The following is a 57014-nucleotide window of genomic DNA, read 5'->3' on the forward strand; positions in this document are numbered from 1 at the left end:
CCCCGGACCATCCCCGAAGAGGCCTTCGGCATCGGTCTGGGCGACAAGTCCTTCGGCGGACTGCCGATCGACAACAGCTGGCTGGCCGTCTACAACGAGCAGGGCCTGGTCGGTATCGCCCTGGTGGCCGCGATCCTCATCGTGCTGGGCGGCGTCGCCCTGCTGCGCCCACCCTCGCTGGAGCGGGCCTGCGCGATCTTCCTGATCAGCTACGTCGCGATCTCCTCGTACACCGAGGCCGGACTCGGCGACGCCTCACCGTATCTGCTGCACCTGGCGCTGGCCGCCTCGCTGCTCGCCACGCCCGCCGAGGCGACGCCCCTGACGACGCTCGTGGTCCCGCGACGGCGCAACCCGCGCCGGGACCGGAAACGGGAGGTGAACTGACCGTGCACGTCCTCGTGGTGCACAACCGCTACTCCTCGGCGCAGCCGAGCGGGGAGAACCGGGTCGTCGACGAAGAGGTGGGGCTGCTGCGCGCGGCCGGCCACCGGGTCGACGTGTTCGAGCGGCGCAGCGACTCCATCGCCGGCCGGTCCCTGCCGGGGAAGGTCGCGGTGCCGCTCCTGGTGCCGTGGAACCCGGCGGTCCGCACGGAGCTCACCGCCCGGCTGCGCCGCGAGCGGCCGGACGTGGTGCACGTCCACAACGTCTTCCCGCTGCTGTCGCCGGCGGTGCTCGCCGCCTGCGCCGACGCCGGCGTGCCCGTCGTCGCCACGCTGCACAACTACACCCAGGTCTGCCCGCCCGGCACCCTGCACCGGGACGGCCGGGCGTGCAGCGAGTGCGTCGGGTCGAAGGTCGCGCTGCCCGCCGTCCGGCACGGCTGCTACCGCAACTCCCGGCTGGCGACGGTGCCGCTCGCGGTCAGCCTGTCGGTCAACCGGCGGCGGTGGTGGTCCGGGGTGGACCGGTTCTTCTGCATCTCGGCGGCGCAGCGCGACGTCCTGGCCCGCTCCGGCATGCCGGCCGAACGACTGGTGGTGAAGCACAACTTCGTGCCCGAGCCGGGCACCCGCCGTACGGGCGCCGGCGAGCACCTGCTGTTCCTCGGCCGGCTCGCGGAGCCCAAGGGCGTGCGGCTGCTGATGGCCGCCTGGGACGGGCTCGCGGCGGGCGGCGGGGTGGGCGTGCCGCTCGTGGTGGCCGGCGCCGGGCCGCTGGAGGCCGAGGTGACGGCCTGGGCGGCCGGCCGCGACGACGTGCGCTACGTCGGCCTGTACGACCCGGCCCGGTGCCGGGAGACGGTCGCCCGCGCGGTGGCCGTGGTGGCGCCCTCGCTGGCCCCGGAGACCTTCGGCCTGGTGGTCGCGGAGGCCATGGCGGCCGGGGTCCCGGCCGTCGCCGCCGGTCACGGCGCCTTCGTCGAGCTGGTCGAGGACGGGGTGACCGGGCTGCTGCACCGGCCGGGCGAGGAGGCCTCGCTCGCGGACTGCCTGCGCCGGATCACGGCCGACCCGGCCGGCAACCAGGAGATGGGCCGCACGGCCCGGCGCCACTACGAGCGGGCCTTCAGCCCGGCCGTCGGCCTGGAGCGCCTGGTGGAGGAGTACCGCACCGTGATCGCGGGGCGGTCCGGCGGCGCGGACGGCGCGCCGCCGACAGGGAACGGAAACGCTGGCTCGCTCGGGGGCACCCCGCGCGGGCAGGAATGGGGGCAGTAGATGACACGATGCCGACTCTGCGGTTCGACGGCGATGGGGAGCGTCGTCGACCTGGGGGCGACCCCGCCGTGCGAGAGCTTCCTCGCCGCGGACCAGCTGGACCGGCCCGAGCCGGCCTACCCGCTGCACCTGCGGGTCTGCACCGACTGCTGGCTGGCACAGATCCCGCCGCTGATCACGCCGGAGGAGACGTTCACCCAGTACGCGTACTTCTCCTCGTACTCGACCTCCTGGGTGGACCACGCGCGCACCTTCGTCGACGGCGCCGTCCGGCGGCTCGGCCTGGGCTCCGAGGCCTTCGTGGTCGAGGTCGCGAGCAACGACGGCTACCTGCTCGGGCACGTGGTGGAGCGGGGGATCCGCTGCCTGGGCATCGAACCGTCGGTCAACGTCGGTGCGGCCGCGCGGGAGAAGGGCGTGCCCACGCTCACCGCCTTCCTCGACCCGGCCACCGGCGCGGACGTCCGCGCCGAGCACGGCCCGGCCGACCTGGTCGTCGCCAACAACGTGTACGCGCACATCCCCGACGTGGTCGGGTTCACCCGGGGGCTGCGCGCCCTGGTGGCCGACGACGGCTGGGTCTCCATCGAGGTGCAGCACCTGCTCACCCTGATCGAGGAGAACCAGTACGACACCATCTACCACGAGCACTTCCAGTACTACACGGTCGCCTCCGCGACCCGGGCGCTGGCGAGCGGCGGACTCACCCTGGTGGACGTCGAGCTGCTGCCCACGCACGGCGGCTCCATCCGGCTGTGGGCCCGGCCGGCCGAGGTGGCCGGCGAGCCGGGCCGGCGGGTGGCCGAGGTGCTGGACCGGGAGAAGGCCGCCGGGCTGCAGGAGCTCTCCGGGTACACCGAGTTCTCCGCCCGGGTGGCCAAGGTGCGCCGGGACCTCCTGCGCTTCCTCGTCGACGCGGCCGAGCGCGGTGAGACGGTCGTCGGCTACGGCGCCCCGGGCAAGGGCAACACCCTGCTCAACCACTGCGGCATCCGGCCCGACCTGCTCCCGTACACCGTCGACCGGAACCCCTACAAGCACGGCAGGTTCACCCCGGGCACCCGGATCCCGATCCTGGCGCCCGAGCAGATCGCCGTCGACCGGCCGGACTACGTCCTCGTCCTGCCGTGGAACCTGCGGGCCGAGCTGGTCGAGCAGTTGTCCTTCGTGCACGAGTGGGGCGGCCGGCTGGTCTTCCCCATCCCGGAACTCAGCATTGTCGAGGTCAAGCCGTGAAGGTCGTCCTGTTCTGCGGCGGTTACGGGCTGCGCATGCGCAGCGGAGCCTCCGACGACGTGCCCAAGCCGATGGCGATGGTCGGCCCGCGGCCGCTGATCTGGCACGTGATGCGCTACTACGCCTACTACGGGCACACCGAGTTCATCCTCTGCCTCGGCTACGGCGCCCACCACATCAAGGACTTCTTCCTCAACTACGAGGAGACGACCTCCAACGACTTCGTGCTGCGCCGGGGCCGGACGGAGCTGCTGTCCACCGACATCGCCTCCTGGACGATCACCTTCGCGCAGACCGGCATCGATTCGCCGATCGGGGAGCGGCTGCGCCGGGTGCGCCACCACCTGGACGGCGACGAGATGTTCCTCGCCAACTACGCCGACGTGCTCACCGACGCCCCGCTGCCGGAGATGATCGACCGGTTCGCCCAGCGCGACGCCGGTGCGTCGATGATGGTGGTGCCGCCGCAGCAGTCGTTCCACTGCGTGGACCTGGGCGAGGACGGCCTGGTGGGGGGCATCACCGCGGTCAGCGAAATGCCGCTGTGGGAGAACGGCGGCTACTTCGTGCTCCGCCAGGAGGTCTTCGACCACATACCGGAGAACGGGGACCTGGTCGCCGACGGGTGCGCCGGGCTGGCCAAGCGCGGCCGGCTGGTGGCGCACCGGCACCGTGGCTTCTGGAAGCCGACCGACACCGTGAAGGAGCGGGCCGCGCTCGACGCCGCCTACGCCCGGGGCGACCGCCCGTGGGCCGTGTGGGAGCGCGGCGGCCCGGGGGCGCGGGTGCCCGGAAGCCGGGCCGGAGCCGCGGCGGGGACCGCGTGATCCGGCTCGGGGCCGGGCGCCCGGAGCGGATCGTCGCGGTGGGGGCGCACTGCGACGACATCGCCATCGGCGCCGGCGGCACGCTGCTGACGATGTGCCTCGCGCGGCCGGGCCTGCGGGTCGACGCGCTGGTGCTCTCCGGCGGTGGCGGCGAGCGGGAGCAGGAGGAGCGGGACGCGCTCGCCGCCTTCTGCCCGGATGCCGACCTGCGCCTGACCGTGCTCAAGCTGCCGGACGGCCGGCTGCCCGCGCACTGGGACGAGGCCAAGGCCTCGGTCGAGGAGCTGCGCGGGCGCACCGAGCCGGAGCTGGTCCTCGCACCGCGCACCGAGGACGCGCACCAGGACCACCGCGGACTGGCGCAGCTGGTGACCACCGCCTTCCGCGACCACCTCGTGCTCGGCTACGAGATCGTCAAGTGGGACGGCGACCTCGGCCGTCCGACGGCGTACCAGCCGCTGTCCCCGGAGGTCGCCGAGGAGAAGGTGCGGCTGTTGCAGGAGCACTACCCCTCGCAGCGGCACCGGCCCTGGTACGACCGGGAGGCCTTCCTCGGGCTGGCGCGGATCCGCGGCATCGAATGCCACGAGCGCTACGCCGAGGCGTTCGCCGTCACCAAACTCACACTCGATCTCGGCACTCTCAACCTGGGGGAATGACCCATGCGCGTACTGCTGACCGGACACCAGGGCTACCTGGGCACCGTGATGGCCCCGGTCCTCGCGGCCGCCGGGCACGACGTCGTCGGGCTGGACGCCGGCCTGTTCGCGGACTGCGTCCTCGGCCCGACGCCCGCCGACCCGCCGGGGCACCGGGTGGACCTGCGCGACGTCACGGCCGACCACGTGGCCGGGGTGGACGCCGTGATCCACCTGGCCGCGCTGTCCAACGACCCGCTGGGCTCGCTGGCGCCGGACCTCACCTACGACATCAACCACCACGCCTCCGTGCGGCTGGCCGAACTGGCCCGGGACGCCGGGGTGCGGCGCTTCCTGTACGCGTCGACCTGCTCGGTCTACGGCGCCGCCGGCGGCGACGAGCTGGTGGCCGAGAACGCCCCGCTGCGCCCGGTGACGCCGTACGCGGAGTCCAAGGTGCGGGTGGAGGACGACCTGCACGACCTGGCCGACGGCGACTTCAGCCCGGTGTTCATGCGCAACGCCACCGCCTTCGGCTTCTCGCCCCGGCTGCGCGCCGACATCGTGCTGAACAACCTGGTGGGCCACGCGCTGCTGTCCGGCGAGGTGCTGGTGCTCTCCGACGGCACCCCCTGGCGCCCGCTGGTGCACGCCGTCGACATCGCCCGGGCCTTCGCCGCCGCGCTGGTCGCGCCGCGCGAGGCGGTGCACGACGAGGCGTTCAACATCGGCAGCGAGACCAACAACGTCACCGTCGCCGAGATCGCCGAGCTGGTCGCCGAGGCGGTGGAGGGCTCGAAGGTGCGGATCACCGGGGAGGCCGGCGCCGACCCCCGCTCCTACCGGGTGGACTTCTCCCGTTTCCGGGCCGCGGTCCCCGACTTCGAGTGCGAGTGGACGGTCCAGCGGGGCGCACTCGAACTCGCCGAGGCCTACCGCGAGTTCGGCCTCACCCGGGAGGACTTCGAGCAGCGCTTCACCCGGCTGGCCGTGCTGCGCGCGGCGTCCGGGGCCGGCACCGTCGACGACACCCTGCGGTGGCGCCGATGACCACGGTGGGCGGCCGGATGCACGCGCTGGTGGAGCGGCTGTACCCGCTCTGCCGGAGCATCACCGGCGACGGCGTGCGCGCCACCCTGGACATCGTCGGCGAGTACGTCCCACTGCAGGTGCACGAGGTGCCGACCGGGACGCGGGTGCTCGACTGGACGGTGCCGCAGGAGTGGAACATCCGGGACGCGTACATCGCCGACACCGCCGGCCGCCGGGTCGTCGACTTCGCCGCGTCCAGCCTGCACGTGCTCGGCTACAGCGTCCCGGTGGCGGCGACGATGCCGCTGGCCGAGCTGCGGGGACACCTGCACACCCTGCCCGACCACCCGACCTGGGTGCCCTACCGCACCAGCTACTACACGCCGGAATGGGGGTTCTGCCTGGCCCAGGAGACCTTGGACGCGATGCCGGACGGCGAGTACGAGGTGCGCATCGACTCCACGCTCGCGGACGGCCACCTCACCTACGCCGAGCACGTCGTCCCCGGGCAGGTCACCGACGAGGTGATCGTCTCCTGCCACGTCTGCCACCCGTCGCTGGCCAACGACAACCTGGCGGGCGTCGCGGTGGCGACGTTCCTGGCGCGCGAGCTGGCGCAGCGGTCGCCCTACTACACCTACCGGTTCATCTTCGCGCCCGGCACCATCGGGGCGATCACCTGGCTGGCCCGCAACGCGGAGCGGGTGGAACGGGTCAAGCACGGGCTGGTGCTGGCCTGCGCCGGCGACCGGGGGCGGCTGACGTACAAGCAGAGCAGGCGCGGCGACGCGGAGATCGACCGGGTTCTGCGGCACGTCCTGCGCGCAACCGAACGACCGCACCACGTCACCGGGTTCACGCCGTACGGCTACGACGAGCGGCAGTACTGCTCGCCCGGGTTCGACCTCGGCGTCGGCTCGCTCAGCCGCACCCCGTACGCCGGGTACCCCGAGTACCACACCTCGGCGGACAATCCGGACTTCGTCTCCCCGGAGGCGATGGCGGACACCCTCGCGGTCTGCCGCGAGGCGTTCGCCGTCCTGGACCGCAACCGGCGGTACCTCAACCTCAGCCCGTACGGCGAACCGCAGCTGGGCCGGCGCGGGTTGTACGACTCGCTCGGCGGCCGCAGCGACGCCAAGCAGGCACAGCTGGCCATGCTCTGGGTGCTCAGCCTCTCCGACGGCGAGCACAGTCTGCTGGACGTCGTCGAGCGGTCCGGGCTGGCGTTCGACACCGTCGCCGCCGCGGCCGACGCCCTGCACGGCGCCGGGCTGATCAAGGCATGACGCCGATGACCACCGAGGGGATGAAGACGACGGCCCCGGCAACGACGGCGCAGGCGACACCGGCGGAGGCGACACCGGCGCAGGCGCCCGGAGCGGCCGGCCGGAGCGCCAGGCGGGCCCTCGCCGGCCGGCTGTCCTGGGGACTGGCCGACCAGGCGGCCTCCAGCGTGAGCAACTTCGTGGTGGGCGTCTTCGTGGCCCGCTCGCTGGGGGTGGCCGCGTTCGGCATGTTCAGCCTCGCCTGGGTGACGTACGGCGTGGTGCTCAACGTCTCCCGCGGGCTGGCCACCGATCCGCTCGTGGTGCGCTTCAGCGGCGTGCCGGACGCGTCCTGGCGCGGGGCGGTGGCCCGGTCGACCGGTACCGCGCTGGGTGTCGGCGCGGTCATCGGCGCGGTGAGCCTGGTGGCCGGGCTCGGCCTCGGGGGCCAGGTGGGGTCCGCGTTCGCCGCCCTCGGTGTCATGGTGCCGGGGCTGCTGCTCCAGGACGCCTGGCGGTTCTCGTTCTTCGCCGCCGGCACCGGGCGCAAGGCGTTCGTCAACGACGTCGTGTGGGGCGTCGCGCTCGTCCCCGCCATGGTCGTGGCGGACCGGGTGGGCAGCGTGGCCGCCTTCGTGCTCGCCTGGGGCGCGTCCGCCACGGTCGCGGCGGGGTACGGCTGCCTCCAGTCCGGCATCCGGCCCCGGATCGCCGAGGCCCGCGGGTGGCTCCGCGAGCAGCGCGATCTCGGCTACCGGTACCTGGTCGAGAACGTCAGCCTCAGCGGCGCGAGCCAGCTGCGGGCGTACGGCCTGGGCGCGATCGTCGGGGTCGGCGCGGTGGGTGCGGTGCGGGGCGCCGAGCTCCTGCTCGGCCCCTTCCTGGCGGTGCTGATGGGGCTTTCGCTGGTCACCGTGCCGGAGGCGGCCCGGGTGCTGCGGCAGGCCCCGCACCGGCTCGGCAGGTTCTGCCTCCTGCTGGGCGGGGGCCAGGCCGCCGGCGCGCTGCTCTGGGGCACGGCGCTGCTGCTCGTGCCCGGCCGGCTCGGCGAGCTGGTGCTCGGCGGCGTCTGGCACTCCGCCTCGGAGCTCATCGTGCCGATCACCCTCGGCGTCGCGGGCGCGGGCCTCGGCACCGGCGCGGCCGCCGGGCTGCGCGCGCTCGGCGCGGCCCGGCGCAGCCTGCGCTGCCAGCTGTTCGCCTCCGCCTGCTACGCCGGCGGCGGGCTCGGCGGGGCGGCCGCCGCCGGCACGATCGGCTCGGCCTGGGGCGTCGCCGCCGCGACCGTCAGCGGCTCGGCCGTGTGGTGGCTGCAACTGCGGTCCGCCCTGCGCGAGCACCACAGCGCCCCCACCCCCGAAGTAGAGGACGGCACCACCGAAGTGAGGACCTCATGACCGCCCGACCCAGACTGAGCATCGGCCTGCCCGTGTACAACGGCGAGGAATACCTCGCCGAGTCGCTCGACGCCCTGCTCGGCCAGACCTACGAGGACTTCGAGCTGATCATCTCCGACAACGCCTCGACCGACGCGACGCAGGACATCTGCCGGCGGTACGCCACGCGGGACTCGCGCATCCGGTACCTCCGGCTGCCCCGGAACATCGGCGCCACGCCGAACCACAACCACGTGTTCGCCGAGTCCCGCGGCGAGCTCTTCAAGTGGGCCTCGCACGACGACCTGTACGGCCGGGACCTGCTGCTGCGCTGCGTGGAGGCGCTGGACGAGCGGCCGGACGTGATCCTCGCGCACGCCGACCAGGCGGTCATCGACGGCGACGGCCAGGTGAAGGTCCCCTACGCGTACGGGCTCGCCACCGCCTCGCCGCACGCGCCGGAGCGCTTCCGCAGCATGCTGTTCGAGCCCGGCGGCGACGACTTCTACGGGGTGCTGCGGGCCGACGTGCTGCGCCGGGTGAAACCGATGGACAGCTACCACCACGCGGACCGCACGTTCGTCACCGAGATCGGCCTGCACGGGCCCTTCCACCAGGTGCCGGAGCTGCTGTACTTCCGCCGCGACCACCCCACCCGCGCCGAGCGGGCGAACCCCTCCAAGCGCTCCCGGTGCGTCAACCTGGACCCGCGCCGGGCGGGCCCGCTGCACCCGACGCCCCGACTGCTCGCCGAGTACGTCTGGGGCTTCGTCTCGGCGGTCCGGCGGGCGCCGCTGTCCTCGTCCGACCGGCGCGCCTGCTACCGCCACCTGGCCGCGTGGCTGAGCAGCCGGGCCCGGCCGGGCGCCGGCGAACGGGTCGAGGACCGCGCCCCGGTCGACCCGGCCGGGCTCACCGTCTCCGTCGACGCCCTCGTGGCCGGCCGCGAGGGGCGGCAGACATGACGTCCGCGGACCGAAAGCCGGTGCGGGTCGGGGTGTTCGGGCTGCTCGGCTCCGGAAACCTCGGCAACGACGGGTCATTGGAGGCCGTGCTCGGGTACCTGCGCGCCGAACACCCGGAGGCGGTCGTGGACGCGCTGTGCGGCGGGCCCGAGGCCGTGACGGCCCGGTTCCGGATCCCCGCCACGCGGCTGCACTGGAACCGCGCCGAGTACCGGACCGCGTCGCGGGCGGGCGCGATCGCGGCGAAGGGCCTGGGCAAACTCGTCGACGCCGTCCGCACCGCAGCCTGGGTGCGCCGGCACGACGTGGTGATCGTGCCGGGCATGGGCGTCCTGGAGGCCACCCTGCCGCTGCGGCCGTGGGGCTTCCCGTACGCGCTGTTCCTGCTCTGCGCGAGCGGCCGGCTGCTGCGCACCCGGGTCGCGCTGGTCAGTGTCGGCGCCGCCGAGATCCGCAACCGGCCGACCCGGGCCCTGGTGCGCTGGTCCGCGCGGCTGGCCGCGTACCGCTCGTACCGGGACGCCCCGTCCCGCGACGCGATGCGGGCGATGGGCGTGGACACCGCGCGCGACGAGGTCTACCCCGACCTCGCGTTCTCCCTGCCGACACCACCGGCGAGCACACGACCGGCCGGCGCGCCCCCGGGCTCGCCGGGCCCGGTCTGCCTCGGTGTCATGGACTTCCACGGCGGCAACGACGACCGTGCCCGGGCCGAGGAGATCCACCGGCGCTACCTCGACGGGACGATCCGGTTCGTCCGCGCGCTGGTCGAGGAGGGCAGGCCGGTCCGGCTGCTCACCGGCGACGCGTGCGACGCGTCGGTGGTCGCCGCGATCCTCGACGCCGTGGACTCGCCACTGGTCACCGCCGCCGAGCCGGCCTCACTGGCCGACCTGATGACGGAGATGGCGGCCGCCGACACCGTGGTGGCGGTCCGCTACCACAACCTGATCTGCGCGCTGAAGACCGGTACGCCGGTACTCGCGCTCTGCTACGCGGCCAAGAGCGACGCGCTGATGGCGGAGATGGGCCTCGGCGCGTACTGCCACCCGGCGCGCGAGGTCGACGCCGACCGGCTGCTGGAGCAGTTCCGGGAACTGGAGAAGCGATCGATGGAGCTGAGACGGACCCTCACCGAGCGGAACCTGGCCGCCGCCCGGCGCCTGGAGCACCAGTTCACCGCCCTGACCGCGGCCCTCTTCCCGACGGCCGACCACGCCCACGCCCATACCCACGCCCTGCGGGAGGCCCCATGAAGGTGACCGAAGTCCCGGCGATCGCCGGCGCATACCTGTTCGAGCCGACGCCGTACGCCGACGAGCGCGGCTTCTTCTGCCGCACCTTCGACGCCGACGTCATCCGCTCGGTGGGCCTCGACCCGGACGCCTTCGCCCAGGACAGCGTGTCCCGCTCGGTCGGGGGCGTGCTGCGCGGCCTGCACCTGCGCTCCGGCGCCGGCGAGGCCAAGCTGGTGCGGTGCTCGTACGGGAGGGTCTTCGACGTCGTCGTGGACCTGCGGCCCGACTCGCCGACCTACCGCAACCGGGCCTTCTTCGAGCTGTCCGGCGAGACGCAGGTGAGCCTGTACATCCCGGCCGGGTGCGCGCACGGCTTCCAGGCGCTCACCGGAACCGCCGACGTCTCGTACCGGATCGACCGCCCGCACGATCCCGCCGAGGACGTCACGATCGCCTTCGACGACCCGGAACTCGCCATCCCCTGGCCGCTGCCGGCCGTCTCGGTGTCCAAGCGGGACAGAGAGGCACCGAGCCTCGCCGAAGTGCTGCGGCACGGGGAGGGGTGAGGTCGGCGTGGACACCGGACACACCGAGGAGTTCGGCCTGCCCCGGTCGCGGGCGGCGAACGAGAGGCTGCACACCCTGATCCCCGGGGGCGCCCACACCTACGCCAAGGGCGACGACCAGTACCCCGAGGACCTCGCCCCGGTCATCAGCCACGGCCGCGGTGCCCACGTGTGGGACATCGACGGCAACCGCTACGTCGAGTACGGCTCCGGCCTGCGGTCGGTCAGCCTCGGCCACGCCCACCCACGCGTGCTGGAGGCGGTGCGGCGGGAACTCGACCGCGGCAGCAACTTCGTCCGGCCGTCCATCGTGGAGGTCGAGGCCGCGGAACGCTTCCTGGCCACGGTGCCGACCGCCGAGATGGTGAAGTTCGCGAAGAACGGGTCAGACGTCACCACCGCCGCCGTGCGACTCGCCCGCGCCGTCACCGGGCGCCAGCGGGTGGCCATCTGCGGCGACCATCCGTTCTTCTCCACCGACGACTGGTTCATCGGCACCACACCGATGGACGCCGGCATCCCGGCCGCGACCACCGAGCTCACCGTGGCGTTCCCCTACGGAGACCTGGCCGCCACGGAGGAGCTGCTCACCCGGCACCGGGACGAGATCGCCTGCCTGATCCTCGAACCCGCCGGCCACACCGAACCGCCGCCCGGGTACCTCGCCGGCCTGCGCGAACTGGCCGACCGGCACGGCTGCGTACTGGTCTTCGATGAGATGATCACCGGCTTCCGCTGGTCCGAGGCGGGCGCCCAGGGCCTGTACGGCGTCGTCCCCGACCTCTCCACCTTCGGCAAGGCGCTGGGCAACGGGTTCGCCGTCTCCGCGCTGGCCGGGCGCCGCGACCTGATGGAGCGGGGCGGGCTTCGTCACTCCGGCGACCGGGTGTTCCTGTTGTCCACCACGCACGGTGCGGAGACGCACTCGCTGGCCGCCGCGATGGCCGTGCAGACCACCTACGTCGAGGAGGGCGTCACCGCTCGGCTGCACACCCTCGGCGAGCGGTTGGCCGCCGGTGTCCGCGAGGCCGCCGCAGGCACGGGCGTCGGCGACCACCTCGTCCTCCGGGGCCGGTCCAGCAACCTGGTCTTCGCCACCCTCGACGAGAACCGGCAGCCGTCGCAGCAGTACCGCACCCTGTTCCTGCGCCAGCTCCTCGCGGGCGGAGTGCTGGCACCGTCGTTCGTGGTGAGCAGCGCGCTCGGCGACGCCGACATCGACCGCACCGTCGACGTGGTGGCCCGGGCATGTGCCGTGTACCGGAAGGCGCTGGACGCCGCCGACCCCACCCCCTGGCTCGCCGGGCGGCCGGTGAAGCCCGTATTCCGCCGGCTGGCGTGACGTGACGCGACATCACGTGAGGTGACGTCAGCGACGCTCACGCCGACAGGCGACCGCGTGGCCGGTCGGCCATCCGGTCGACCAGCCACACTGTCGTCGGCACCACCGCCAACGCGGTGCACCAGCCGCCGAGGACGTCGGTCGGGTAGTGCGCGTCCAGAGCGACCTGCGCCCAGCCCATGGCGGCGCCGGCGACCAGCGCCGCGGCGAGCACGAGCAGGGTGCCGGCCGTCCCGCCGAGGCCGGGCCCGTCCCGGCCTCGGCGGCGGGTCGCGAGCATCGCCACCACGAGGGCGAGCGCGGTGGCGAAGGCGGTGTGCCCGCTCGGGTAGGACAGGTACCCACCGTGGATGGTGCGTCCCACCAGGTGCTTGAGCAGCGCCGTCGTCCCCACCGCGATGCCGACTCCCGCAACGATGAACACCGCTGCCCGAGGACGCCGGAGCAGCAGGCAGCCCGTCACGATGGCCGCGACCAGCGTCGTCGCTCCCACCGGCTCCCCCAGGGAGTCCATCGCCAACGCGGCGGACCGCCACGGCGGCCCCACACCGTCCACCGCCGCCCGGATCCGGGTGTCCACCATGCCGGGCTCGCCCTCGTCGGCATACCGGAGCCCGAGCACGACGACCACCAACGCGGCGAAGGCCGCCATCAGCCCGAGCCCCAGGCGCAGCGCCGGGGGCAGCACCACAGGCGCCGGCCGGCCGGTCACACGCCCACCGCGTCCGGTCGGCCTGCGGCCACAACGGCGGGGCGTTGTTTCCGGACGACTCCGGTGACCGCAAGTCCGGGCACGCCACGGCCTGTGCGTCCCGTCACGACCTCAGCTCCCGCAGGCAGCTCAGAATTCGGGCACCGGTCCCCGACCGCTTCCACGGCCCCGGCGAACGCCCGCACTTCGCCGAACACGGCACCCGGCCCGCCGCCGGGCTCCCGCACCGCCCGGTACGGTCCCCAGGCGCTCCCGTCGAAGTACTCGATGCCACCCGGGCCGACCCGGGCGCCGTCCTTCACCCGGACCGGCTGCTGTTCTGATGTCCGCTCAGGCTCCACCTCTGCAGGCATGGGCCGATTATCCCAGCAGCCCACCGGCGCCGACAGCCGTTCACGAAGAACAGCTCCACCCGGATCGAGCCGGACGTCGGCGCGCAGCGCCAGGCGTCGCGGAAACGAGGCGCGACACCTTTCCCTCGTCCCCGTGCGCGCCCGACACCCGCGAACCGACCACCGCCCCCGTACGGGCGCTGCCTCGGCGCCACTCGTGGAACCCTCGAACGCGTGACCGCATCGGTTGGCGGATGGCATCCTGAGATGATCAAGCTTCGCAGTCGCACCGCGGTCTTCGACATCGACGGAACTCTCTGCTTCGACGGGCGGACGCTGGGGCTGACGGTCAATCACCACCTCGACGAGGGGATCATCGACTACGCGCCCGGGGCGACCACGAAGTGGGAAGCCCTGCAAGCGCTGGAGATCAGCGACTACGCCGCATTCGGCAACGACATCAACGACCTCGATCTCCTGCGGAACGCGGAACGTTCCGTGCGCGTCGGCTCCCACCCGAGCCTCGACGGCGCCGCTCAGATCACCGTGCCGGCTTCACCGGAGGACGTCGCCGGGGCGATCAACCTGCTGGCCGCCGCTGCCCGCAGCTGATCGCGGACAGCGGTGCACACCCCACCCTCCCGGTGGGCGCGGGTCCGCTAACCGAGGTCGAGAAGCTGTTCGTGGAAGCCGCCGTAGCCTCGCCCGGTGTCGACCAGGTGGATCTCCAGAATCCAGTGGCAGACGCGCCCGGCGCGGTCGGTACGACGCATGGGCGTGGTGTTCCCCGACGCGATGTAGGACTCGATCTCGGCCGCGTCGATCTTCCCGTGCGGGAACTCGCCCACGAGGTGCCCGGCGTGACCTGTGCCGCCGAGCGTCCAGCCCGCTTCGTGGGCGAGCCGCTGGATCTCGGCGTGGAGCTGGGCGCCGGTGATGTCGGGCCGCTCGGCGAAGTACCTGCGGCCGGCGTCGAAATGGCGGGCGGATCGCCGGCGAGGCGGTGCTTGAGAGGATCGTCGCCGAGAACGTAGGTGCGGCCGAGGTCGGCTTCGAACTCCTCGAATATCGGGCCGAAGTCGGCGAACACGATGTCGTCGCGCTCCACGGTCCGGTCCGGCGGGTTCTCCTGGTAGGGGAACAGGGTGTGCGGACCGGATCGGACGATCCGCTTGTGCCAGTGCCGGGTCGTCCCGAACATCTCGTTCGCCAGGTCGCGGATCCGGTTGCTGATCGCCTGCTCGGTCTCACCAGGGGCGATGATCCCGCGCTCCGTCGCCTCGTCGAAGAGGGCGATGGCTTTCCCCTGCGCGTCGAGCAGACAGCTCGTTGCTGACGAAAACGGTGGGGGTGCCGGCCGCGTCGCCCTTGTCGGTGACGGTCTTCACGGTGGCGGGGCTGGCGGAGGCGAACACGGCACCTCCCCGACGACGCCACGGGCCCGCCGTACCCGGTCCGCCGGAAGCCCGGCGCGCGGGTGGGCGGCGGCCCTCCTATCGTGGAATTGAGCGTCCACAGAGGAATCGCCCCTGCCATGGGCCCGCGCCGGCTCCCGGCGCCCCGTCCCCCAGCACTACAACACGTCACCGCACTTACGGGGAGTCATCATGACTACGCCCCGCGACTCCCGTCGGCCCGCCCCGGACCGGACCGGCGGCGGATACCGCACCTCCTTCCCCTGGCGGATCATCACCAGCGCGTCCGAGTACGTCGACCGGCGCATCGGCTGGGACAGGCTGCCGGTCGCTCCGGGCCTGCTGACCCTCCTCGGGCTGCGGGTCGGACTGCGTCAGCAGAACCTCCACGACACCGGCCGGATCCCCTCCGTCGATCCACCAACCCCCGCACCCGCGTCCGCGAAACAGCGGGTCAACCGGACTGCCGACGGCAGCCACAACGACCTCGGCGAGCCCCGGATGGGCATGGCAGGCACCCGCTTCGGTCGCAACGTCCCGCTGGACCGGATCGCCACGGCCACGCCCGACTCCGTCCTGTCCAGGCCGAACCCGCGCGAGGTCAGCCGCGCCCTGCTCACCCGGCACGAGCTGATCGCGGCCGAGTCGGTCAACTCCCTGGTCGCCGCCTGGCTGCAGTTCATGATCCGCGACTGGTTCAGCCACGGTACGAGCCCCACCGACCACCCGTGGGAGGTGCCGCTGCTGGACGACGACCCGTGGCCCGAGCGGCCGATGCGGATCATGCGGACACCGGACGACCCGACCCGGGACCCGCACGCGCCCGCCGGGACCCCCGACACCCGCGTCAACGTCTCCTCCCACTGGTGGGACGCCTCTCAGCTCTACGGCAATGACGGGACCGAACAGCGCCTGCTGCGCACCGGAGAGCTGGGCAAGCTGCACGTGTGGGACAACGGACAGACCCCGTTCTCCGCGGACCCCTCCCGTGACCCCTCCCTCCTCCCCGGCTTCTGGCTGGGCCTGGCCCTGATGCAGGGCCTCTTCGTCCGGGAGCACAACGCGATCTGCGACCACCTGCACGGCGCCTACCCGTCCTGGGACGACGAGGAGCTGTTCCAGCGGGCCCGGCTCGTCAACGCCGCGCTCCTCGCCAAGATCCACACCGTGGAGTGGACGCCGGCCGTGATCAGCCACCCCACCACCGTCGCCGCCCTGCGGGCCAACTGGTGGGGCGTCGCGGGCGAACGCGTGCACAGGCTGTTCGGCCGGATCAGCGGGAGCGAGGTCGTCAGCGGCATCCCCGGAGGCGGCACCGACCACTACGGCGTCCCCTACTCCCTCACCGAGGAGTTCGTGGCCGTCTACCGCATGCACCCGCTCGTCCGCGACGACTGGCCCCTGCGGTCCGCCGACGACGACGCCGGCCTGCGGCAGTGCACGTTCCGTGACCTCTCGGGGCCCGACGCGCTGAAGGTCCTCGGCACCCTGCGGACGGCCGACCTGCTGTACAGCTTCGGCACGCTCCCGCCGGGCCTGGTCACCCTGCACAACTTCCCGAGGTTCCTCCAGGAGTACCGGCGTCCGGACGGGAACCTGCAGGACCTCGCCGCCACCGACATCCTGCGCAGCAGGGAGCTGGGCGTTCCCCGCTACAACGAGTTCCGGCGGCTGCTGCGGCTGAAGCCCGCGCAGGACTTCCGGGAGCTGACGGACAACCCGGAGTGGGCCGAGGAGATCGAGCGGCTCTACGAGGGCGACATCGAGAAGGTCGACCTGACGGTCGGGATGTACGCGGAGAAGCTGCCCACCGGATTCGCCTTCAGCGACACCGCGTTCCGCATCTTCGTCCTGATGGCGTCACGGCGGCTGAACAGCGACCGCTTCTTCACCGAGTACTACACCCCCGGGGTGTACTCCAGGGCCGGCATGGCCTGGATCGACGACAACACCATGGTCACGGTGCTGCTGCGCCACCACCCTGAGCTACGGACGGCCCTCGCGGGCCTGACGAACGCCTTCGTGCCGTGGCACACCGCCGGGAGGCCGGCGAGCTGACGTGCCTCCCCCGGCGAACGACGGGGCTTCCCGCCAGGCCGCCCGCCGGTCCGGTCCGGACCGGACCGGACCGGACCGGACCGGACCGGTCCGGTCCGGTCCGGTTCACGCCGACACGGGCGGGCCGTCGGACCGGACGCCGCCCGCGCCTCCGGCTGCCACCGGCGGTTTACGTCCGGGCCCCGGTGTGCCAGGCTGAAAGCGTGCGTGGGTTCCCCGCACCCGACGGCGGGAGACCCGGCTCCGGCGTTCCGGAATTGTCACCGTCCGTCACCCGAACCGGTGCGGGCCAGCGGTGACGCTGTGTGCCCGGGATCCGGTCGGCCGGGCCCGGAGGCGCCGTCGGACGCGGCGGGCAGCCCGGTCCCGCGCTCACGCACCGCAGCCGCCGAGCGGGGCCGCCGGCAAGGTGGTGAGTGTCGTGAGCCTGGTTCAGATCGAAGGTTCCGAGGATGTGCTGCGTGCCGTGCAGGGCATTCCGGAGCTCCATCTGGTGCGTTCGAGCCTGGAGGCCCGTTCCGACTACCAGTACAAGGTCGCGGCGTACGCGTCCGACCGGGCGGTCGAAGCCGCGGTCGCGCAGGGTGCGCAGGTGACGGTACTGCTCTCCTCGGAGGGCGTCGACGAGCACCGCGCCCGGACGTCGGCCGTGATCGGCCGGGGGTACGCCGAGCGCGGGGAGGTGTGAGCGATGCCCCCGCCCTACGCCACGCCGACCGTGCCGCAGACACCGGCCCAGATCGAGGCGGCGCTCGCCGACCTCGCGGCCACCTTCCCCGCCCTGTGCACGCTCGGTGAGTTCCCGAACCGCAGCGTCGAGGACCGGGAGATCCACTTCGTCCGCATCGCGAACGCACCGCAGGACGGCCGTCCGGCCGTGGTGCTGACCGGTGGCGTCCACGCGCGCGAGTCCGCGCCGCCGGACGCGCTGGTCCACTTCGCGCAGAACCTCCTGGTGAGCCGCACCACCGGCGCCGACATCGTCTTCCCCGCGACGTCCTGCCGGCCGCTCCCGGCCGGGCCGACGGTGAACTACCCTCCGTTCACCATCCCGGCCGTCGAGGTGGAGCGGATCCTGAACGGCGTCGACCTCTACGTCGCGCCGCTGATCAACCCCGACGGCCGGCTGTTCGACCAGCTGAGCCCGCCGTCCGACCCGATCGGTGCCGGCTGGCGCAAGAACCGGCGGCCCCACCCCGACCCGGCCAAGATCGGGGTGGACATCAACCGCAACCACGACATCGCCTGGAAGTTCGAGGACTACTACGACATGGGGGTCTACCTGTCCTTCTACCGGGACGGACCGGCCTCCACGGACAGCAGGGCGGAGACCTACCGGGGACCGTCCGCGGCCTCCGAACCGGAGACCGCCAACGTGCAGTGGCTCATCGACGACGCCAGGGCCACGTATTTCGTCGACGTCCACCAGTTCGGCCGCAAGGTCCTGCTCTGCTGGGGCATCGAGGACAACGGCAGCGACCCGTCCATGAACTTCTCCTCCCCCACCTGGACGGGCAAGCGGGACGGCCTCCGCCCGGGCAGCCCGGGCCTGCCGCCGGACCGCCCCAACTACCGGGAGTTCGTCACCAACTCCCCGCCGCACTTCGTGCGCAAGACCCTCGGCACCATCGCCGGTGAGATGCGGGATGCCATCCTGCGCAGCGCCGGGGTGGACCCGACCGTCAGCACTGTGAGCCCCCAGCGCGCCCACTCCACCTACGACGTCGGCCAGAGCGCCTCGCTGTACCACCCGCTGGGCGGACCGGTCACCGGCACCACCGACGACTACGCCTTCCGCCGGCAGTTCGACGACCCGGCCAGGGCGCCGGTCTTCGCCTTCACGATCGAGACCGGGCACGAGGAGGAGTCCGGGTTCCACCCCGACTACGACAGCCCGCCCGGGCACTACGCCAAGATCGAACGGGAGGTGCATGCGGCAGTCACGGCCCTCTGCAACTTCGCGGCCTGAGCACCGGGTTGCCGGATCCTGGACCAGTGCCGGGCCGGCCGCCGATGCGGCCGCGGGGAGGTCCTCGTGCGCGCCGTCCCGGCGCCGGGGGCGGTGGACGTCATGCCGCGGCGTGGGCGGAGACCGGTGCGGGCGGCATCGGGATCTCGAAGTGCACGGTGGACACTCCGCGGCCGTGCTCGCCCGTGGGGCGCGCATCGAAGACCTCCTCCGCCATCTGCCGCCAGAACGGCTCGGCCCCCGGGACATCGGTGTTGGTGTGCAGGTAGATGCTCCGGTAGCCGCCCACGTCGGCCGCGAACGCGCACGCCAGGTCGACCATGCGGCGCGCCAGTCCGTTTCGCCGGTGGGTCGCGCGTACGTAGACGCGCAGCAGCTGGGCGGTGGATCCGGCGGGGTAGCGCTCGGCGAGCAGCCTGGGGTGGGGCGGATGGGCGGGGCCGGAGGAGTTCAGCGCCGTGGTGCCGACCACCTCGCCGCGATGGACGGCGACGACGAGGGTGTGCCGCGGATGGTCGAGGTAGGTGCTCCGGAGGTCGATCACGTCGGCGTGCCACCGGGGGACGTAACCGTAGCCGAACTCCCGGTAGAAGGTGTCGAGGATGAGCGAGCGGGCTCCGTCGAGGTCGCCCGTCGTGGCGTGTCGGATGTCGTACCCACCGTGCGATTGACGGTTCATCAGCTCTCCGGTCCGGGCCAGGGATTGCGGGTCGAACCCGGACTCTACATGAAAACTATTTCCATCTAGCTTATTGAAAACGACAACGATTCCCGATAGCTTCGCCCCCGTCACTGCCGAACCGGCGCACCGAGAGGGGACCACGTGGCGCATCTGCGGGTTGTCGAGAGCTGGGTCGGCTCCATGAGCCGCCTGTCGCCGATGCCGAGAGCCATCGCCGAGGGAGGGCACGGCTCCACCCTCCTCACCCGGGACCTGAACCACCACCTCCACTCGGCCCCGGCGTTCTTCCGGCTCGACGGCGGCCCCGGCGTCATCCACCGCCACGGGGGTGCCCGGTGACCGCCCCCGCGCTCGCGCACCCCGCCAACCCGGACCTCCTCCCGCTGCTGGGCCGCACGCCGCTCGCCCGGATCCGCACTCCCCTCCCCGATCCCCAGCCCGGCTTCTGGGCCAAGCTGGAATGCCTGGGCGCAGGCGGCATGAAGGCCCGGTCGGCGGTGGCGATGTTGCGCGGGGCCCACGCGCGCGGTGAACTGCAGCCCGGCGCCACTGTCGTGGAGTCCACCTCGGGCACCCTCGGCGTCGGCCTCGCCTTCGCGGGGCAGGCCCTCGGCCACCCGGTGGTCCTCGTCGGGGACGCCGAACTCGAACCCTCCATGCGGCAGTTGCTGCGCTCCCACGGCGCGCGGCTGGAGATCGTCGACACCCCCGCGGAACACGGAGGCTGGCAGGCGGCCCGGCTCGCCAGGCTGCACGAACTGCTGGAGCGCCTGCCGGGCGCGTACTGGCCGGACCAGTACAACAACCCGGACAACGCCGCCGGCTACCACGCGATGGCGCAGGAACTCATCGGTGAACTGGACGGCCTGGACGTTCTGGTGTGCAGCGTCGGCACCGGAGGCCACAGCGCCGGTCTGGTCGAGCCGCTGCGCCGCCGCTGGCCGGCGCTGCGCGTCATCGGCGTCGACTCGGTCGGCTCGGCGATCTTCGGGCAGCCTCCCCGCAAGCGGCTGATGCGTGGGCTCGGCAGCAGCATCCACCCGCGCAACGTCGCGTACGGGGCGTTCGACGAGGTGCACTGGGTCGGGCCGGCCGAAGCGGTCGACGCCTGCCACCGCCTCGCCAAGGGGTGCTTCGTCAGCGGTGGCTGGAGCACGGGAGCGGCCGCCCTGGTCGCGGCCTGGGCCGCCCGCACCGAGGACGGCGCGAGGGTGGCCACCGTCTTCCCGGACGGGCCGCACCGCTACCTCGGCACGATCTACGACGACGCCTACTGCCGGGCGCACGGCCTCGACTCCGGGCATGCGGCCGGCCGACCGGTGGAGATTCCGCATCCGCGGTCCGCGGAGGTCACCGGATGGGCGCGCTGCCGTACCGTCGTCGACCCGTTGGGGATACGGCTGTGAAGCTTCAGACCAGGACCATACGGGCGCGCCTCGAACGGCTCCCCGCCCCCGCGCCCACGCTCGGACAGCTGCGCGCCGGAGCGTTCGACGACCTCGCGCCCGGGGTGCTGCTCGCCCACGACCCCTGGCAGGGGAGCGGCGGGCACGACGGGACGGTCCGTGCCCCCGCCCGGGCCGGGCTCGGCGTCCTCCCCGCCCCCGCGCCGGCGCCGGAGGGCACCGCGTGAACACCCTGCGGTCCGTGCGGTCCTTCCCCCGACCCGTCCGACTGCTCCTGGTCAACCAGCTCGGCGTCAACACCGGCTTCTACCTGCTCGTGCCGTACCTCGCCACGCACCTCGGGCAGGACCTCGGCCTGTCCGCCGTGGCCGTCGGTGTGGTGCTGGGGGTGCGCAACCTCAGCCAGCAGGGCCTGTTCATCATCGGCGGCTCGGCCGCCGACCGGCTCGGCGCGCGCGGGGTCATCATCACCGGCTGCGGCCTGCGCACCGTCGGGTTCGCCCTGTTCGCGCTGGGTGACGGCCTGCCCGTGCTGATCGCCGCGTCGGTGCTCAGCGGGCTCGCCGGGGCGCTGTTCAACCCGGCCGTCCGCACCTACCTCGCGCAGCAGTCGGGCGAGCGAACGGCGGAGGCGTTCGCGCTGTTCAACGTCTTCGCGACCACCGGTGCGCTGGTCGGCCCGCTGCTCGGCACGGCGCTGCTGCTGGTCGACTTCCGGGCCACCGCGCTCACGGCCGCCGGCGTGTTCGCCGTGCTGACCGTGGCGCAGGCGCTGGCGCTGCCCGGCCAGCCGGCGCCCCGGGCCCGGACGGCCGTCCTCGGCGACTGGCGCGAGGTGGTCACCGACCGGCGCTTCCTCGCCTTCGCCCTCTCCCTGGTCGGCATGTACGTCCTGGAGAGCCAGCTCTACCTGCTGCTGCCCGACAGCGCCCGGCGCGCCACCGGCTGGAACGGAGCCGCCGGCCTGCTCTTCCTCACCGGAACCGTCGCCAACCTGGCGCTCCAACTGCGCATCACCCGCCGGCTTCAGCGCTCGGGCAGCCGGGGCCGGTGGATCGCCACCGGCCTGCTGGTGATGGGCCTCGCGTTCCTGCCGCCGCTGGCCGTCGGCGGCCTGCCCGCCCTGCTGCTCACCGTGCTGGTGCTGCAGATCGGCTCGATGCTGGCCCAGCCCTTCGTCATGGAGCTGATTGCGGCGTTCGGCCGCCCGCACCTGACCGGCACCTACTACGGCCTGTTCTACGTCGTCTCCGGCCTGGCGGCCGCCGCGGGCAACGCCGCCGTGGGCTGGGCCATCGACGCCGCCGCCTGGCTGCCGTGGCTGCTCTGCGGCGCGCTCGGCCTGGCCGGTGCGACCGCCGTCGTCGTGCTCGAACGCACCGGCCGCCTCCCCGAACCGGCCACCGCCGAGCCTTCCGCCCGCCCCGGGAAGGAGAGCCCACGATGACGGGCCCGGTGGTCGCGGTGGACGGCCTGCGGGTGGAGGTCGCGGGCCGCACCCTGCTCGACGGGGTGAGCCTGCGCGTGCACCCGGGCAGGGTCACGGCCTTGCTGGGCGCTTCGGGCAGCGGCAAGACCACCACCGGCCTCGCCCTGCTCGGCGAGTACCCCTCCGGTGCCCGCGTCCGCGGCCGGGTGGACGTCCCGGCAGGCGCGGTCGGTTACATCCCGCAGCAGCCCGCCTCCGCGCTGAACCCCGCCCGGCGCGTCGGTGCCCTGCTGCGCGACATCGCCCGCCTGCGCGGCGCCGGCCTGCCCGACGTGCGCACGGCACTGCTCCGCGCCCAACTCACCGACCCGGACGCCGTACTGCGCCGGTACCCGCACCAGTTGTCGGGCGGCCAGCAGCAACGCGTCGTGCTGGCACAGGCGTTGCTGCTCGGCGCGCGGGCGATCGTCGCCGACGAGCCCACCACCGGACAGGACCCGCCGACCAAGCTCAAGGTCGTCGAAGAGCTGTCGTCGGTCGTCCGGCAGGGCATCGGCGTTCTCCTGCTGAGCCACGACCTGGACGTGGTACGCGAACTGGCCGACGAGGTGGTCGTGCTCCGGGACGGCCGGGTCGTCGAATCCGGCCCCGCCGACCGGCTACCGGCCGGGCCGAAGGACGACCGGACCGGGCCGGCCTCCGCACCGTCGACCCGCCCACGGCGCTCCGCACCGGGTCCGCATCCCGTCCTGACGGTCGAGAGTCTCCGTGCCTCCCACCCGGGCCGCGTCCAGGTGCTCCACGGGATCGACGTCGAGGTCGGCCCGGGCGAGTGCCTGGCCGTGGTCGGCAGCTCGGGCAGCGGGAAGACCACGCTCGGCCGCTGCATCGCCGGCCTGCACGACGGGTACCGGGGCCGGGTCACGCTCGACGGACGACGTCTCGCGCCCAGCCTCCGCCACCGCACCCGCTCCGAGCTCGCTTCCGTGCAGTACGTGTTCCAGGACGCCCGGGCGGCCTTCGACGAACACCGCCCGGTTGCCGCACAGGTGGCTCGCGCCGCCGTCCGCCTGCGCGGGGCGGGCCGCGACGAGGCCGAACGCACCGCACGGCGGCTGCTCGCCGAGCTCGGCCTCTCGGAAGCGCAGATCACCCGCCGACCTGGCGGGCTGTCCGGCGGCGAGTTGCAACGCGCCGCGCTGGCAAGGGCCTTGGCGGCACGCCCACGGCTGTTGATCTGTGACGAGATCACCTCCGGGCTCGACGCGGTGAGCCGGCACGCGGCCCTCGGCCTGCTGACCGGGCTTCGCGAACGAGCCGGCCTGGCCCTCGTGTTGATCACGCACGACCTCGCCGCGGCCCGGGCCGTCGGGGACCGGTTCGTCACGCTCGATCGCGGGCGGGTCGTCGAGCAGGATATGAAAATCATTACCGAATCTTGACCCGACGCCCGCCCTGCCCATGCCAACTCCGTGGTTCAGTTGTCCCCGCCCACCGACCCCGGAGTGATCACCCTGTCTGCCATCCCCGCGCTCGTGAGCGCCCTGCGCGAGCTCGGCGACCGCCCCGCCGTCGTCGTCGGCGACCGCGCCATCAGCGGCCTCGGCCTCCTGGTCGGCGTCGCACCGCAGGGCGGCCTGCCGCAAGCCCTGGCCGAGCGCATCGCCGCGCTCGCGGTGCGCCCCTCCGCCGAGACCGCGCCGGTCGAGCGCCGGCTGCGGCACTGGGCCGGCATACTCGGCCCGCCCCCGATCCGGCACACCGTCCTGTACCCGGCGACCGAGCTCGGCATCGAACTCGCCCTCGCCACCCTGCTCGCCGGCGGGACGGTCATCTGCGACGATCCCGAGCAGCCACCGGACGAACTCCCGGCCCGGCTGGAGCAGTCCGGCACCACCCACCTGAGCCTGCCGTCCGACCTGTTGTGGCGGCTCAGCCGACTGCCCTCGCTGCAGGAACGCGACCTCACCGCGCTGCGCCGGGTGCTCCACATCGGTCCCGAGCCCTCCCAGGACGACGTCTACGCGGCCATGGACGCCTTGGGCGCCGTCATAGCCCACGTCCGGCAGCCACAGACCGCCGCCGAGGTCGCGGACGCCACCCTGCGCGCGGTCATGGGGATCGCGGCGGACGACGCCTGGAAACAGGCCATCGGCGTCACCGCCGACCACGCCCGGCTGTTCGTGGAACGCCTCGACAATGCCGCCCTCACCACGATGCTGCGAACCCTTCAGCAGGCGGGCGTCCTGGACGACCCGGCCCGCGGCCACACCCTCGCCGAGATCCTCGAAGCGGTCCGGGTGAGCGCCGAGCACCGCCCGCTCGTCGAACGCTGGCTGCACGCGCTCGTACGGCATCAGCTGATCACCCGTCGGGGAGGCCGTTTCCAGGGCTGCCCGCCGGTCGACGGCGTCGCGGCCGGCGAGGCCTGGGACCGGGCCGCCACCGCCTGGACCGGCCAGCTCGGCCCGGCCGCCGTCATCGACCACCTCCGGCGCTGCGCCGACCGACTGCCCGGGATGCTCTCCGGTGGGCAGCACACCACCCCGCGGCCCCCGGGGGAGACCCTGCGGGCCGTGGACACCCTCGCCCGTCGCACGGTCACCGGCCGCTACCTCGGCAGCGCCCTCGGCACGGCGGTGCGGCACATCGCCGCCTCCCCTCAAAGTCCCCGCCCCCTCAGGGTGCTGGAACTCGGAGCAGGGACCGGTGCGACCACGGAGGCGATCACCGACACCCTGGCGGCGTGCGGGGCGGGTGCCGGGGTCGACTACCTCTGCACGGATCGGTCCGCCCTTCTCCTCGGCCTCGCCCGGGCCCGGCTCCGGCGGCATCCCTGGCTGCGGTTCGGGCTCCTGGACCCCTACCACGGGCCGAGCACCTCCGCGGCGGGCCCGTTCGACGTGGTCGTCTCCACCGGAGTGCTGAGCGGCGCCCCCGACGCCGAGGCCACCGCCCGCCGACTGGCCGGCCTTGCCCCCGGTGGCTGGCTCCTGGCCGTCGAGCCGACCCGCGAACACCTCGAACTCCTGCTCTCGCGCGTCTTCCTGGCCCCCATGCCGGCCGGGGACGGCCGGCCGGCCTCCTCGCAGCGGTGGCTCGACGCTCTGACGGCCGCCGGCCTCGGAGCCGTCCTGACCCTGCCCGGCGAAGCCCACCCCCTCACGCCGCTCGGGCACCAGCTCTTCGCCACCCGGCTTCCGTGACCGACCACCGCGCGGCCCGCCGCCCCGGCCCCTCCCCGGTGACCCGCACGCCCCGCAGGCCCCAAGCCGGTTATCGCGCACGGCAATTCATGGACAAGGCCGGGTAAAGGCTGCCGGCGCCGTCCTTGTCGCCGCCGCTCACCCGTCAGTACGGTCATGGCCGCACCCACCGGCAACGACCGTACGCGGTGCGGAACCCGGCAGGCCCATGTCTGTGTCATGGGCCTGCCATCACCCGGTAGTCCCCCACTCCCGTACAGCGCAGGCACCAGCCGGCCCGGCCATCCGCCGCGGCCGGCCGCACATGCCGAGATCCGTCAGCACGGGCACGAGCCCGTACCGGCGAGCACCCCATGCCGGAACCGGCCGCGCCCTCACCCCCACGGAGGGTCGATCCTTGCGCTTCCACGCCCCCGGCAGGCCGCGCCTGCCCAGAGCACGCAAGCTCCTCGCCGTCCTGCCCGCCCTGGCCATGACCACGGCCGGGCTGTTCGTCGCCGCCCCCGGCGCGACCGCGGCGGACACCGCGCCGCACTCCCCCGTCACCACCAAGCGGCTCTGCGCGAGCCACCCCGGCGAGATGGCCTGTCTGGCCCTCGCCCGGACGGACCTCCCCCAGCAGTCCACCCTGGCCCCGAACGCCACCCCCTCCGGCTACGGCCCCGGCGACCTCGCCGCCGCCTACAACCTCCCCACCTCGGCCGGCTCCGGCGCCACCGTCGCGATCGTGGACGCCAACGACGACCCCAACGCCGAGTCCGACCTCGCCGCGTACCGCAGCCAGTACGGCCTGCCCGCGTGCACCACCGCCAACGGCTGCTTCAAGAAGGTCGACCAGCGCGGCGGCACCTCCTACCCGAGCGCCGACAGCGGCTGGGCCGGCGAGATCTCGCTCGACGTCGACATGGTCAGCGCGGTCTGCCCCAACTGCCACATCCTCCTGGTCGAGGCCGACAGCGCGACCATGGAGAACCTGGGCGCCGCCGTCAACACCGCCGTCTCGCTCGGCGCCAAGTACGTGTCCAACAGCTACGGCGGATCCGAGGACTCCACCGACCCGAGCTCGGACGCCAGTTACTTCAACCACCCGGGCGTGGCCATCACCGTCTCCTCCGGCGACTCCGGCTACGGCGTCGAGTACCCCGCCGCCTCCCAGTACGTCACCGCCGTCGGCGGCACCAGCCTCAACCGCGCCTCCACCACCCGTGGTTGGAGCGAGAAGGTCTGGGGCACCACCTCGGGCGGCAACGGCGCCGGCTCCGGCTGCTCCGCCTACGACCCCAAGCCGAGCTGGCAGCACGACACCGGCTGCGCCAAGCGCACCGTCGCCGACGTCTCCGCCGTCGCCGACCCCGCCACCGGCGTCGCCGTCTACCAGACGTACGGCGGCAGCGGCTGGAACGTCTACGGCGGCACCAGCGCCTCCGCCCCGATCGTCGCCGCCGTGTACGCCCTGGCCGGCACCCCCGCCTCCGGCACCAACCCGGCCTCCTACCCGTACGCGCACACCTCCGCGCTGTACGACGTGACCAGCGGCGCCAACGGCAGCTGCTCCCCCTCCTACCTCTGCACCGCCGGCAGCGGCTACGACGGCCCGACCGGCCTCGGAACCCCCAACGGGACCGCCGCCTTCACCTCCGGCAGCACCGGCGGCAACACCGTCACCGTCACCAGCCCGGGCAACCAGTCCACGGCGCAGGGCGGTTCGGCCAGCCTGCAGATCCACGCGACCGACTCCGCCTCCGGCCAGACCCTCACCTACGGCGCGAGCGGCCTGCCCACCGGCCTCTCCGTCAACTCCTCCACCGGCCTGATCACCGGCACCGCCACCGCGGCCGGCACCTACAGCACCACCGTCACCGCCACCGACACCACCGGTGCGAGCGGCTCGACCACCTTCACCTGGACGGTCACCGGCACCGGCGGCGGCTGCCCCGCCACCCAGCTGCTCGGCAACCCGGGCTTCGAGACGGGCAGCGCCGCACCGTGGAGCGCCACCGCGGGCGTCGTCGACAACTCCGGCAGTGAGGCCGCCCACGCGGGCAGCTGGAAGTCCTGGCTCGACGGCTACGGCTCCACCCACACCGACACGCTCTCCCAGTCGGTCACCGTCCCGCAGGGCTGCCGGGCCACGCTCAGCTTCTACCTGCACATCGACACGGCCGAGTCCGGCTCCACCGTCTACGACAAGCTGACCGTCCAGGCCGGCTCCACCACCCTGGCCACCTTCAGCAACGTCAACGCCGCCGCCGGCTACACCCTCCGCAGCTACGACCTCTCCGCCTTCGCCGGCCAGACCGTCACCGTCAAGTTCACCGGCACCGAGGACAGCTCCCTGCAGACCAGCTTCGTGATCGACGACACCGCCCTCAACATCTCCTGACGCCACGCCCGACGGGGGCCGCAGCCCAGGGCTGCGGCCCCCGGTCCGGTCCGCCACGCCGCCCCGCCGGAGGACCGCCGCATGCGCCGAACTCCCGGCAGCACCGAATCGCCCGACCCCTTCGGGCAGGGTCTCCCGTGTGCACTCCCGGCGGCTCCGCCGTGGTGAAGGACCCGCGACGACGATCACGCACCGCAGTGACCTGTTCACCTCAAGACACACCTCCCGAAACCCTAGATGAGAATGATTATCAACGCTAGTCTGGCCACGCCGCTCGCATCGGAGACGAGCCGGCGCCGCCCTTCGCCGTCGCCACCGCGCTCCGGCACCGGCGCGGCAACGCGGACTCTGCCGAGAGCAGTCGGCAGTCAGGGGGCGGGACCATGGGCGAACAGACCCACGCAGCCGCAGTACTCACCAGAACCTCCGACGGAGCGCGCCGGCGGAGCACACCGTCAAGCCCGGGCGCCCGCCGGATCCCCGCCGTCGCGCTCGCTCTGATCGCCGGCACGGCGGCCCTGCTGCTCGGCACCGGCTTCCTCGGCTGGTCCAACGCCCCGGCGCTCGCCACCTGGCGCACCGTGCTGATGGCCATCGTCGTCCAGGGCGTGCCGTTCCTGTTGCTGGGCACCGTGGTGTCGGCCGCGATCGGCGCCTTCGTACCGCCGGACCTCTTCGGCCGGCTGCTGCCGCGCCGTCAGGCGCTGGCCGTTCCGGTCGCGGCCGCGGCGGGCGCGGTGCTGCCGGGCTGCGAGTGCGCCTCGGTGCCGGTCGCGGGCAGCCTGATGCGGCGCGGGGTGGCCCCGGCGGCGGCGCTGGCCTTCCTGCTGTCCGCACCGGCCGTCAATCCGGTCGTCCTGGTGTCGACCGCCATCGCCTTCCCCGGAAAGCCGGAGATGGTGCTCGCCCGGCTGACGGCCTCGCTGCTCACCGCGGCGGTCATGGGCTGGCTGTGGGTGAGGTTCGGCAAGGAGGAGTGGCTGCGCCTGCCGAAGGCACCGGACGACCTCGCCGACGACGCCGGCCCGTGGGAGCGGTTCGGCCGCGGACTGCAGCACGACTTCCTGCACGCCGGCGGCTTCCTGGTGGTCGGCGCGATGGCCGCCGCAACGTTCAACGTCCTCGTCCCGCCGTCGGTACTCCAGCTGTTCACCGACACCCCGTGGCTGCAGGTGCTGGCGCTCGGCGTGCTCGCGGTGGTGCTGGCCGTCTGCTCGGAGGCGGACGCCTTCGTCGCCGCGTCGCTGACCGGCTTCTCCCCGACCGCCCGGCTCGCGTTCCTGGTGGTCGGCCCGATGGTCGACCTCAAGCTGATCGCCCTCCAGTCCGGAGCCTTCGGGCGCTCCTTCGCCGCCCGCTTCCCAGCCGCCACCTTCCTCGTGGCCGTCCTGACCAGCACCGCCATCGGAGGAGTCCTGCTGTGAGCCGCGTCCGAGCCCTCACCCCGCCCCTGCTGGTCGTCCTGCTGGGCTGCGCCCTGCTGCGCATCACCCTCGGCAGCGACCTCTACCTCCAGTATGTCAAGGAGGGGCTGCACGTCCCGCTGATCCTCTCCGGCGTCCTGCTGATCCTGCTGGGCGCCGGCAACACCCTGCGCCGCCTGCTGCCGCAGCGCGAACCCGTCCTCACCTTCACCCGCGCCGCCGACGGCAGCGCCCAGTGGCACAGCGCCGGGCCCGCGCACCACGACCACCACGGGCACGACCACGGGCACGACCACGGCTCCGTGCCCCGGGTCGCCGGACTGCTCGCCGTCCCCGCCCTCGCGCTGCTGTTCTTCGCGCCGCCCGCCCTCGGCGCGTACTCCGCCGAGCGCGAGGGCACCACCGCCGCCGCCGAGCAGGCCTCGTACGCGGGGCTGACGGCCGACCAGCCGACCACCGCCATGTCGCTGACCGAGTTCATCGGCCGCAGCAACGACCCCAACAGGAGCCTGGAGGGCCGCAAGGTCCGCCTCCTGGGCTTCGCCGCCCCCGGCGCCAAGCCGGGCGAGTGGTACCTGAACCGGCTGCTCGTCAGCTGCTGCGCCGCCGACGCCCGCCGCCTCCGGGTCCAGGTCCACGGCGCGGGCCCCGCCCCGGCCACCGACAGCTGGGTCGAGGTGACCGGCGTATGGAAGCCGGTGACCGGCGCCAACGCCACCGCACCGCCCGTGCTCGACGTCCTGGAGGTCAAGGCCGTGGCCAAGCCTCGGAACCCGTACCGCGACGTGCCGCCCGAGGGCGGCACCTCCTGAGACGGCCCCGAGGAGCCGGCCGCCGTCAGGTCCGGTCGGCACCGCCGCCCTGTCGGCCGTGCCGACGGCCGGGCCGCAGGGAGTGCGCATCCGCCCGGGGCGCAGCCTCGGGGTGATCGGCCGCGGCGATCAGGGCGGCGAGGACGGTGGTCACCGGGACCGAGGCGACCAGGCCGATGCTGCCGACCAGGGTGCGGGCGATCTCTTCGGACACGAGCTCGCTGGTCGCCACCGAGGTGAAGTCCCGGTGGGCGATGGAGAAGAGCAACAGCAGCGGAAGGGCCGCACCGGCGTAGGCGAGCACCAGGGTGTTGACGGTGGAGGCGATGTGGTCGCGGCCGATGCGCACGCCCGCGCGGTAGAGGCTGCGGGCGCTCATGGTGGGATCGGCCTGTTTCAGCTCCCAGACCGCCGAGGTCTGGGTCACCGTCACGTCGTCGAGCACGCCGAGGGAACCGATGATGAAGCCGGCGAGCAGCAGGCCACGGATCTCGATGTTCGGGTAGAGGCTGTGAATGAGGCCCGTCTCCTCGGACGTGTTGCCGCTGAGATGGGCCCAGTTGGTGAAGATCAGGCCGAGGACGCCGATCAGCACCAACGAGATCAGGGTGCCGAGGACGGCCACCGAAGTGCGGGCCGAGAGTCCGTGGCACAGGTACAGCGCGATCAGCATGATGGCGCTGGCGCCGACCACCGCCACCAGCAGCGGATCGGAGCCGTGCAGGATGGCCGGGAGGATGAACAGGGACAGGACGGCGAAGCTGATCGCCAGGGCGATCAGGGCGGTCAGGCCGCGCCAGCGCCCCACCGCCAGGACGGCCACCGCGAAGAGCCCCGCGAGCAGCGCGATCGGGGTGTCCCGGTCGACGTCGACCACCGTGTACTGAAGGTCCGGCGGCGCGTCGGGCGAATAGGTCAGGATCACCTCCTCCCCCACGGTGTAGCGGCGCAGCTCGCTCGGGTGGACGCTCACGGTGAACGTGCGGCTCTTGTCTTTGCCCGTGGTCACCTCGACGGTGTCCTGCTGGCAAGTGCCGGTGTCCGCGGGATTGATGTCGGAGCAGGGCACCTCCAGCACCTGGGTGACCTTGCCGCGCTGGGTCTGCTGGTCGAAGCCGACGCCGGTGCGCTCGTGTGCGGGCACCCCGCCGGGCCACAGGACGACGAGCCCGACGACGACCGCCACGCCGAACGGGATCAGCACGGCGGCGATGACCCTGCGCAGGTGGGCCGATACCGGCGTGGCGGGGCCGTGGGCGTGCGTGTGGACGGCGCCCGCCGACGGCTCGTGGTGGTGTGCGTCGCCGTTGCCCGGCGGCCTCTCCTCCATACTGCAGCTCCTCACGCGATCCCGGCACCACATCCGATCATCGGGTCTTCTCCACGCCCGGCCCGGCAGGCTCGGTCAGCTGGGCGCGCCGTCGTCGGCCATCCGGCGGGGCAATGGCACGGTGCGGCGGGCGTCGGTGAGACCGCTCTGCCGGGCGATCCGTGTCTCCTGATGGCCCCGCTTTGGACGAAGGGGACGGCAGCATGGCGGCGCGCCCCCTTCGCGGTGGCTGCGGCTACGGCGTGAGCAGTCCCCGCTCGTAGGCGCGGACCAGGCGGCGGGGCACCAGGTGCTCGCGGCCGTCGACGGTGACGGGCACCAGCTCCGGCGTGCTCGCCTTCCACTGGGCACGGCGGTGGCGGGTGTTACTGCGGGACATCTTCCGCTTGGGTACGGCCATCGGGGGTTTCCTTCGTGCGAATCGGGGGTGTTACGAGAGGTGGGCGTGCTCGTGTTCGAGGCCGTAGCCGTACCGGACGGGGGTCACCGATCGGTCTTCGCCGAGGAGACGTACGGCAGCAGCGCCGTCTCGCGGGCGTTCTTGATGGCGCGGGCCATCGCCCTCTGCTGCTGGACGGTCAGGCGGGTGACCCGCCGACTGCGGATCTTGCCCCGGTCGGAGATGAACCTCCGCAGCAGGTTGCCCCCCTCAACAGTCAAAGGGGCCTTGTAGTCGATGTAGGTGATGCCCGCCTCGATCAGAGGATTCGGGCGCGGCTTGGTCGGCCGACCGGGGCCCGGGCGCTTGGCCATGATGGGGTGTGAGTCCTTCCTCGGTTCAGGTGCGCAGGTCAGGAGACCGGTTCCAGCAGGTCTTCGAAGGCGTCCGGCAGGGCCTTCCAGCCCTGCTCGCCGGTCATCAACTCGGCGTCGGTGAGCAGACAGGAGTCGAGCAGCTCGACGATGCCGTCCGCATCCAACCCTTCGGCGGTGAAACTGAGTTGCTGCACCCGGTCGCCGTGCAGCGGGTGCCAGTCGAGTGCGGCGGCGGCGCGGCGCTCAGGCGGGTAGAGCTCCCAGGCCGCGTCCGGCAGCGACGCCAGCCAGGGCCCGCACTCCTCGACGGCGAGGTTCGCGCCGGCCGCGTCCCAGGCGAGCATCAGGTCGGGCCGGTTGGCCAGCCAGAACCGGCCGCGGCTGCGCTGCGCGGCGGGGACGAGCAGTTCCAGCGCGTCGTGCAGCCGCCCGGGGTGCAGCGGGCGGCGGCGCTCCCAGACCAGGGTGGCCACGCCCGCCTCGTCGTGCGTCTGTGGGAGCAGCGCGATCGCCGGGTTGACGCGGTCGCGGGCGGCGGCGACGTCGAAGCCGCCCAGCGCCGCCCGGATCAGCGAGCCGCCGCCGAGCCGTACGGTCCGTGCGGTGGGGTGGAGTTGGCGCAGCATGGCGAGTCCGGCCCGCCGCGCGGCCGGGTCGTCGTCCGGCCCGGTCCCCGGGACGGCCAGTACGGTGGCGTACTCGACCTGGTGGGCCAGCGCCTCGGCCCGCGTACGGGCGTCGTCGGCGCTGGTGTGCAGGCCGTGTTCGGACAGCTCGTCCGGTACGGACAGCTCGCCGGTCACGCGCAGCGGGTCCACCGCGCAGACCACGCCCGCGAGTTCGACCACATCATGCATGCACCGCCCGGCCACCTCGCCACCGGCGAGCACCTCGACCGCGGGGTGCGGGTCGCTCCCGCCCCACAGCTCGACGACGGCCAGGCCGTACTGCTGCTCGGCGGCGATCCGGACGAGCTGCGGCAGCAGGTCCGCACGCAGCGCGCAGCAGGGGCAGCCGTTGGTCAGCGGGACGTCGGCCCGGCCGAATGCACCTCCGGCGTCGCGCAGTTCGCGATGGACGGTGCCGAGCGCGGCGTCGCTCAGGTCGTGGCGGAGGGCCACCGCGTCGACGCAGCCCGCCAGCAGTTCGTCGACGGCGCGGCGCCGTTCCTCCTCGTGCAGTCCGGCCACCACCACGACCGGCAGCTTGACGTCATCGGACACGGCTCTCCCCCTTACCAGCTGGACTTCCGGACGCCGGGCAGCTGCCCGGCGTGGGCCATGGCGCGCAGGTTGATCCGGGAGAGCCCGAAGGCCCGCTGGTAGCCGCGCGGACGGCCGTCGACGCTGTCGCGGTTGCGCACCCGCGTCGCGCTGGCGTCGCGAGGCCGGCGGGCCAGCTCGGCCTGCGCGGCGGCACGGTCCTCCGGACTGCTCCCGGGGCTCGCGATGGTCCTCTTCAGCTCGGCTCGGCGCTGCGCATGGCGGGCGACGACCGCGCGGCGCTGCCCGTTCTTGGCGATCTTGCTCTGCTTGGCCATCAGACCTTCGCCCCACGGGCGCGGATGCGGGCGACGGCGGCCTCGACGCCGATCACATCGACGGTCTTCAGACCCTTGGCGCTGAGCGTGAGGCGGACGTAGCGGCCCTCGCTGGGCAGCCAGTACCGCTTGCGCTGGATGTTGGGGTCGAAGCGGCGGCGGGTACGGCGGTGCGAGTGCGAGATCGCGTTTCCGAACCCGGGCCTGCGGCCGGTCAGTTGGCAGTGGGCGGACATGTGGGATCCGTTCCTGGCGTGTGCGGACATGGCGGGAGGCGGCGGCGTGCGACCTCGTCGCCGGGCGGTGCCACCCTAGCCTAGATGAAAATGGATTTCATTTTGCTATAGTCCCGCCATGGCCCGAAACGAACTGCGCCCGATCGTCAAGCTCCGGTCCACCGCCGGGACCGGATACACCTACGTGACCCGCAAGAACCGCCGCAACGACCCCGACCGGCTCACCCTGCGCAAGTACGACCCCGTCGCCCGCCGGCACGTACCCTTCCGCGAAGAACGCTGACCCGCCCCACCGGACCACACCGGCAGGAGACCCGATGCGCCCCGACATCCACCCCGCCCAGTGACTGCACGACGCCGTCGTCACCACAGCGGCCTTCCGCACCGGCGACCCGGCGTCGCTCAGAACGGCCCCGGGCCGGTACCCCACGTGGGGTACCGGCCCGGGGCGCGGAGGTTCGGCGTCAGTCCTTGCCGAAGTAGCCGAACAGGTCGGCGACCGCATGGGTGGACCCGGCGTGGTTGTACACGTTGAACCCGTGGTTGCCGTCGATCTGGGTGGTGACGTGGTTGGCCGCGGTGCCGCCCTTGGTCACGTTGACGTTGCTGGTGTACTGCCGGGTGTTGGCCCACACGGTCAGGTGGGTGTCCGTGGTGGGCTGGACGGCCGTCACGTTCACCACGGCGGAGTCGGGGTTCACCCCGCCGTCGAGGCCGGCCGGCAGGGTCACGTACTTCGACTGGTCGGGGCCGATCAGGCCCGGGTAGGACTCCCGGGTGTCGAGCAGCCGGGCCGGGCGCACCGGGGTGAACAGGTCGGCGCAGTTGGCGTCGTAGTAGCCCGCGAGGTCGACGACGACGTGGGCGGAGCCGTCGTTGTTCTCGATGGTGACGCGGCCGTCGGCACCGATCGGGGCGATCACCTGGTTCGGGACGGTCTGACCGGGCGCGTAGTTGATGTTGCTGGTGCCCGGGCGGGGCGTGCCCGACGCGTAGGCGGTGAGGTAGCCGTCCTTCTGGCCCTCCGTCACGGTGACGTTGAGGACGGCCGCGGTGGCGGAGGAGGGAACCCTCGCGTTACCGGCGACCTGGACGGAGACCTTGCCGCGACCGCCCAGCGGGGTGCCGGTGTCGCGGGTGTCGATCAGCCACTGCGGCGTCAGCGGGGTGAAGCGCCGTCCGTCGTTCGGCCGGTAGTAGCCGGACAGGTCGGCCACCACGTGGGTGGTCCCGGAGCTGTTGCGCAGGGCGACGGTGCCGTCTGCGTTCACCGGGACGGTGACCGGTCGGCTCGAAGGCGAGGTGGTCGACGGCCTGCATCTCGAACGCCCCGCGGTCGCACGGGGCCCTGACCGGCAGGCGAGCCGACGAGCGGGTTGTCCGCCTCGGGCCGCTGCCGGCGGTCGGAGCCGGCCCAGGGCGCGGTCGAGTCGCCCGAGTCGAGGGCGGGTGAGCCCGCCAGCGGGATGCCGTTCGAGTCGAGCTTCGGGTCGCCATTGAACTCGTGGGCGCCCTGGCCGGTGGCCGCGCGGAGCTCGGCGGCCGAGGGGTGGGCGGTTCCGGACCACCGGTAGGCCGCGGTTCCGGAGCCGGCCCAGACGATGTTGTAGTCCAGGGTGAGACCCTCGGCGGCCGCGTCCGACACGGCGATCTCGGCGGGCGAGGTGCCCGCCGGGCAGGCGCTCGGGTCCGAGCCGGGCGGCACCTTGCTGACGATGTTGTTCTCGACCAGCGAGTCGGGGGACGCGCCGGCCAGGGCGATGCTGTTGCCGCAGGCGGCGGTCACGTCGTTGTTGGTGATCTTCGTGCCGGGGGCGTCGGCGGCGCCGATGCCGGTGCCGTCGCTGGACTCGATCCCGTTGGCCGTGACCAGGGTGCCCCGGGAGCCGGAGCCGACCTGGATCGCGCCGAACGGCGTGTACTGGAAGCTGTTCTGCTGGACGGCGACGGCGTCGGAGGAGTTGGCGACGGACACCTGGGGCTTCGCCGGCAGGCCGTTCAGCCAGGCCGGGGTGAAGTCGTTGTCCGCGATCCGCACCCGGGTCGACGCGTCGATGCCGACCGCGGTGCCGGGGGTGCTGAAGGTGAGCTTCCGGAGCTCCACGTCGTGGACGCCGGAGAGCAGGAAGCCGGTCTCGGTCCCGTTGGCGTGGTAGGGGGAGGTCAGCAGGACATTGGAGTTGTACCTACCGGGGGCACCGGCCGTGAAGACGATCGGCTGGTCCGGCGTCCCCGAGCGGCGCAGGGTCACCCGCTCGCGGTACACGCCACCGGTGGTCAGGCCCGCCTGTTCATGAGGTCCCCCCAGAAGTCCGTTTCCGCAGCCGACATGACGGGTGATCGCATCGAACACGTGGACGCATGGTGGAGATGATCCTCTCCGATCGCGCCCGAAGTGTCACGAGGCCTCCGGGCCCCGGCGCCTCCGCCGGGGATGATCCACGCCACTCCGCGACCGGCGGAACGGCGGGAGGCGCCGGGGAGGTCCGCACCACCCGGCCGACGTGGTGGCGGAGGGTCTCGGGCGCGGCGGGCGGTGCTCGCGGGCCGCATCCGGCGAGGTCGAGGGCGAGAGGCACGGGCGGACGGCGAGGTCGAAGACGAGAGGCACGGGCGGACGGCGAGGTCGAGGACGAGAGGCACGGGCGGACGACGGGCGCACCACCACCCTCGGTGGCCGCCCGGGCACCCTGTGGAGCCGGCCCTGGGGCCCGGGTGCCCTGGCCGGATGAGCGAGCTCCTGCTCCCGTGCCCGGGATGCTCCGGCGAGTGCACCGACGAGAGCAACGTGCCGATGGTCCGCCCGGAGTGCGGCCGGCGAGGGCGCCCACCCCGGGTGTGGCCGGGAAGGCCTGCACCACGGCTCACGCGTCGATGCCGAGCCGTCGGCCCGTGGATAGACTGACCAGGCGTTCCAGGAACGGACCCGACGCGGGCGGCGGAGCACCCAGGCGCCCCGTTGTCGCACGTGCACGCCACTCTCCGCGACCGCACGGCGGCGGCAAGCCCGTCGCGGATGATCCGGCAGCGGGCCATCGATCGGACGGGAGCCCTGCCATGGCGAACACGTCCAGGTCTCCGGGCGGCTACGACCCCGAGATCACCCGCCCCGTGTCCGCCCGTGCCGCTTCGACGTCATCGGGCTCCCCCGGTGACACCGAGCCGACCGCGGCCAACGACCGGCTGGCGCTCAACGGCATGGGCAGCTTCGACTGGGACCTCGACAGGGGCACCTACCACCTCGACGACGTGGGCCTGGAAGTGTTCGACCTACGGGCCGACGAGTTCGACGGAGTGCCCGCGTCACTCTCCGCCAGGGTGCTGCCGACGGACAGCGACCGGCTCGACGAGGCCGTGTCGCTCGCGCTGCGGGAGGGGCACCTGACCTTCGCGTCCTACTTCCGCCTGGTCTGCCGCGACGGAACACTGCGCTGGGCCCACACGCAGGGGCGCATCCTGCGCGACCCGCAGGCGCACCCGTACCGCATCGTCGGCATCGTCCGCAACGCCGAGGAGGAGCTGGCCCACGCCGAGGGGATGCGCACGCTCGCCGCCGACCGGCGCCGCCAGACCGACTCCGTGCGCGCCACCACCGAAGCCCTCGCCCGCGCCGTCACCGTCCGCGACGTGACCGGCGTGCTGACCGACAGCGAAGGGCTGCGACGCTTCGGGGCGGACGGGCTCGCCCTCGGGCTGGTGGACGGGGGCGTCATGCGCCTCGTCGCCGCGACCGAGCAGCCGTCGGCGGAGCTCAGGGCCAAGGACGACCTGTCGCTGACCCAGCTGGAGGACGGGCTGCCGCTGTCCGAGGCCGCGCTCACCCGACGCGCGCGGTTCGTCAGCACCAGGGAGGAGCTCACCAGCCGCTACCCCCGCCTGCTGCCCTACGTCGAGGAGATGAGGATCGAGGCGGCGGCCTTCCTGCCCCTGGCCGCCCAGGCCCGCTCCATCGGCGCCCTGGGCCTGTTCTACCGGGACAGGCACCACTTCAGCACCGAGGACCGCAACATCTGCATCGCACTCAGCAGCGCTGTCGCACAGTCCCTGCAACGCGCCATGCTCTTCGACCAGGAACGCGAATTCGCGACCACGCTCCAGACCACCATGCTGCCCCGCCGCATCCCCGAGATCAACGGCGGCGAGGTGGCCGTCCGCTACCGCGCCGGCCGCAGCGGACGCGAGGTGGGCGGGGACTGGTACGACGTCATCCCCCTGCCGGGTCGGCGGGTGGGTCTCGTGGTCGGCGACGTGGAGGGGCACGACAGCCACGCGGCCGCCATCATGGGTCAGTTGAGGATCGCGCTACGGGCCTACGCCACCGAGGGGCACACCCCCGCCACGGTCATGGCCCGCGCGTCCAGGTTCCTCGCCGAGCTCGACACCGAGCGGTCCGCGACCTGCATCTACGTCGACGCCAACCTGGAGACCGGAACACTGCGCCTGGTGCGGGCCGGCCACCTCGAACCACTCGTGCGGCACAGCACCGGCCGTACCAGCTGGGTCAGTGTCCGCGGTGGCCTGCCGCTCGGCGTGGCCACGGTGTTCGGCCAGGACGGCTACCCCGAGCCCCGTCTCGACCTCAACCCCGCGGACACCCTGCTCCTGTGCACCGACGGCATGGTCGAACACCCCGGACGGGACATCGCGGACGGCATCGAGGCCCTCGCCGCCGCCATGCGCGCCGGCCCGCGCGACACCGAGGCGCTCGCCGACCACCTCTGCGGCGGCCACCCGAGCCGCCTCGGCAGCAGCGACGACGTGGCGCTCCTGCTCCTGCACCGCACAGCCGTACCCGGCACTTACGCCACCCGGCAGATGACCCAGCACGTCCACCAGGCCGATCCGGAAGGGCTGGCGGAGACCCGGGCCATGCTCCGCCAGGCCCTGGCCGCGTGGGGGGCGGCCGACCTCCTGTCCGACATCGAACTCACTGCGGACGAACTGATCACCAACGCCCTGGTCCACACCGACGGGGGCGCACTGCTCACCATAGAACTACGGGCCGGGGCCACCCCCTGCATCCGCCTGGAGATCCGGGACCGCTCCAGCGTCCTGCCGCACCGCCGGGTGCCCGGCGAAACCGCCACCTCCGGCCGCGGCCTGCTGCTGGTGGATGCCCTCACCGGGAGCTGGGGCGTGGAGCCACTCGGCAGCGGCAAGAACGTCTGGTGCGAATTCCCCCTGGCGAGCTGACCGGCTGACGGCGGTTCACCCGTGCGGCCGCCCGCTCCCCCGCCCCGGCGGAGTCCGGACCGGCCGCACATCGCCGTCCTCACTTCCAGCGCCCTCCCGTGGGGTGGCCGTCGCATTCGGGGGGGAATTCGATTCGCGGCTCAGCATGAGGAGTTGACACATCCACCGGTGACTCGGCGTGGCGGTCGGCGGGCTCGACGGCCCCATGGTCGCGGCGCGCGGGATCTCGCACTCGGCCCGGCCAGCCCGCAGGGCGCCCGCCCCGACCAGGCCCGGCAGCTGCGCGACGCCGAACCGTCCGACCTCGGAGCAGGTGAGGGACGTGACCGGCTGGTCGTGCACCGGCTCGTGGGGGAGGCAGGCCCTGCAACCCGGGCCCGGCGGGTCACTCCTCCAGAGCTGCCGCCATGCGGTCGAGGTCGGCGAGCAGCGCGGCCACACGCTCGGGCGGGATCGCCTCCACCATGCGCCGTTCGACGGCGTAGACGGCGGCCTGGACGGCGGCGAGGCGAGTACGGCCTTCCTCGGTGAGGTGGGCCGGGCGGGCCCGCCCGTGGTCGGCGACGGCCGGGCGGGCGATCAGTCCCGCCTCCTGCAGACCCCGCAGTACGACGTTGCCGGACTGCCGGGTGACGAAGGTCGCGCGGGCGAGGTCGGCGTTGGACATGCCCGGGGACAGGGCCAGGAGTTCGAGGGTGGCGTACTGCGGCACGGTGAGCCCGTGCTGGCGCAGGACCCCGTCCATAGCGCCGCGCAGGGCAGCCTGGGCGCGCTTGAGGACGTATCCCACGTGCCGGGTGACGTCTTTCGGGAGGCGGGGCGGCTCGATCGGCGGCTTCTCCATCATGTCAGCATTTTGACACGGTCGGCCCGGGATCCTAGTCTCCGCTATGTCAAAGTTCTGACATCAAGGATCCTGAGGATCGAGGAGGACCCATGTCCGTCACCATCGACGGCCCCGACTTCATCGCCCTGCAAGTCCGCGACGTGGACGCCGCAGCCGCCTTCTGCGAGGAGCACCTGGGGCTGCGCCGGGCCGCGGTCTCACCGCCCCACGCGGTCGTGTTCGACACCAAGCCGACCCCGTTCGCCGTCCGCGAGCTCCTCCCGGGCGTCGACCTCACCGACGCCGCACGTCCCGGCCTGGGTGTGGTGCTCTGGTTCCGGACCCCGGACGCCCACCAGCTCCGTGACCAGCTCACCGCCGCCGGAATCAGGATCCTGACTCCCATGGCGGACAGCCCGTTCGGGCCGATGTTCTCCTTCGAGGGCCCCGAGGGCTACACCCTCACCGCGCACGGAGGCTGACCCGTGAGCGCCGTCTCCCTCACCCCCACCGGGCCCTTCTCGCTCGCGGCCGCCATCCGGTTCCTGGAGGGCTTCACTCCCGCGAGCCACACTCAGGCCGCTGACGGGATCCTCCGTCTGGCCTTCCCCGCCGACGACGCGGTATCCGTCGTCGCGGCCACCGTCCGACAAGAGGTGGGGGCAGACGGCGCCACCGGCACGGTCCAGGCCGAATTCACGGTCTACCCCGACACCCCGCCCCGGACACAGGCGTTGACCGCCGGACATGCGGCCGGCCCAGCCGCACCGGCCCAGATCGCCCGCATCCTCTCCCTTGACACCGACGGCACCGCATTCCCCACCCTGGCCGCGGACCCGGTGGTGGCCGGACTCCTGGCGGACTACCCGGGACTGCGCCCGGTCTGCTTCCACTCGCCCTACGAAGCCGCCGCCTGGGCCCTCATCGGCCACCGCATCCGCATGACCCAGGCAGCCGGCATCAAGGCCGGCATCGCCCGTCGGCACGGACCTCGCATGGACATCGCAGGCCAGACCCTGTATGCCTTCCCCACCCCCGCCGCCCTGCGCACCATCACCCACGTGCCAGGGCTGACCGGCCTCAAGATCCAACGACTGCACGCGCTGGCCGAAGCGGCCCTCGCCGGGCACCTCGACGCGGCCCGCCTGCGCGCCCTGCCCGCCGACCAGGCCCTCGCCGAACTGCGCGCCCTCCCTGGCATCGGCCCCTTCTCCGCCGAGCTCGTCCTCATCCGGGGAGCAGGACACCCCGACGTCTTCCCCGGCCACGAACCACGCCTCCACCGGGCAATCGCCACCGCATACGGGCTCGGCACCGCCGCCACCGACGTCACCCGACTGGCCGAGATCGCCGACCGGTGGAAGCCGTACCGCAGTTGGGTCGCTCTCCTGCTGCGCGCCCGCGCCCAGGGCATGGCGGGCCGTCCGGCCTGCCCTGCGTCGAGCCGGAGGTGACGGCCCTCGCCGACCGCGGTTCAAGCACGTTCGACAAGAAAGCCAGTGGCGTGTGCGCACATGTTCTCGTCGTGGAGGCCGACGCCCTACAGGCCGGTCTCCTGCACCGGCTGCTCCTTCAGGAAGGTCACACCGCCGTCGTGACCCGGAACGGCCGGGCGGCGATCGACGCGGCCAGGAGCCGCAGGCCCGACCTGATCGTCCTGGAGCTGACACTCCCCGACATCGACGGCCTACGGGTCTGCCGTGCGCTGCGACGCGACGACGACGTTCCCGTCCTCATGCTCACCGCGCGCTCCACCGAGGAGGACATTCTGCTCGGCCTCGACCACGGCGCGGACGACTACGTCATCAAGCCGTACAGCCCACGGGAGCTGATGGCCCGTATCCGCTCGGTGCTGCGCCGCGCGCCGCGCGCCGCGGGCGGCTCCGCCCTGCTACGGGCAGGCGGCATCACCGTCGATCCCGTACGACATCTGGTGACCTGCGACGACGCCCCGGTGTCATGCACGCCCGGCGAGTTCGCCATCCTGCAGGCCATGGCCGCAGAACCCGATCGGGTCTTCACTCGCCGCCAGTTACTTCTGCACACCGGCGGCGGCGACCGCATCTCCACCGAACGCGCCATCGACGTACACATCATGAACCTGCGCAGGAAGATCGAACCCGACCCCCGCACACCCGTCCGGCTGCTGACGGTCTTCGGTACCGGCTACCGACTCACCGGCCACCGCCATGCCGGCTAACCAGATCCTCCGAACATGAACGGTTCGGATGGGCTCAGACCGGGCTGGTCGTCGCCCGCGAGAGCTCGGCAACGCCGCCCCCGCACTCGTGCGAACTCACCGGCGAGCCTGCGGCCGAGATGAGGAACGGCACTCTCCTCGGCCGCAGGCGGCGGAGTCCTACCAGTTGAGGTTCAGTTCAGGGCTCTCCGCCTTGTCCTTCTCGGCTCCCATGCACTTCAGGTGCAGCACCGTGCGGTAGTTGCCGCGGACGCCGCCGGCGGGCGCGTTGTAGACGACGTGACCCGACGCCGAGCGCGGGGTCTCCCACTTGCTTCCGCCGTTCGGGCCGGTGTACGAGATGTACAGCTGACACGGCGCCAACTGCATGACCGGCGTGACGTAGGCGTCGGGGTACACGCTCGCCCCGCTCGCGCTGATGCAGGTGCGGACGTCCAGGATGGTCCGCAGGGCGTGCGGGATGGGGCTGCTCGGGTCCTGCATGGACGCGACGAGCCGGTTGTTGGCGCACCCACCGCCGCTGCTGTTGGTCGCGGCCATCGCGGTACCCGGCATCGCCGCGACCGCTCCGGCCGACATCAGCAGCGCGGCCACCACGTGACCGGACCTGCGTATCACCTTGCTGTTCATCATCGGAACCTCCCATGAGTCATGAGCCATCCGGCGGAGACCCGCGAATCTCGCGGCTTCGCATGCCGCCCGCGCCGCGCCGGGGGCGCGCGGCGCGGGCGGCATAGGAAGAGCATCGCGAACGGATGTCAGGAAGTTGTCAGGTCGCCACGAAGAGCCGGCCCGTGGTACCTGGCCATCGCCGAAGCCCCCCGACGCGGCCGCTCCACCCGGACAGCGTCCGGCGCATCCGCCCCGCGCACGAGCTGAGCACGCGGAGGTCGCCGCCCGACCGGCGGCCGGGGACGGTCGGGGCAGGTCGAAGCCGGGAGAGGAGAGCGCCTCCTCCGCGGCCTGCGCTGCGCCGGCGGCGGGCAGGGTCGCGCCTTCGACGGCGGCGGGGTGACGGGTGGTCAGCTGTGGTTGACGATGACGGAGATGCCCCAGCCGATCGCCGCGAGCACCACCGCGAAGCACAGTCCGGCCAGGGTGTAGCCGACCGGCCCGGCGGTCGGCCGGTCGGCGGCGGGCTCGCCGGCCGGGGTGGGCGGGTTGAGCAGGCGCAGGCCGACGGCGAACAGCGCGGGCAGACCGGCACCGGCGAGCAGGCCGACCACGACGATCTTCCACAGCGCGTTCAGGTTGATCCAGGAGTTCACGAGGCCACCTCGTCCTTGGCGGACGTCGGGACCACCGATCCCGTCCACGCGGCGTTGACGTTCTCCGGTGTCACGGCCGCGCGGCGGGAGGCGGCGAAGAAGGCGATCGAGGCCAGCACCAGCACGATGAAGATCACCACCACGCCGGTCGTCCCGCCGATCCCGTTCGCGACCCAGTAGGCGAGCGCGCCGACCACCGCGGAGGCCGGCAGGGTGAACAGCCAGGCCGTCACCAACCGGCGGGCGATGTGCCAGCGCACCTCGGCGCCCTTCTTCCCGACCCCCGATCCCACGATCGACCCGGTGGCCACGTGGGTGGTGGAGAGCGAGTAGCCGAAGTCGGTGGAGGAGAGGATCACGGCGGCCGAAGCCGACTCGCCGGCCATCCCCTGCGGCGACTCGATCTCCACCAGTCCCTTGCCCAGTGTCCGGATCACCCGCCAGCCGCCGACGTAGGTGCCCAGGGCGATCGCCAGCGCGCAGGAGGTGATCACCCAGGTCGGCGCGCTCGCCCCGGTCGGCAGGGAGCCGTTGGCGATCAGGGCCAGGGTGATGACGCCCATGGTCTTCTGGGCGTCGTTGGTGCCGTGGGCGAGCGAGACCATGGAGGCCGAGCCGACCTGGCCGAGCCGGAAGCCGTGCCTGCGCGGGCGTTCGGGCACGCCCCGGGTGAGGCGGTAGACCAGGAGGGTGCCGACCGCGGCCACCGCGCCGGCGATGAACGGCGACAGCGCGGCGGGCACGATCACCTTGGACACCAGGCCCTGCCACTTGACGGCCGAGGCGCCCGCCGCCGCCATCGTCGCCCCGACCACCCCGCCGATCAGCGCGTGCGAGGAACTGGAGGGGATCCCGAGGAACCAGGTGGTCAGGTTCCACAGGATGCCGCCGGCCAGGCCCGCGCAGACCACCGTCAGGGTCACGTCGTGGCTGTTGACCAGTCCGCTGGCGATGGTCGCCGCGACGGCGGTCGACAGGAACGCGCCGACCAGGTTCAGCACCGCCGAGACGGCGACCGCGACCCGTGGAGGGAGAGCGCCTGTGACGATCGAGGTCGCCATCGCATTGCCGGTGTCGTGGAAGCCGTTGGTGAAGTCGAAGCCCAGCGCCGTGGCGACCACCAGCACCAGGACCGCGTCGTTGCCGCTCACGGGCCCGAACCTAGCCCGTGGGTCACGCAGGCCCGGGTCTGCGACGACCCGGCGCGCCGGGCGGCGAAAGGCCCGCCATCCGATCGGACCAACACCGTGGCGGCTGGTACCGCCCCACCGGACGGAGGGGGCCGCGCGGGTGCGGCGCCTCGCCCCCCGGTCGCGGCTCTCCGACGGGCCGCCCTCCTGCGTGGCCACCCCGGAGTTCGTGGCCACCCCGAGCCGGGCCACACCTCCTGGTGCACCCCGCTGAACGCCGCCGGCCCGGGCTACCGGGTCAAGGCCCTCCTCAGGCCGGGTACCGGATCGAGCCCAGCGGCGGGCAGGGGACGAGCGTGGTCCCGGCGCCGGGGCGTTCGACGAAAGCCCGGGCCTCGGCGGCCTGCCGCCGCCGGGTGTCCAGCTCGTCGGCGTGCCAGGCGTCGTACCTGGCGCGGGGGTGGTCATCCCACGAGCCGTCGATGAGACTGAGGCTGGTGTTGCCGGAGCTGCGCTGGAACTCCGCCTTCACGGCGGCCTGTTGGAGCGCGGTCTGGACCGCGGCAAGATCGATGCGGGTGATCAGGACGCCGAGGGTGTTCGGTTCGCGGGTGGGCATGGGCGCCTGCGGGAGCAGGGACACCCCGGTGTCGAGGCGGCCGATGTTGTCGACGGTCGCGCTCTGGGCCTCCCTCACCGTGATCTGCATTTCCTGGTGCAGCCAGAAGAACTCGTCGAGGTCCGCCTGGGTGATGCGCATCCGCTGGTACAGGGCCCGGAAGCGGGGATCGTGGTGCAGCGGGCGTACGGGGGCGACGTGGAGCGCCACGCAGTCGTTGTAGCCGGCCGCCACCGCGGCGTCGAGGTGGAAGATCGCCTCCTCCGCCTGTCCGCGTGCGATGGCCAGGTCGCCGAGGCCCACGTGGCCCGCGGCGACGAGCCACGTGCCCTCGGGGCCGAGCGCCGTGGCACGCGCGACGACGTCGTGGAGGCCCGCGGTGCCCACCGCGGCGGGGCCCTTGGTCAGGAACGCCACCAGCAGTTCGTGAACGCGGGCGACCAGTGAGTTGACGGTGTCGACCATGGATCTCCTCGGACCTCGGCGGTGAAAAGCGGAAGGGGTGTTGAGTCTCGGCAGCCCCTGTGGAGATGACGGGTGGAAAGAGTGAACGGTTCCCGCTCGTCCGCGCTGATGACGTCCCCTCACGGACGTCGCCCGGCCCCGACGGCGGGGTGCGGCTCGACGTCGCCCGCCCGTCGCGGCCTGCCACTGCCCGCTCCCCGGAGCCCTGTCGGTCGGGAGGAGGACCCCGCGCCTCAGCCCCTCCTCTGCAGCACCATGTACTGGTCCGGCTTGAGCAGGTCCATGCTGTAGTGGAGCGTGCCGTCCGGCTGCATCGTGACCAGGCGGTAGATCGACCGGTCGGCACCGAGGCACGTGTCACCGGGTGAGGAGCCGGTCGCCCGGGACGCGTAGGAGACCCGGCTCTCGTCGGCTTCGGTGAGCGTCCACGCGCCTTCGCACCAGGTGCCGGTCTTCGGCGTCTCGGCGCGGATCCTGCTCTTCTCCTCACTCGGCGCCGACTGGACGATCGTGAGCGTGACGGTGGTGACGTCCCCGTTGGCGGCCTTGCGCTCGCCGACCCACGTCCCGAGGAACTTCGCGGGGATGATGCCCGGCCCGGCGTCCGTGGGGGCCGCGCTGGGCGCGGGGCTGTCGTCGGCCGGATCGGAACCGTCGCCGGTCGGCTCGGGCTTCTTCGAAGCCGGGGCGGCGGACGCCGTCCTGCCCCCGGCCGGGGCGCTCTGCCCGGGGTTCGACGCGGTGGCCTTCCCGTCGTTCTCCCGTAGCCGCTCGATCAGCAGGTATCCGCCGCCCAGCAGCAGGACGACGGCCAGCACGGCCGCCAGCGCGCCGTACCCCCGCCGGTCGCGCGGCCGCGGTGGGTACGGCCCGTAGCCCGGCACCGTGGCCCCTGCCGACGGCGCCGGGACCGGCGTCGGAACCGGGGTCGGCGTGTACGGTCCGACCGGCCCGACGGGCCCTGCGGTCGGCGGGCCGAAACCCGGCGGGACCGGCGGCCCGAACCCGGGAGCCCCGGGCGCACCACCGCCCGGTACGGCCTTCGCCGCCTCGGCCGCCCGCGCCGCCCTCGCCGCCTCGGCAACCGTCCGTCCCCCGGTGGAAACCCGGGTTCCGGCCGCCGTCCGCGGAGCCGGCGCAGCAGCCCCGCCCCCCGTGGCCGTCGCCTCCCCGGACTCCCGCTCCCCCTCCAGGTCCAGCAGCTGCACGGCACTGCGCCCGACCGCCGCCGCCAGCGCCGCCGGCAGCCAGTCCCCGTGCCCCAGCCGGGCGGCGGCCGCACCGTCGCCGTCCAGCCGTTCCCGCAGCCGTCCGGGCGTCGGGCGGGCGGACGGGTCCTTGGCCAGGCAGTCACGGACGAGGGAGTGCAGCGGGCCGTCCAGCCCGGAGAGGTCGGGCTCCTCGTGCAGCACTCGGTAGAGCAGGACGGGCGCGCTCACCCCGGAGCCGAACGGCATCGTGCCCGTCGCCGCGTACGCGAGCACCGCGCCGAGCGAGAAGACGTCGCTGGCCGGCCCGGCGGGCAGCCCGTTCGCCTGCTCCGGCGACATGAAGCCCGGCGAGCCGATCACCTGGCCGGACTGGGTGAGCGCGGTGGTGGTGTCCAGTGCGCGGGCGATGCCGAAGTCGATCAGCCGCGGCCCGTCCAGGGTCAGCAGCACGTTCGACGGCTTGACGTCCCGGTGCACCAGCCCGAGGCCGTGCACATGGGTGAGCGCCTCGGCGAGGCCGACGCCGAGGGTTCGAACGGCCGGCTCGGGCAGTGGCCCGAACTCCCGTACGGCGGTGGCGAGCGCGGGTCCGGCGACGTAGCCGGTGGCCACCCAGAGGTGCCCGCCCTCGATGTCCGCGTCCAGGACCGGTGCCGTCCAGGTACCGCCGACCCTCCGGGCGGCCGCCACCTCCTGACGGAACCGGGCCCGGAACTCGGAGTCCCCGGTCAGGTCGCGACGGACCACCTTGACGGCGACGGTCCGCCCGCCCGTGGTCCGGCCGAGGTAGACCCGGCCCATCCCACCCTCTCCGAGCTGCCGCAGCAACCGGTAGTCGCCCACCTGCCGCGGATCGTCCGCTGCCAGCGGCTCCATGCCCACGCTCCCCTCGACGCCCGGCGCGGCCGTTCCCGCCACACGCGTCCGGAACAGACGCTATCGGTCCGGGACCACCCGCGGGACGGGATCACGGTCACGGAATTATCGTCAGATGATCACACGGTTCACAGCCAGGCCCTGCCGACGTCATGTCAGCCCACCGTCCCCACAGCCTCCTCGCGGCCTTCCCGCGGCGTCCCCTCAGCCCCACCGCGCTGCTGTGGTTCCCCCTGGCCGTCCGGCGCCCGAGCCGGCCCGGGATCCGCTCGGGCCGCAGCTCAGGCAAGCCTTGTGGCGCGGTTGTGAAGATCGCTAGCATGCCCGGAGCGGCCTCGGGGAGCGCCGGAGAGGGGCGAACCGTGTCAGAGCTGCCGGCGTTACCCGGGCGGGACGACGAACGCGCCGCGCTGACCCGGGCCCTGGACGAGCTCGGTGCGGGCCGCGGCGTGGTGCTAGAACTCGCGGCCGATCCCGGCCTCGGCAAGACGAGCCTGCTCAACCTGCTCGCCCGGCTGGCCGCCGAACGCGGTGCCACCGTCCTGCGGGCCCGGGCCGAGGGGGCCGACGCCAAGCCGTACCAGGTGTTCCGCGACGCCTGGGACCGCGACGCCCGGGCGCACGACACCACCGGGCCCGGGCCCGGCCCCGTCTCCTGGGACACCGGCGCCGACCGCGACCTCGTCCGTGCCCTCCGGGACCACTGCGACAGCCGGCCGACCGCCCCGGTGGCGGCCCTGATGACGGGCGGCGCCCTGCCCGGCCGGCCCGAGGCGAACCGGGCGGGGCGCCGACGGCAGCACTCGCCGTCGGCGCCCCGCCCGGAACGACGTCAGCAGATCCGCGGCAGCTGCTCGCCCATCGGCAGGTCGACCACCCGGGTGCCGCCGAAGCCGGTGCGGGCGACGACCATCCCGGGGTGGTCCACGACGCACTCGCCGATCACCACCGCCTCCGCGCCCAGCGGGTGGGCACGCATCGCGGCGAGGACGGCGTCCGCCTCGCCACGCGGGACGAAGGCGACGAGCTTGCCCTCGTTGGCGATGTACATCGGGTCCAGGCCCAGGACGGCGCAGGCGTTGGCCACCGGATCCGGGACGGGGACGGCGCGTTCGCTCAGCACCACGCCCACCCCGGCCGCCATCGCGATCTCGTTGAGCGAGGCCGCCAGGCCACCCCGGGTGGGGTCGCGCAGCACGTGCAGGTCGGGAGTGGCGGCGAGCATCGCCTCGACCAGGCCGCCGAGCGCCGCACTGTCGCTGCGCACCTCGACACCGAACTCCAGGCCCTCCCGGACGCTCATGATGGCGACCCCGTGCAGCCCGATCGGCCCGCTGACGATCACCACGTCGCCGGGGACGGCCCGCTGCGGCCGGATGTCGACCCCGGCCGGCACCAGGCCGATGCCGGCCGTGTTCAGGTAGACGCCGTCCCCGTGCCCGGCCTCCACCACCTTGGTGTCCCCGGTGGCCACCTCGACCCCGGCGGTGCGGGCGGCGGCGCCGAGCGCCCGGGCGACCCGGTCCACCACGGCCATCTCCACCCCCTCCTCCAGGATGAAGCCGCAGGACAGGTAGGCCGCCCGGGCCCCGCTCATGGCGAGGTCGTTGACCGTGCCGTTGACCGCGAGGTCGCCGATGCAGCCGCCGGGGAAGAACAGCGGCCGCACCACGTAGGAGTCGGTGGAGAAGGCGAGCCGGGCGCCGCCCAGCTCCAGTACGGCGGAGTCGCCGAGCCCCGCCAGCGCCGGGCCGCCGAACGCGGGCGCGAAGAGGTTCTCGACCAGCTCGGCGGACATCGCCCCGCCGCCCCCGTGCCCCAGCACCACCCGGGGGTGGTCGCGCAGCGGCAGCGGGCAGCTCCAGCCGGAGAAGTCGGGCGCGGCCGAGGGTTCCACCAGCGTCTCGATGTCAGCCAACGGGACTCGCCTCCTGGGGCACGGCCGGCGTGCTGAGCCGCCGGTAGAGGTAGTAGGCGGCGCAGGCCCCCTCGCTGGAGACCATGGTGGCGCCGAGCGGCGTGCGCGGGGTGCAGACGGTGCCGAAGGCCTCGCACTGGTGGGGTTTCAGCAACCCCTGCAGCACCTCGCCGGCCCGGCACTCGGCCGGTTCCCTGGTGGCGATCCCCGCGACGTCGAAGCGGTGCTCGGCGTCGTGGTCCCGGTAACGGGGCGAGAGCCGCCAGCCGCTCTGCGGGATGACGCCGATGCCGCGCCAGGGGCGGTCGGTCACCTCGAAGACGTCCTCCAGCATCGCGCGGGCCGCCGGGTTGCCCTCCGGCCGGACGGCGCGCGGGTAGGCGTTGTCGACGGTGTGCTCGCCACGCTCCAACTGCCGTACGGTCCGTCGGATGCCCTCCAGGATGTCCAGCGGCTCGAAGCCGGTGACGACGATCGGCACCCGGTGGCGTTCCGCGAGCGCCGGGTACTCGGTGGTGCCCATGACGCTGCACACGTGCCCGGCGGCGAGGAAGCCCTGGACCCGGCAGTCCGGCGAGTCCATGATCGCGTCGATGGCCGGCGGCACCCGCACGTGCGAGACCAGCATGCTGAAGTTGCGCAGGCCCTGCTCCCTGGCCAGGTGGACGGCCATGGCGTTGGGCGGGGCGGTGGTCTCGAAGCCGATGCCGAAGAAGACGACCTCCCGGTCCGGGTGCTCCCGGGCGATCCGCAGGGCGTCGAGCGGCGAGTACACCACCCGGACGTCGCCGTCCTCGCCGCGGACGCGGAACAGGTCCCGGTCGGTGCCGGGCACCCGCAGCATGTCCCCGAAGGAGCAGAAGATCACCTCCGGCCGGGCGGCGATCGCCAGCGCCCGGTCGATCACCTCCAACGGGGTGACGCAGACCGGGCAACCCGGCCCGTGGATCAACTCCACCTCCTCCGGAAGGAGTTGGTCGATGGCGTGCCGGATGATGCTGTGCGTCTGCCCGCCGCACACCTCCATCAGCGCCCACGGCCGGGTGACCGTCGCCCTGATGTCGGCGAGCAGCCCCTCGGCCAGCTCGGGGTTGCGGAACTCCTCCAGGTACTTCACCGTCCGGCCTCCTCGGCCCCTCGTTCCACCCCTACCGCCCCGGCTGCCCCGGCCGCCTGCGCCGCCTCCCAGGGGTCGCCGAACTCCTCCTGCAGCAGCCCGAGTTCCTCGAAGAGCCCAAGGGTCCGCCGGGCCGACTCCTCGTCCAGCCGCTGGAGGGCGAAGCCCACGTGGACGATCGCGTAGTCCCCCACCTCAAGGTCGGGCAGGTACTCCAGGCACACGTCCTTGACCACCCCGCCGAAGTCCATGACCGCCATCCGGGTCCCGTCGCGTTCCTCGATCTCCGTCACCCTGCCGGGCACCGCCAGACACATCCGCTCTCACTCCTCCCGGGTGGCCGACCGGGCGGCCACCATCAGCTGGCCGAGCGCCAGCCCTCCGTCGTTGGGCGGCACCCGGCGGTGCCGCAACACGGTGAAACCGTCCTCCCAGAGGCCGCGCGCGCAGCCCGAGGAGAGCAGCGCATTGGCGAAGACGCCGCCGCTGAGGGCCACCGTGGTGGTGCCGTGGCGCTCCCGGACGGCCGCGCAGATCCGCCGGACCAGGTCGGCCACCGCGGTGTGGAAGCGCGCGGCGACCAGCCCGGCGCAGGCGCCCGCGGTCATGTCCGCCACGACCCCGGCCAGCACCGGCCCGGGGTCGGCGGTCCAGCCGTCCTCCCGGGGCAGCAGCCCGAACCCGTAGCCCGCCGCCGGGCCGAACCCGGCGGCCGCCGCCTCCAGTTCGATCGCTGCCTGGGCCTCGTACCCGGCCCGGTGGCAGACCCCCGCGAGCGAGGACACCGCGTCGAACAGCCGCCCCATGCTGGAGGTCGGCACGCAGTTCAGCCCGCGCTCCAACTGTCGTTCCAGTGCCTTGAGTTCGCCTTCGGGGCAGGCCTCGACCGGCGGCAGTCCGGGCGCCCAGGGCAGCCCGGCCGCCCGCAGGTGCGCAAGCGCCGTCCGGTACGGGCGCTCGACGGCGGCGTCCCCGCCCGGCAGCGGCACGTACCCGAGGTGGGCGAGGCGCCGGAACCCGTCGTAGTCGGCCAGCAGCACCTCCCCTCCCCAGATCGCGCCGTCCTCCCCGTAGCCGGTGCCGTCGAAGGCCACCCCGAGCACCGGCCGGCCGCCGTCCAGTCCGTGTTCGGCCATCACCGCGGCGATGTGGGCGTGGTGGTGCTGCACCCGGTGCACCGGCCGGCCGGCGGCCGTCCGCTCGGCGTGCCGGACCGAGCGGTAGCCGGGGTGCCGGTCGGCGACGAGCAGGTCGGGGCGCACCCCGCTGACCATGCCGAGCTGCTCGACCGCGCGGTCGAAGGCGCGCAGTGTGGCCAGGTCGTCCATGTCGCCGATGTGCCCGGACAGCCAGGCGTAGCCGTCCCGGGCCAGCGCGAAGGTGTTCTTCAGGTCGCCGCCGACCGCCAGCACGGGACGGACGGGTACCGGCAGCGGGAGCGGCAGCGGGGCGTACCCGCGCGAGCGGCGCAGCGGCAGCTGCTCGCCGTCCACCACCCGCACCACGGAGTCCTCGCAGGGCACGTGGATCGGCCGGTCGTGGCGGAGCCAGCCGTCGACCAGCGGGGCGAGTCTGGTCAGCGCCTCCTGGTCGTCGGTGACGATCGGCTCGCCGGAGAGGTTGGCGCTGGTCATCACCAGGAGGTCCGGCCCTGGGGCGGCGAGCAGCAGGTGGTGCAGCGGTGTGTACGGGAGCATCACTCCGAGGTCGGGGCTGCCGGGGGCGACCGCCGGGAGTTGCGCGGCGGACCCACCGGGGCGGCGCAGCAGGACGATCGGCCGGACCGCTCCGGTGAGCAGTTCCCGCTCGACCGGGCCGACCGGCAACAGTCCCTCGACGGTGGTGAGGTGACGGGCCATCAGGGCGAACGGCTTGTCGCCGCGCCGCTTGCGCCGGCGCAGCAGGGCGACGGCCCGGGCGTCGCGCGCGTCGCAGGCGAGGTGGTAGCCGCCGAGGCCCTTGACGGCGAGGACCGCCCCGTCGGCCAGCAGTCGGCGGGCCTGCGTCAGCGCTTCCTCCCCGTCCGCATCGGCCCGGCCGGGGACGGTCAGCGCGAGGCGCGGACCGCAGGCGTGGCAGGCGACGGGTTGGGCGTGGAAGCGGCGGTCGGCGGGGTCGGTGTACTCCCGGGCGCAGTCCGCGCACATCGGGAAGCCCGCCATGGTGGTGTTGGCCCGGTCGTACGGCAGGCCGGTCACGATGGTGTGCCGGGGGCCGCAGTTGGTGCAGCTGATGAAGGGGTGCCGGTGGCGCCGGTCGGCCGGGTCGGCGAGCTCGGCCAGGCAGTCGGCGCAGACGGCGACGTCGGGCGGGATCAAGGTGGCGCGGGGGCCGTCGGCCCGGGACGGGGTGATGGTGAAGCCGGTGGCGCCGGTGGCGGCGAGCGGCGCGTGCTCGACCGAGGCGACCTGGGCGAGCGGCGGTGCGTCGCTGGCCACCCGTCGGCAGAAGGCGTCGAGTGCGTCCCGGTTGCCCTCGACCTCGGCCAGCACGCCCTCGCCGGTGTTGGTGACGCTGCCGGCCAGCCCGAGTTCGCCGGCCAGGGTGAAGACGAACGGCCGGAAGCCGACCCCCTGGACGAGGCCGCGGACGGCGACCCGCCGCCGCTCGCGGTCGAGTCCCGGGTGGCCGGCCGTCACCGGGGCGCCCGCACCGAGTCGTGGTGGTGACCGCCGTCGTGGTGACCACTGTCGTGGTGGTGACCGCCGCCGTGGTGGGCCGCCATCACCGGCCGGTGCACCCCGGCGCCGTCCAGTACGGCCAGGGCGCGCTCCAGCAGCGCTCCGACGCCGTCGCCGGTGCGGGCCGAGGTGTGCAGCACCTCCACCCCGGGGTTGACGCGCTGGACGTTCGCCAGGAACGCCGCCTCGTCGAACTCGGCGGGCGCGGCGAGGTCCGCCTTGGTCACCAGCACCAGGTTGGCCAGCCCGAACGCGGTCGGGTACTTGAGCGGCTTGTCCTCGCCCTCGGTCACCGAGGCCAGCACCACCCGCAACGATTCACCGAGGTCGTAGGAGGCCGGACAGACCAGGTTGCCGACGTTCTCCACGAACAGCAGCCGGCAGTCCTGCGGCAGCCAGCCGTCCAGGTGCCCCGCGAGCATCCGCGCCTCCAGGTGGCAGAGCCCGTCGGTGAGCACCTGCTTCACGGGCGCGCCGGAACGGGCCAGCCGCAGCGCGTCGTTCTCGGTGGCGAGGTCGGCGGTCAGCGCGGCGACCGGCACACCGCGCTGCCGGGCCAGCCCCAACTCGGCCTCCAGCAGGGCGGTTTTGCCGCTGCCCGGGCTGGACAGCAGGTTCACCGCCACCGTCCCCCGGGCGGTCAGAGCCGCCCGCAGTTCGCGGGCGCTGTCGTCGTTGCGGGCGAGGACCGCCTGGCGGAGGTCGACCGTCTGACACATCGCGTCAGCCTTTCTGTTCGGCCCGGACGTCACAGCGCCGGGGCGTGTCCGGAAGACTCTTCCTGAGCCCACTCGACGTCGAGGATCTGGAGCTCGCGCCCGGACAGCAGCTCGACGCCGCCGCCCCCGGAGCAGTTCGGGCAGCCGAGGTCCGGCGGCATGCCGACGGGCCATTCGACGGCGCAGGGCGCGCACCGGGCCCGCGCCACGACCGGCTCGGTGACCAGCGCCGCGCCCTCCACCAGCGTTCCGGCGCAGGCCAGTTCGAAGCAGAAGTCGAGCGCCTCGGGAACGACCCCGGCCAACTCGCCCACCTGCAGCCGCACCCGCGCCACCCCGGGAACCCCGTGCTGGCGCGCGGCCTCGTCCACCTGCTCGACGACGGCGGCGGCGATCGACATCTCGTGCATCGGTCCCTTCCCGGGGCGGACGGCAACGGGCCCCATTACAGGCCGCAGTGGCGGCCACGGCTCGAAGCCGCGCCGCCACTGCGCCCGGGGCTGCACCGTTCGCAGCAATCCGGGCCTCACATCCGCGAGATCTTCAGGTACCGCCTGATGTCCGGCAGGCTCTGCCAGACCAGCGCGCCGATCCCCGCCAGCAGGGCCGCGCAGAACAGTTTCCTCACCATGGTGTCGTCTCCCTCTCCAATTGCGTGGCCTCGTCCACGACGCGCAGGACCACGTGAACCGCCTCCTCGACGGCGGCGGCGACGGGCTCGCTCAGCCCGATTCCCTCCTCCAGTGACGCCGGCTCGCAGCCGACCACCAGCACCCGCCCGGGCGGCTCGCCGCCGGTGCCGGCGGCGAGCGTGGCGAGCAGCCCGAGCACGGCGTCCGGCCCCATCCGGTGCCCGTCCAGCACCGGCGCCTCCAACGGCTCGGCGGCCGCCTCGATGAGGTAGACCGTGCCGGGCACCCCGCCGCGGCAGGTGGCGTCGACCAGGACGGCGGTCCGGTAGCCGTCGAGCAGCCGGTACGCCAGGTCCACGCCGCGCACGCCGACGTCGACAATCTCGACGCCGTCCGGCAGCGGGTGGGCACGGATCCGCCGGACGGTCTCGACCCCGAACCCGTCGTCGCCGAGGAAGATGTTGCCCACCCCGGCGACCAGCACCTTGTTCCCACTCATGCGCCCACCTCGCTTCGCTCCCCGGGCGCTTCGCGCAACGCACACCTGCCGATGACTCGCTCGCTCCGCTCACTCATGTGCCCACCTCGCTTCCCCCGCCGGGCGCCTCGCACAACGCACACCTCTCGACGGCGCGCTCGCTCACGACTCCTCCAGCGGGGTCACCTCGTCGGGCTGGAAGTAGCGGAAGCGTCCCTGCGCCCGCCACAGGTCCGCGCCCGGGTCGTCCTCCACGGTGACGGCCAGGTGCACCGAGCCGTCGACGTCGTGCAGCACCGCCTCCACGACGCCGGTGCGCCCGTCCAGGAAGAGGTCCTGGGCGTCGGTGCGCCGCCGTCCTGGTCTCAGCAGCACCCGGCTGCCGGCGCCGACCGGGTGGCCGTCGACCAGCACCCGGTCCCGCTCGGGGTCGACCTGCGGGTCGTTGCCCGGGTCCCACCAGGGCTGCTCCGCGTCGCCGGCGCCGCCGGTGACCTCGCGCAGCCCGCGGATGGCGCCGTGCAGGCGTTCCAGCACCTCGGGCGGCATGGTCTCGGCCAGGTCGATCACGGCCCCGGCCCGCTCGTCGGTGCCCCGGGCCTCCCGTTTCTCGTCCTCGGTCAGGGCCGCCGTCCGCAGCGCCAGGATCTCGTCGATCTCGGTGGCGTCGTAGAGGGTGCCGAGGCTCTCCGGGGCGATCCGCGGGTGGTCCTCCAGGATGATCGGCGAGGACAGCATCACCTGGTGCCCGCTGTCCGGTCCGGCCAGGACGGGCCAGGTGCGCTCGTTGCGGCACCGCTCGACGGCCGGCCGGGCCCACTCGGGCGGGTCGGTGACCGACAGGAAGCCGCCGCGTTCCAGTCCGAGCAGCAGGTGGGCGGAGACCAGGGAGCGCGGCAGCGCCTCCTCGCGGCCGGCGCGCCGGTGCGGGGTCCACGCGGAGGTGTTCTCCACCACCGCCGTCAGGCGCTGTGCCTGGTACGGGCCGGGCAGCTCCTCGACCCTCAACCGCACCATGCCGTCGACCCGTTCGCGCCGCCGCACCAGCCGTCCGACGGGCGTGCCGTGCTCGTGCAGCAGCTCCGTCGTGCCGACGCCCGGCAGCCGGAACCCCCGCTGCACTCCTTCGCCGCTCAATTCCTCGACCGGCAGCAGGAGTTCGATCCGCTCCTCGACGCCCTCGTCCCATTCGACGAGCACCCGGTCGGCCAGCTCCAGCCGCTCCACGGGCTCGAACCCGCCGGTGGCGGTGGCCCGTTCGACGGTTCGCCGTTGAACGCGCAGGAAGCGCAGCTCGACCGCCAGCCGGTCGCCCCGGCGCGCCTCCATCACGCACTCGGTGCGCTGGTGGGAGTGCTCGCCGCCCTGCAGGGTGTACTCGGGCGGCACCAGGACGCCGAACTGCCAGCGCAACCGGTTCTTGGCCGCCGACGCGCGGTACGGGTAGAGCACGTAGCCCTCCAGCAGTACCGCGTCGGCGATCTGCCGGGCGGCCGTGAAGCCGCGCTCGATCCCGTCGGGGAAGGCGCTCACCGGACGCCCTCCTCGACCGCCGCCGCGAGCAGTTCGCGCACGGTCGCCTCCCAGGAGGGCAGGGCCCGCCGGGAGCGGTAGGCCACCAGGTCGTCCATCACGTCGCCGGGCAGGCGGAGCCAGCCGCAGCCGGGGAAGTGCTGGTCGATCGCCTCCCGCCACACCCGTACCGGCATCCGCACCCGGGCTTCCTTGTCCCAGGGCACCGGGGTGACCTGGAAGCCGCCGGGGCCGGCGAAGGCGGTGCCGGAGAAGAGCAGCAGCAGCGGCACCTCGCCGCCGTCCAGCGCCCGGAAGTAGCGGGCG

The 57014-nt window shown here is 73.3% G+C and carries 54 protein-coding genes and 4 pseudogenes (2 of these 58 cut by a window edge); 31 read left to right on the top strand and 27 right to left on the bottom strand.

The window, feature by feature from the left end:
* The 12 genes in view from C2142_RS30820 to C2142_RS30875 are tightly spaced (at most 7 nt apart) and all read left to right on the top strand, a layout consistent with a single transcriptional unit that may run on beyond the window.
* Nucleotides 1-387, top strand: partial view of an O-antigen ligase domain-containing protein gene (locus C2142_RS30820; RefSeq protein ID WP_174315793.1) — the end only. The gene continues 918 nt to the left of window position 1, outside the view; the window shows 387 of its 1305 coding nt (coding positions 919-1305); its start codon lies off the left edge, out of view; it ends in the stop codon at nt 385-387.
* Between the two features lie 2 nt (nt 388-389).
* A complete protein-coding gene (locus tag C2142_RS30825; RefSeq protein WP_148646111.1) occupies nt 390-1664 on the top strand; it encodes a glycosyltransferase family 4 protein in 1275 nt (424 codons plus the stop codon).
* Nucleotides 1665-2900: a class I SAM-dependent methyltransferase gene (locus C2142_RS30830; protein ID WP_148646112.1), complete on the top strand. Its 1236-nt coding sequence runs from the start codon at nt 1665-1667 to the stop codon at nt 2898-2900.
* Nucleotides 2897-3727, top strand: a complete 831-nt coding sequence (locus C2142_RS30835; RefSeq protein ID WP_148646113.1) for a glucose-1-phosphate cytidylyltransferase — start codon at nt 2897-2899, stop codon at nt 3725-3727. Before C2142_RS30830 ends, C2142_RS30835 begins: the two co-directional genes overlap by 4 nt.
* On the top strand, nt 3724-4386 hold the full coding sequence (locus tag C2142_RS30840; RefSeq protein ID WP_148646114.1) for a PIG-L family deacetylase: 663 nt from the start codon (nt 3724-3726) through the stop codon (nt 4384-4386). Before C2142_RS30835 ends, C2142_RS30840 begins: the two co-directional genes overlap by 4 nt.
* Before the next feature lie 3 nt (nt 4387-4389).
* Nucleotides 4390-5415 carry an SDR family oxidoreductase gene (locus C2142_RS30845; protein ID WP_148646115.1) on the top strand — a complete coding sequence of 342 codons (1026 nt, stop codon included), beginning with the start codon at nt 4390-4392 and terminating at the stop codon, nt 5413-5415.
* A complete protein-coding gene (locus tag C2142_RS30850) occupies nt 5403-6686 on the top strand; it encodes a DUF4910 domain-containing protein (protein WP_148646116.1) in 1284 nt (427 codons plus the stop codon). The genes C2142_RS30845 and C2142_RS30850 overlap by 13 nt, the downstream gene beginning before the upstream one ends.
* Nucleotides 6687-6691: 5 nt before the next feature.
* Nucleotides 6692-8062, top strand: a complete 1371-nt coding sequence (locus C2142_RS30855) for a hypothetical protein (protein WP_148646651.1) — start codon at nt 6692-6694, stop codon at nt 8060-8062.
* Nucleotides 8059-9006, top strand: a complete 948-nt coding sequence (locus C2142_RS30860; protein WP_148646117.1) for a glycosyltransferase family 2 protein — start codon at nt 8059-8061, stop codon at nt 9004-9006. Before C2142_RS30855 ends, C2142_RS30860 begins: the two co-directional genes overlap by 4 nt.
* Nucleotides 9003-10262: a polysaccharide pyruvyl transferase family protein gene (locus tag C2142_RS30865; protein WP_148646118.1), complete on the top strand. Its 1260-nt coding sequence runs from the start codon at nt 9003-9005 to the stop codon at nt 10260-10262. The genes C2142_RS30860 and C2142_RS30865 overlap by 4 nt, the downstream gene beginning before the upstream one ends.
* A complete protein-coding gene (locus C2142_RS30870; protein ID WP_148646119.1) occupies nt 10259-10810 on the top strand; it encodes a dTDP-4-dehydrorhamnose 3,5-epimerase family protein in 552 nt (183 codons plus the stop codon). Before C2142_RS30865 ends, C2142_RS30870 begins: the two co-directional genes overlap by 4 nt.
* Before the next feature lie 7 nt (nt 10811-10817).
* A complete protein-coding gene (locus C2142_RS30875; RefSeq protein ID WP_148646120.1) occupies nt 10818-12152 on the top strand; it encodes a glutamate-1-semialdehyde 2,1-aminomutase in 1335 nt (444 codons plus the stop codon).
* Nucleotides 12153-12189: 37 nt separating this feature from the next.
* Here C2142_RS30875 and C2142_RS30880 read toward each other — a convergent pair whose 3' ends face one another.
* The gene (locus C2142_RS30880) at nt 12190-12864 is read right to left on the bottom strand and encodes a phosphatase PAP2 family protein (protein ID WP_148646121.1); all 675 of its coding nucleotides are present in this window, start codon (nt 12862-12864) and stop codon (nt 12190-12192) included.
* A gap of 566 nt (nt 12865-13430) precedes the next feature.
* Here C2142_RS30880 and C2142_RS30885 point away from each other — a divergent pair.
* Nucleotides 13431-13808, top strand: a complete 378-nt coding sequence (locus C2142_RS30885) for an HAD family hydrolase (RefSeq protein WP_241002880.1) — start codon at nt 13431-13433, stop codon at nt 13806-13808.
* Between the two features lie 47 nt (nt 13809-13855).
* On the opposite strand, the pseudogene C2142_RS30890 reads toward C2142_RS30885, so the two are convergent.
* Nucleotides 13856-14517: pseudogene (locus C2142_RS30890) on the bottom strand (M24 family metallopeptidase).
* Nucleotide 14518: 1 nt separating this feature from the next.
* Nucleotides 14519-14611 (bottom strand): annotated as a pseudogene (locus C2142_RS40580) (molybdate-binding protein); the annotation flags it as partial.
* A 192-nt stretch (nt 14612-14803) separates the two neighbouring features.
* Between C2142_RS40580 and C2142_RS30895 the strand changes: the two are divergent.
* The 3 genes from C2142_RS30895 (at nt 14804) to C2142_RS30905 (ending at nt 18638) form a co-directional block, all read left to right on the top strand.
* Entirely contained in the window at nt 14804-16669 is a 1866-nt protein-coding gene (locus tag C2142_RS30895) for a peroxidase family protein (protein WP_148646122.1), read from the top strand.
* 421 nt (nt 16670-17090) lie between these two features.
* Complete coding sequence (locus C2142_RS30900; RefSeq protein WP_148646123.1) at nt 17091-17357, top strand: hypothetical protein; 267 nt, start codon at nt 17091-17093, stop codon at nt 17355-17357.
* A 3-nt stretch (nt 17358-17360) separates the two neighbouring features.
* Nucleotides 17361-18638 carry a M14 family zinc carboxypeptidase gene (locus tag C2142_RS30905; protein WP_148646124.1) on the top strand — a complete coding sequence of 426 codons (1278 nt, stop codon included), beginning with the start codon at nt 17361-17363 and terminating at the stop codon, nt 18636-18638.
* A gap of 100 nt (nt 18639-18738) precedes the next feature.
* On the opposite strand, the gene C2142_RS30910 is transcribed toward C2142_RS30905, so the two are convergent.
* Nucleotides 18739-19317: a GNAT family N-acetyltransferase gene (locus C2142_RS30910; protein ID WP_148646125.1), complete on the bottom strand. Its 579-nt coding sequence runs from the start codon at nt 19315-19317 to the stop codon at nt 18739-18741.
* Nucleotides 19318-19461: 144 nt separating this feature from the next.
* On the opposite strand from C2142_RS30910, the pseudogene C2142_RS30915 reads away from it, so the two are divergent.
* From C2142_RS30915 to C2142_RS30950, 9 genes and pseudogenes are all read left to right on the top strand, one after another.
* Nucleotides 19462-19599: pseudogene (locus C2142_RS30915) on the top strand (carboxylate--amine ligase); the annotation flags it as partial.
* Nucleotides 19600-19655: 56 nt separating this feature from the next.
* The gene (locus tag C2142_RS30920) at nt 19656-20726 is read left to right on the top strand and encodes a pyridoxal-phosphate dependent enzyme (RefSeq protein WP_148646126.1); all 1071 of its coding nucleotides are present in this window, start codon (nt 19656-19658) and stop codon (nt 20724-20726) included.
* A complete protein-coding gene (locus tag C2142_RS40585; RefSeq protein WP_241002881.1) occupies nt 20723-20953 on the top strand; it encodes a hypothetical protein in 231 nt (76 codons plus the stop codon). The genes C2142_RS30920 and C2142_RS40585 overlap by 4 nt, the downstream gene beginning before the upstream one ends.
* A 14-nt stretch (nt 20954-20967) precedes the next feature.
* Nucleotides 20968-22173: an MFS transporter gene (locus tag C2142_RS30925; RefSeq protein WP_241002882.1), complete on the top strand. Its 1206-nt coding sequence runs from the start codon at nt 20968-20970 to the stop codon at nt 22171-22173.
* Complete coding sequence (locus C2142_RS30930; RefSeq protein ID WP_148646128.1) at nt 22170-23597, top strand: ATP-binding cassette domain-containing protein; 1428 nt, start codon at nt 22170-22172, stop codon at nt 23595-23597. Before C2142_RS30925 ends, C2142_RS30930 begins: the two co-directional genes overlap by 4 nt.
* Before the next feature lie 63 nt (nt 23598-23660).
* On the top strand, nt 23661-25361 hold the full coding sequence (locus C2142_RS30935) for a methyltransferase (protein ID WP_148646129.1): 1701 nt from the start codon (nt 23661-23663) through the stop codon (nt 25359-25361).
* A gap of 472 nt (nt 25362-25833) precedes the next feature.
* The gene (locus C2142_RS30940; protein ID WP_148646652.1) at nt 25834-27744 is read left to right on the top strand and encodes a S53 family peptidase; all 1911 of its coding nucleotides are present in this window, start codon (nt 25834-25836) and stop codon (nt 27742-27744) included.
* 383 nt (nt 27745-28127) lie between these two features.
* Nucleotides 28128-29168 (top strand): permease, encoded by a 1041-nt coding sequence (locus tag C2142_RS30945; protein WP_148646130.1) that lies wholly within the window; start codon nt 28128-28130, stop codon nt 29166-29168.
* Entirely contained in the window at nt 29165-29980 is an 816-nt protein-coding gene (locus C2142_RS30950; RefSeq protein WP_148646131.1) for a TIGR03943 family protein, read from the top strand. Before C2142_RS30945 ends, C2142_RS30950 begins: the two co-directional genes overlap by 4 nt.
* A 25-nt stretch (nt 29981-30005) precedes the next feature.
* On the opposite strand, the gene C2142_RS30955 is transcribed toward C2142_RS30950, so the two are convergent.
* From C2142_RS30955 to rpmB, 6 genes are all read right to left on the bottom strand, one after another.
* Nucleotides 30006-31310 carry a YibE/F family protein gene (locus C2142_RS30955; RefSeq protein WP_148646132.1) on the bottom strand — a complete coding sequence of 435 codons (1305 nt, stop codon included), beginning with the start codon at nt 31308-31310 and terminating at the stop codon, nt 30006-30008.
* 235 nt (nt 31311-31545) lie between these two features.
* Complete coding sequence (gene rpmF, locus C2142_RS30960; RefSeq protein ID WP_148646133.1) at nt 31546-31710, bottom strand: 50S ribosomal protein L32; 165 nt, start codon at nt 31708-31710, stop codon at nt 31546-31548.
* An 83-nt stretch (nt 31711-31793) separates the two neighbouring features.
* The gene (gene rpsR, locus C2142_RS30965; protein ID WP_148646134.1) at nt 31794-32063 is read right to left on the bottom strand and encodes a 30S ribosomal protein S18; all 270 of its coding nucleotides are present in this window, start codon (nt 32061-32063) and stop codon (nt 31794-31796) included.
* Between the two features lie 38 nt (nt 32064-32101).
* Nucleotides 32102-33289, bottom strand: a complete 1188-nt coding sequence (locus C2142_RS30970; protein WP_148646135.1) for a GTP-binding protein — start codon at nt 33287-33289, stop codon at nt 32102-32104.
* Between the two features lie 11 nt (nt 33290-33300).
* Nucleotides 33301-33606 (bottom strand): 30S ribosomal protein S14, encoded by a 306-nt coding sequence (gene rpsN / locus C2142_RS30975; protein WP_148646136.1) that lies wholly within the window; start codon nt 33604-33606, stop codon nt 33301-33303.
* Nucleotides 33606-33842, bottom strand: a complete 237-nt coding sequence (gene rpmB, locus C2142_RS30980) for a 50S ribosomal protein L28 (RefSeq protein WP_148646137.1) — start codon at nt 33840-33842, stop codon at nt 33606-33608. Before rpmB ends, rpsN begins: the two co-directional genes overlap by 1 nt.
* A gap of 118 nt (nt 33843-33960) precedes the next feature.
* Between rpmB and rpmG the strand changes: the two genes are divergently transcribed.
* Nucleotides 33961-34125 (top strand): 50S ribosomal protein L33, encoded by a 165-nt coding sequence (gene rpmG / locus C2142_RS30985; RefSeq protein ID WP_148646138.1) that lies wholly within the window; start codon nt 33961-33963, stop codon nt 34123-34125.
* Nucleotides 34126-34306: 181 nt separating this feature from the next.
* On the opposite strand, the gene C2142_RS30990 is transcribed toward rpmG, so the two are convergent.
* A complete protein-coding gene (locus C2142_RS30990; RefSeq protein ID WP_148646139.1) occupies nt 34307-35113 on the bottom strand; it encodes a hypothetical protein in 807 nt (268 codons plus the stop codon).
* Nucleotides 35110-36195, bottom strand: coding sequence for a right-handed parallel beta-helix repeat-containing protein (locus C2142_RS30995; RefSeq protein WP_148646140.1), 1086 nt, complete (start codon nt 36193-36195; stop codon nt 35110-35112). The genes C2142_RS30990 and C2142_RS30995 overlap by 4 nt, the downstream gene beginning before the upstream one ends.
* A 704-nt stretch (nt 36196-36899) precedes the next feature.
* Here C2142_RS30995 and C2142_RS31000 point away from each other — a divergent pair.
* Nucleotides 36900-39035 (top strand): SpoIIE family protein phosphatase, encoded by a 2136-nt coding sequence (locus C2142_RS31000; RefSeq protein ID WP_148646141.1) that lies wholly within the window; start codon nt 36900-36902, stop codon nt 39033-39035.
* Nucleotides 39036-39420: 385 nt separating this feature from the next.
* Here C2142_RS31000 and C2142_RS31005 read toward each other — a convergent pair whose 3' ends face one another.
* Nucleotides 39421-39882: a MarR family transcriptional regulator gene (locus tag C2142_RS31005; protein ID WP_148646142.1), complete on the bottom strand. Its 462-nt coding sequence runs from the start codon at nt 39880-39882 to the stop codon at nt 39421-39423.
* An 89-nt stretch (nt 39883-39971) separates the two neighbouring features.
* On the opposite strand from C2142_RS31005, the gene C2142_RS31010 reads away from it, so the two are divergent.
* From C2142_RS31010 to C2142_RS31020, 3 genes are read left to right on the top strand one after another with little or no spacing between them, the layout of a single operon-like run.
* Complete coding sequence (locus C2142_RS31010; protein ID WP_148646143.1) at nt 39972-40343, top strand: VOC family protein; 372 nt, start codon at nt 39972-39974, stop codon at nt 40341-40343.
* A gap of 3 nt (nt 40344-40346) precedes the next feature.
* Nucleotides 40347-41315: a DNA-3-methyladenine glycosylase gene (locus C2142_RS31015; protein WP_148646144.1), complete on the top strand. Its 969-nt coding sequence runs from the start codon at nt 40347-40349 to the stop codon at nt 41313-41315.
* Nucleotides 41316-41365: 50 nt separating this feature from the next.
* A complete protein-coding gene (locus C2142_RS31020; protein ID WP_148646145.1) occupies nt 41366-42061 on the top strand; it encodes a response regulator transcription factor in 696 nt (231 codons plus the stop codon).
* Nucleotides 42062-42220: 159 nt separating this feature from the next.
* Here the strand turns inward: C2142_RS31020 and C2142_RS31025 are convergent, their stop codons facing one another.
* The 5 genes from C2142_RS31025 to C2142_RS31045 all read right to left on the bottom strand — a co-directional run bounded on the left by C2142_RS31025 (nt 42221) and on the right by C2142_RS31045 (nt 47630).
* Nucleotides 42221-42694 carry a hypothetical protein gene (locus C2142_RS31025; protein ID WP_148646146.1) on the bottom strand — a complete coding sequence of 158 codons (474 nt, stop codon included), beginning with the start codon at nt 42692-42694 and terminating at the stop codon, nt 42221-42223.
* 389 nt (nt 42695-43083) lie between these two features.
* Nucleotides 43084-43329: a hypothetical protein gene (locus C2142_RS31030; RefSeq protein ID WP_148646147.1), complete on the bottom strand. Its 246-nt coding sequence runs from the start codon at nt 43327-43329 to the stop codon at nt 43084-43086.
* Nucleotides 43326-44480: an inorganic phosphate transporter gene (locus C2142_RS31035; RefSeq protein WP_148646148.1), complete on the bottom strand. Its 1155-nt coding sequence runs from the start codon at nt 44478-44480 to the stop codon at nt 43326-43328. Before C2142_RS31035 ends, C2142_RS31030 begins: the two co-directional genes overlap by 4 nt.
* A 289-nt stretch (nt 44481-44769) precedes the next feature.
* Nucleotides 44770-45543: a hypothetical protein gene (locus tag C2142_RS31040; RefSeq protein WP_148646149.1), complete on the bottom strand. Its 774-nt coding sequence runs from the start codon at nt 45541-45543 to the stop codon at nt 44770-44772.
* A 233-nt stretch (nt 45544-45776) separates the two neighbouring features.
* The gene (locus C2142_RS31045; protein WP_194235824.1) at nt 45777-47630 is read right to left on the bottom strand and encodes a serine/threonine-protein kinase; all 1854 of its coding nucleotides are present in this window, start codon (nt 47628-47630) and stop codon (nt 45777-45779) included.
* Between the two features lie 320 nt (nt 47631-47950).
* On the opposite strand from C2142_RS31045, the pseudogene C2142_RS31050 reads away from it, so the two are divergent.
* Nucleotides 47951-48247: pseudogene (locus tag C2142_RS31050) on the top strand (AAA family ATPase); the annotation flags it as partial.
* 215 nt (nt 48248-48462) lie between these two features.
* Here the strand turns inward: C2142_RS31050 and hypE are convergent.
* The 9 genes from hypE to C2142_RS31095 form a co-directional block, all read right to left on the bottom strand.
* Nucleotides 48463-49530 carry a hydrogenase expression/formation protein HypE gene (gene hypE / locus C2142_RS31055; RefSeq protein ID WP_148646653.1) on the bottom strand — a complete coding sequence of 356 codons (1068 nt, stop codon included), beginning with the start codon at nt 49528-49530 and terminating at the stop codon, nt 48463-48465.
* Nucleotides 49531-49540: 10 nt separating this feature from the next.
* Nucleotides 49541-50665 (bottom strand): hydrogenase formation protein HypD, encoded by a 1125-nt coding sequence (gene hypD, locus C2142_RS31060; protein ID WP_148646150.1) that lies wholly within the window; start codon nt 50663-50665, stop codon nt 49541-49543.
* Nucleotides 50662-50982, bottom strand: a complete 321-nt coding sequence (locus C2142_RS31065) for a HypC/HybG/HupF family hydrogenase formation chaperone (RefSeq protein ID WP_148646151.1) — start codon at nt 50980-50982, stop codon at nt 50662-50664. The genes hypD and C2142_RS31065 overlap by 4 nt, the downstream gene beginning before the upstream one ends.
* A 6-nt stretch (nt 50983-50988) precedes the next feature.
* Complete coding sequence (gene hypF / locus C2142_RS31070; protein ID WP_148646152.1) at nt 50989-53304, bottom strand: carbamoyltransferase HypF; 2316 nt, start codon at nt 53302-53304, stop codon at nt 50989-50991.
* Nucleotides 53301-54065: a hydrogenase nickel incorporation protein HypB gene (gene hypB / locus C2142_RS31075; protein ID WP_148646153.1), complete on the bottom strand. Its 765-nt coding sequence runs from the start codon at nt 54063-54065 to the stop codon at nt 53301-53303. Before hypB ends, hypF begins: the two co-directional genes overlap by 4 nt.
* A gap of 29 nt (nt 54066-54094) precedes the next feature.
* Nucleotides 54095-54475: a hydrogenase maturation nickel metallochaperone HypA gene (locus tag C2142_RS31080; RefSeq protein ID WP_148646154.1), complete on the bottom strand. Its 381-nt coding sequence runs from the start codon at nt 54473-54475 to the stop codon at nt 54095-54097.
* Between the two features lie 214 nt (nt 54476-54689).
* Complete coding sequence (locus C2142_RS31085; RefSeq protein ID WP_148646155.1) at nt 54690-55196, bottom strand: hydrogenase maturation protease; 507 nt, start codon at nt 55194-55196, stop codon at nt 54690-54692.
* Between the two features lie 141 nt (nt 55197-55337).
* Nucleotides 55338-56708, bottom strand: coding sequence for a hypothetical protein (locus C2142_RS31090; RefSeq protein WP_148646156.1), 1371 nt, complete (start codon nt 56706-56708; stop codon nt 55338-55340).
* A protein-coding gene (locus C2142_RS31095) for a DUF6084 family protein (RefSeq protein ID WP_148646157.1) crosses the window boundary here: on the bottom strand, nt 56705-57014 show its final stretch. Its footprint extends 362 nt past the window's final position; the window shows 310 of its 672 coding nt (coding positions 363-672); its start codon lies beyond the right edge, outside the window; its stop codon occupies nt 56705-56707. Before C2142_RS31095 ends, C2142_RS31090 begins: the two co-directional genes overlap by 4 nt.

The sequence above is a fragment of the Streptomyces sp. CB01881 genome, from assembly GCF_002953255.1.
Classification (GTDB): Bacteria; Actinomycetota; Actinomycetes; order Streptomycetales; family Streptomycetaceae; genus Kitasatospora.

Excerpts from the sequence above, each read along its gene's own strand:
- C2142_RS30830 (WP_148646112.1), top strand. The coding sequence starts at position 1,665 with ATGACACGATGCCGACTCTGCGGTTCGACGGCGATGGGGAGCGTCGTC.
- C2142_RS31065 (WP_148646151.1), bottom strand. The coding sequence starts at position 50,982 with ATGTGTCTGGCGGTGCCCGGCAGGGTGACGGAGATCGAGGAACGCGAC.
- C2142_RS30945 (WP_148646130.1), top strand. The coding sequence starts at position 28,128 with ATGGGCGAACAGACCCACGCAGCCGCAGTACTCACCAGAACCTCCGAC.
- C2142_RS31045 (WP_194235824.1), bottom strand. The coding sequence starts at position 47,630 with ATGGAGCCGCTGGCAGCGGACGATCCGCGGCAGGTGGGCGACTACCGG.
- rpsR (WP_148646134.1), bottom strand. The coding sequence starts at position 32,063 with ATGGCCAAGCGCCCGGGCCCCGGTCGGCCGACCAAGCCGCGCCCGAAT.
- C2142_RS31040 (WP_148646149.1), bottom strand. The coding sequence starts at position 45,543 with ATGGTCGACACCGTCAACTCACTGGTCGCCCGCGTTCACGAACTGCTG.
- C2142_RS30865 (WP_148646118.1), top strand. The coding sequence starts at position 9,003 with ATGACGTCCGCGGACCGAAAGCCGGTGCGGGTCGGGGTGTTCGGGCTG.
- C2142_RS30845 (WP_148646115.1), top strand. The coding sequence starts at position 4,390 with ATGCGCGTACTGCTGACCGGACACCAGGGCTACCTGGGCACCGTGATG.
- C2142_RS31000 (WP_148646141.1), top strand. The coding sequence starts at position 36,900 with ATGGCGAACACGTCCAGGTCTCCGGGCGGCTACGACCCCGAGATCACC.
- C2142_RS30955 (WP_148646132.1), bottom strand. The coding sequence starts at position 31,310 with ATGGAGGAGAGGCCGCCGGGCAACGGCGACGCACACCACCACGAGCCG.
- C2142_RS30930 (WP_148646128.1), top strand. The coding sequence starts at position 22,170 with ATGACGGGCCCGGTGGTCGCGGTGGACGGCCTGCGGGTGGAGGTCGCG.
- C2142_RS31005 (WP_148646142.1), bottom strand. The coding sequence starts at position 39,882 with ATGATGGAGAAGCCGCCGATCGAGCCGCCCCGCCTCCCGAAAGACGTC.
- C2142_RS30910 (WP_148646125.1), bottom strand. The coding sequence starts at position 19,317 with ATGAACCGTCAATCGCACGGTGGGTACGACATCCGACACGCCACGACG.
- rpmB (WP_148646137.1), bottom strand. The coding sequence starts at position 33,842 with ATGTCCGCCCACTGCCAACTGACCGGCCGCAGGCCCGGGTTCGGAAAC.
- C2142_RS31085 (WP_148646155.1), bottom strand. The coding sequence starts at position 55,196 with ATGAGTGGGAACAAGGTGCTGGTCGCCGGGGTGGGCAACATCTTCCTC.
- rpmF (WP_148646133.1), bottom strand. The coding sequence starts at position 31,710 with ATGGCCGTACCCAAGCGGAAGATGTCCCGCAGTAACACCCGCCACCGC.
- C2142_RS30895 (WP_148646122.1), top strand. The coding sequence starts at position 14,804 with ATGACTACGCCCCGCGACTCCCGTCGGCCCGCCCCGGACCGGACCGGC.
- C2142_RS30870 (WP_148646119.1), top strand. The coding sequence starts at position 10,259 with ATGAAGGTGACCGAAGTCCCGGCGATCGCCGGCGCATACCTGTTCGAG.
- C2142_RS31025 (WP_148646146.1), bottom strand. The coding sequence starts at position 42,694 with ATGATGAACAGCAAGGTGATACGCAGGTCCGGTCACGTGGTGGCCGCG.
- hypB (WP_148646153.1), bottom strand. The coding sequence starts at position 54,065 with ATGTGTCAGACGGTCGACCTCCGCCAGGCGGTCCTCGCCCGCAACGAC.
- C2142_RS30905 (WP_148646124.1), top strand. The coding sequence starts at position 17,361 with ATGCCCCCGCCCTACGCCACGCCGACCGTGCCGCAGACACCGGCCCAG.
- rpmG (WP_148646138.1), top strand. The coding sequence starts at position 33,961 with ATGGCCCGAAACGAACTGCGCCCGATCGTCAAGCTCCGGTCCACCGCC.
- C2142_RS31080 (WP_148646154.1), bottom strand. The coding sequence starts at position 54,475 with ATGCACGAGATGTCGATCGCCGCCGCCGTCGTCGAGCAGGTGGACGAG.
- C2142_RS30860 (WP_148646117.1), top strand. The coding sequence starts at position 8,059 with ATGACCGCCCGACCCAGACTGAGCATCGGCCTGCCCGTGTACAACGGC.
- C2142_RS30940 (WP_148646652.1), top strand. The coding sequence starts at position 25,834 with ATGACCACGGCCGGGCTGTTCGTCGCCGCCCCCGGCGCGACCGCGGCG.
- C2142_RS31010 (WP_148646143.1), top strand. The coding sequence starts at position 39,972 with ATGTCCGTCACCATCGACGGCCCCGACTTCATCGCCCTGCAAGTCCGC.
- C2142_RS30855 (WP_148646651.1), top strand. The coding sequence starts at position 6,692 with ATGACCACCGAGGGGATGAAGACGACGGCCCCGGCAACGACGGCGCAG.
- rpsN (WP_148646136.1), bottom strand. The coding sequence starts at position 33,606 with ATGGCCAAGCAGAGCAAGATCGCCAAGAACGGGCAGCGCCGCGCGGTC.